Consider the following 55286-nt stretch of genomic DNA (forward strand, 5'->3'; position numbering starts at 1 on the left):
CGGGAACGGGAACGGGAACGGGGGCGGGGGCGGGCGCGGGTGCCGGAACCGGTGAGGGTGCTCGGAGCGCCGGTGGCTCCGGTACCGGCGGCGCGGACCTGCCCGCCGAGCCGGAGGGCGACGGCTTCCAGGGTCTGGACCCGCACCGCGAGACCCTGCGCCCCAGGCTGTACTGGTTCAACGCGCTGCTCACGGTCGCGCTGCTCACCGCCATGATCATGGAGTGGCTGCCGATCCCGGTGCTGTTCCTGCTCGGCGCGGCCCTGGCGCTGACCGTCAACTTCCCCCAGATGCCGGCCCAGCGGGCCCGGATCGCCGCGCACGCCGAGAACGTCCTCAACGTCTCCGGCATGGTCTTCGCCGCCGCCGTCTTCACCGGCGTCCTCCAGGGCACCGGCATGGTCGACCACATGGCCGAGTGGCTGGTCGGCAACATCCCCGACGGCATGGGCCCGCACATGGCCCTCGTCACCGGCGTGCTGAGCATCCCGCTCACGTACTTCATGTCGAACGACGGCTTCTACTTCGGCATCCTCCCGGTGCTCGCCGAGGCCGGCCAGGCCCACGGTGTCTCCGCCGTGGAGATCGCCCGCGCCTCGATCGTCGGCCAGCCGCTGCACATGTCCAGCCCGCTCGTCCCCGCCGTCTACGTCCTGGTCGGCATGGCCAAGGTCGAGTTCGGCGACCACACGCGGTTCGTCGTGAAGTGGGCTGCGCTGACATCGGTGGTGGTGCTCGGGGCAGGAATCCTGTTCGGGACTATGTGACATAGCACTGTGTGACGTAGCACCGCAGGAGTATGTGACATACCACTGGGAGGTTTCACCATGGTGCCCGGCAGGAACCGCGGCTGGCTGCTCCGTCTCGTCATCGCCTTCGGCTTCGCCCAGGGGGCGGTGTCGATGGCCCGGCCCGCCGTCTCCTACCGGGCGCTCGCCCTCGGCGCCGACGAACGCGCCATCGGCGTCATCGCCGGTGTGTACGCCCTGCTCCCGCTCTTCGTCGCCGTACCCCTCGGCCGCCGCACCGACCACGGCCGCTGCGCACCCCTGCTGCCCGTCGGCGTCGTACTGATATCCGGCGGCTGTGCGCTCAGCGGGCTCGCCGGCTCCCTCTGGACCATGGCCCTGTGGAGCGGGGTGATGGGCCTCGGCCACCTCTGCTTCGTGATCGGCGCGCAGTCCCTGGTGGCCCGCCAGTCGGCCCCGCACGAACAGGACCGCAACTTCGGCCACTTCACCATCGGGGCGTCGCTCGGCCAGCTGATCGGGCCGATCGCGGCCGGTGTGCTGATCGGTGGGCCGGACATGGCGGGCACGAGTGCGCTCGCGCTCGTGGTGGCGGGCGCCGGGGCGGCGATCGCGTTCACCTCGCTGTGGCGCATCGAGGACCGTACGGCGGTCAAGTCCCGTACCGCGGAGGGGGACCGGGTACCGGTGGGCCGCATCCTTGGGGCCCGGGGCGTCCCGGCCGGCATGCTGATCAGCCTCTCGGTGCTGTCCGCGACCGACATCCTGACCGCGTATCTCCCGGTGGTCGGTGAGCACCGGGGCATCTCCCCGGCAGTGATCGGCGTGCTGCTGAGCGTGCGGGCGGGGGCGACGATCGCCTGCCGGCTGGTGCTCACCCCGTTGCTGCGGCTGCTGGGGCGGCCGGTGCTGCTGACCGTCACCTGCCTGGTGGCGGCGGTGCTGTGTGCGGGGATCGCGCTGCCCGTGCCGGTGTGGGCGCTGGGCGTGATGCTGGCGGTCCTCGGCTTCTGTCTGGGGGTGGGGCAGCCGCTGTCCATGACGACGGTGGTGCAGGCCGCGCCGGACGGGGCGCGGTCGACCGCGCTGGCGTTGCGGCTGACCGGGAACCGGCTGGGACAGGTGGCCGCGCCGGCCGCGGCGGGGCTGGTGGCCGGGGTGGCGGGGGTCGCGGCGCCGTTCGTGATGCTGGGGGCGTTGCTGCTGGTGTCCTCGGGGGTGGCGCTGCGGTCGCCGGTGGGGGTGCCCAGCGAAGTGGGGGTGACCGCCGGATCGCGGCTGCTGCGCCGTCGTGGTTTCTCGCGCCCACGCGGCGGCAGCCGCAAATCCACTGCAGCCCCGCGCCCCTGAGTTCGTTGCTGTTGCCGCTTGCTGAACAGATCCGTCCGTTTGTCTGCTCACCCGGCCCCTTTCTGAGTATTCGGGCACACGTCTTCCCCCTCCCGCACACATTCCGTTAACTTCCGTGACGCACGGGCCCGTTTGACAGCCCCCGGGGGCGACAGCCATGACACGCGCCATCTCTCTGCACAACGTGAGCAAGGCCTTCGCGCGGGGCGTCCGCGTGGTGGACCGGTTGTCGCTGGACATCGCTCCCGGCGAGTTCCTCGTGCTGCTCGGGCCGTCCGGTTGCGGCAAGTCGACGGTACTGAGAATGATCGCGGGTCTGGAGGAGGCCGACGAGGGCGAGTTGCTGCTCGACGGCGTGTACGCCAACGACCTGCTGCCGTCCGACCGGGACATCGCGATGGTCTTCCAGAACTTCGCCCTGTACCCGACCATGACCGGCCGTGACAACATCGGCTTCCCGCTCCGTCTGGAGGCACCCGGCGCCGATCCGCGCCCCCGTGTGGACGCCACCGCCCGCATGCTGGGCATCGAGGACCTCCTCGACCGCTTCCCCGGCCAGCTCTCCGGCGGCGAACGCCAGCGGGTGGCGATGGGGCGGGCCATCGCCCGGCATCCGTCGGCGTTCCTGATGGACGAGCCGCTCTCCAACCTCGACGCCAAGCTCCGCAGCCACTTACGCACCGAGATCTCGCGGCTGACAAGGGAGTTGGGCGTCACCACGGTGTACGTCACGCACGACCAGGCCGAGGCCATGTCGCTGGGCGACCGGGTCGCCGTGCTGCGCGGCGGGGTGCTGCAGCAGGTCGACACCCCGCGCGCGGTCTACGCCCTGCCCCGGAATGTCTTCGTCGCCGCCTTCATCGGCACTCCGCGCATCAACCTCCTGCGCGGGGTGATCCGGGCCCCGCTCGACGGCGCGATGACGGTCCACCTCGGCAAACAGGCCCTGCCCCTGCCCGAACCCCTGTGTCTGGACCACCGGTTGCTGCGGGTGCAGCAGGGCCGGGAGGTGATCGTCGGGCTGCGTTCGGAGGCGGTGCGGATCGCCAGGCGCTCCGCCGCCCGGCCCGGCGAGGTGCCGCTCACCGGGCTGGTGGAGCATGTCGAGTTCCAGGGGCACGAGGTGCTCGTCCACTTCGACACCGGCTCCCGGCCCGCCGTCGTACCCGAGCTGGAGGCCCCGCGCCCGACCGGCCGGTCGTCCCGGCGCCGGCGGCGGGAGGGGGTGACGGTGCTGGACCGGCTGCGGGACCGGGCGAGTTCGAAGCGGGCGGGACCGGTCGTCGTACTGGAGCATCCGGCGGATGCCGGGCCCGAGCCCACACCTCCGGAGGGGCGGCTGCCCGGCGATCTGGTCGTGCGCACCACGCCCGACCTCCAGCTCCGGCACGGCATGCAGATTCCGCTCCTGGTCGACCTCGCCCACCTGTTCGTCTTCGACCAGCACGGCGAACGGATCTGCCCGTCCCCGGCGCGGCTGCCGGACCTGGACGGGTGAAATCGGCCGGGAAAGCGGGACCGGGACCGGTGCAAGCCCGTAGGAAGGGGGCATGCACACTCATTCCCTCCGTAACCGGTCGGCCCTCGCCGTGGCCGGGGTTCTGCTCGCCGGTGCTCCGACCGCGTACACGGCGCTGGCGGACGACCACGTGGCCGCCGTGCCGGCGCGCGGCAAGCCGTACCTCGAGACGCGGCTGTTCTTCGGCACCGCCCGCCCGGACGGCGGACCCGCCGTCACCGACCGGCAGTTCACGGCCTTCGTCGACAAGGAGGTGACCCCGGACTTCCCCGACGGGCTCACCGTGCAGAGCGGGCGCGGGCAGTGGCGGGACGCGCACGGGACGATCGAGAAGGAGCGGTCGTACGAGCTGATCCTGCTGTATCCGGAGTCGGCGGCGAAGGGCAGCGACCGGAAGATCGAGGAGATCCGGCGGGCCTATGAGAAGGCCTTTGCGCAGGAGAGCGTGGGCAGGGTGGACGAACACGCCCAGGTCGACTTCTGACGGTCCGGTTCCGGTGATGTGGACCGTGTCCCGTGGCGTGTCCTGTGGCGTCTCCCGGGCACGTCTGGCGCGCTAAAACTATCGCCGCTAGTTTGTGATTCGGACGACAGAGCCCCGCCGGGAGGAAGCAGCATGAAGGCACACGACGGCCTGTACATCGACGGCGCCTGGCGCGCCGCCGAGAGCCGGGACGTGATCGAGGTCGTGAACCCGGTCGACGAGCAGGTCGTCGGCCGGGTCCCGGCGGGCGGCGCGCTGGACGTCGACACCGCCGTACGCGCCGCCCGTGCCGCCCTCCCGGCCTGGGCCGCCACCCCGCCCGCCGAGCGGGCCGCCCGGCTCGCCGCCCTGCGCGACGTGCTCGCGGCCCGCAAGGACGAGATCGCCGAGACGGTCACCGCCGAGCTGGGGTCGCCGCTGAAGTTCTCGCAGGCCGTGCACGCCGGCGTGCCCATCGAGGTCGCCGGTTCGTACGCCGAGCTCGCCGCGACCCATGTCTTCCAGGAGCAGGTCGGCAACTCGACCGTCCTGCACGAGCCGGTCGGGGTCGTCGGCGCCATCACGCCCTGGAACTACCCGCTGCACCAGATCGTCGCCAAGGCCGCTCCGGCGCTCGCCGCCGGCTGCACGGTCGTCCTGAAGCCCGCCGAGAACACCCCGCTCACCGCCCAGCTGTTCGCGGAGGCGGTGGACGAAGCGGGCTTCCCCGCCGGTGTGTTCAACCTGGTCACCGGATTCGGCCCGATCGCCGGGCAGGCCCTCGCCGAGCACCCGGGCGTCGACCTGGTCTCCTTCACCGGCTCCACCGCCGTCGGCAGGCAGATCGGCGCGACCGCCGGGGCGGCCGTCAAGAAGGTCGCCCTCGAACTGGGCGGCAAGTCCGCGAACGTCATCCTCCCGAGCGCCGACCTCGCCCGGGCCGTCAACGTCGGGGTGGCCAACGTGATGTCCAACTCCGGCCAGACGTGCAGCGCCTGGACCCGGATGCTGGTGCACGCCGACCGGTACGAGGAGGCGGTGCAGCTGGCGGCCGCGGCCGCTGCGAAGTACGGCGAGCGGATCGGGCCCGTGGTCAGCGCCAAGCAGCAGGCCAGGGTGCGCGGTTACATCGAGAAGGGCATCGCGGAGGGCGCGCGGCTGGTCGCCGGCGGTCCCGAATCCCCGCGCGAGCAGGGCTGGTTCGTCAGCCCGACGGTCTTCGCCGACGTCACCCCGGAGATGACGATCGCCCAGGAGGAGATCTTCGGCCCGGTCCTGTCGATCCTGCGCTACGCGGACGAGGACGACGCCCTGCGCATCGCCAACGGCACGGTCTACGGGCTCGCGGGCGCCGTCTGGGCCGGGGACGAGGCGGAGGCGGCGGCCTTCGCCCGGCGCATGGAGACCGGACAGGTCGACATCAACGGCGGCCGCTTCAACCCCCGTGCCCCGTTCGGCGGTTACAAGCAGTCGGGGGTCGGGCGGGAGCTGGGCGCGCACGGCCTCGCCGAGTACCTCCAGACCAAGTCCCTGCAGTTCTGAGGAGGTTGATCCGATGACTCGTACGGTCCGAGCCGCCGTGCTGCCCGCCGTGGGCGCCCCGCTGACGGTCACCGAGATCGACCTCCCGGACCCCGGACCCGGCCAGGTCCGGGTCCGGCTGGCCGCCGCCGGGGTCTGCCACTCCGACCTCTCCCTGTCCGACGGCACCATGCGGGTGCCGGTCCCGGCGGTCCTCGGCCACGAGGGCGCGGGCACCGTGGCGGCCGTGGGGGAGGGGGTCACCCGGCTCTCGCCCGGCGACCCGGTCGTCCTCAACTGGGCGCCCTCCTGCGGAAGCTGCCACGCCTGCACGCTCGGCGAGGTCTGGCTGTGCGCCAACGCGCTGAACGGCTCCGCCGACGTCCACGCCCGCACGGCGGACGGCACCGACCTGCACCCCGGCCTGAACGTGGCGGCCTTCGCCGAGGAGACCGTGGTCGCCGAGTCCTGCGTCCTGCCGCTCCCCGCGGACATCCCGCTCACCGACGCGGCCCTGCTCGGCTGCGCGGTCCTCACCGGGTACGGCGCCGTCCACCACTCGGCGCGGGTCCGGCAGGGCGAGTCGGTGGCGGTGTTCGGCGTCGGCGGGGTGGGCCTGGCCACCGTCCAAGCGGCCCGGATCGCGGGCGCGTCCAGGATCGTCGCGGTGGACGTCTCGGCGGAGAAGGAAGGCCTCGCGCGCGCCGCCGGGGCCACGGACTACGTCGTCGCCTCCGACACCACGCCCCGCGCGATCCGCGCCCTCACCGGCAAGCAGGGCGTCGACGTCGCCGTGGAGTGCGTGGGCCGCGCGGTCAGCATCCGCGCGGCCTGGGAGTCGACCCGCCGGGGCGGCCGTACGACGGTGGTCGGCATCGGAGGGAAGAGCGAACTCGTCACCTTCAACGCCCTCGAACTCTTCCACTGGGGCCGCACCCTCTCCGGCTGCGTCTACGGCAACTCGGACCCGGCCCGCGACCTGCCGTTGCTCGCCGAACACGTCCGGGCGGGCCGCCTGGACCTGACCGCGCTGGTGACGGAGCGGATCGCGCTGGAGGACATCCCGGTCGCCTTCGAGAACATGCTGGCGGGCAAGGGCGGCCGGGCGCTGGTCGTCTTCTGACCGGCCGTCACGGCACCTGTTCGGAGCGGGGCTCCCCGGCCGTGGCCATGGTCCGGGGAGCGCCCTCCCGCGCCCGCGCCCGGGACCGGGACACGGCCACACCGGCCAGGCACAGCACACCGCCCGCCAGGGTGACCGGCCCCGGGACCTCGCCGAGGGCCAGCCAGGACATCAGCACCACCAGCGCCGGCACGGCGTACGTCGTGGCGCCCATCCGGCTCGCGGTGGTCCTGGCCAGGGCATACGCCCAGGTGGTGAAGGCGAGCGCGGTCGGGAAGACGCCGAGGTACACCATGTTGAGGGTGGCGGACAGGGGCGCGTCGGCGGCCTGGTGCACCAGCTGCCCGGCGAACGGCAGACAGGCGACGGCGCCGACCAGGCACCCGTACGTCGTGGCCTGCAGCGCGCTCGCCCGGGCCAGCGCGGGCTTCTGGGAGACGACGCCGGCGGCGTAGGCGACCGCCGCGAGCAGGCACAGCACCACGCCCAGCACCGAGGAGCCGCCCCCGCCGGCCATCGACAGGCCCACAGTCACGGCGCCCGCGAACGACACCGCCATCCCCGCGAGCAGCCGGGGCGGCATGGGATCACCGAGCAGCCGGGCCCCGAGCAGGGCGATCAGCAGCGGGCCGACGTTCACCACGAGGGCGGCCGTCCCCGCGTCCACCTGCTGCTCGCCCCAGTTGAGAACGACCATGTAGAAGCCGAACCACAGCACACCGGACATCGCGATGCCGCGCCAGGCGGACCTGGGCGGCGGCGGTACCCGCCGGATCACGCAGATGATCCCGAGCGCGAGTGCCCCGGCCGACATCCGTCCGAGGGCGAGCGCCCCCGGGGAGTAGGCCGCCCCGGCACTGCGGATCGACACGAAGGCGGAGGCCCAGAGCACCACGGTGACACAGGCGGCGACGGCCGGGAGAAGGTGCGGTCGGGCCGGGACGGCTTGGTTCGTCATACCGCCGAGGGTAGGGACCGGAACCGACCGGACGCTGGCGGTTTTCGGACGGGGGGCCGGGGAGGGGCAGGCGAGCGGCGGTGGCTACCGGGAACGGCTGTCGACGAGCCGGGCGAGGCCGTCCAGGACGCGCTCCAGTCCGAAGCGGAAGGCGTGTTCGGGGTTGTACACGCCCTGGTGGGCCTCGCCCGCGGCCTGTCCGACCCGGGCCGCGAGGGGGAACCGGGTGGGATCGAAGACCCTGGCCAGGAGGGGTGCGTTGGCGGCCCACCACTGTGCGTCGGACAGGGCGCTGTCGCGGGCGGCGGCCTGGTTGTCGAGGTCGGCGCGCGCCGTGGACTGGACGAAGCCGAGCAGGAAGGTGAGGGCCGCGTCCATCTCGACGTCGTCGAGCCCGAGGCCGTCGAACGCGGCCAGTTCGTGTTCGTACTTGGCCATGAGGCCGGGGCCGAGCGGCGGGCGGGCGGTGGGCAGGGTCGCCACCCAGGGGTGGCGCCGGTACAGGTCGCGGTTCTCGCGCGCGACGGCCGCCACCTTCGTGCCCCACGCGGCACCGGTGTGGTCGGTGCGCGGCATCCGGAGGTAGGCGGTGTCCAGCATGAGGTCGAGCAGCTCCGCCTTGCCCGGGACGTAGGTGTAGATCGTCATCGGTGTGACGCCCAGCCGCTGGGCGACGCTGCGCATGGTCAGGGTGTCCAGCCCACCGGAGTCGGCGAGTTCGATGGCGGCCTCGACGACCGCGTCGACCGTCAGCCCCTGCTTGGGGCCGCGCCGGGAGCCGCCCTTTCCGGGCTCGCGCCACAGCAGTTCCAGTGTGCGAGCAGGGTCGTCGGCGCCGCTTCGTTCCTTGGCCATGCGCCCCATCTTTTCCACGGAGGACCTCTGCCGCCACCTCCAACTCTGTACGATGTATAAAATACAGCGTACAGAGATGACTCTCAGGAGGAGCCTTGAAGATCACTTCCACCGCCGTCTGCCTGACCGTCGACGACGTCCCCGCCTCCGCCGCCTTCCTGGCCCGGCACTTCGGGTTCGAGGAGGCCGTGGCCGCCGACGGCTTCGCCTCCCTGGTCCGCGAGGACACCGTCCAGGTGGTCTTCCTGCGGAGCGGCACCGAGGTGCTGCCCGAGGGGGTGCGGGACCGGCGCGCCGCGGGGGTCATCGCCGCGTTCACGGTGGCCGACCTGGACGCCGAGTACGAGCGGCTGCTGGGCGAGGGTGCCCCCGTCACCATGCCGCTGCGCGAGGAGCCGTGGGGTGAGCGCCTGTTCCAGGTCACCGACCCGAACGGCGTGATCCTCCAGCTCGTCGCCTGGGCCGCCCCCGGGGACCGGTGAGCCGAAGCCGTCCTCAGACGGGCGGCCGCGTCGCGCGGGGGAACTGCTCGGCCAGCCCGTCCAGCAGGGCCCGCAGCCCGGTCTCGAAGGCCCGCTCGTCCACCTTCTCCTGCTGGTTCGCGAGCAGGTGGGCCTGGCCCAGATGCGGATAGTCGGCCGGGGCGTACGCGCTCGCGTCGTCCACGAAGCCCCCGGCGAACGAGCCCAGCGCCGACCCCATGACGAAGTACCGCATCAGTGCCCCGATCGACGTCGCCTGCGCCGGCGGCCACCCCGCGTCCACCATCGCGCCGTAGACCGCGTCGGCGAGCCGGAGGCCGGCCGGGCGGCGGCCGGGGCCCCGGGCCAGGACCGGGACGATGTTCGGGTGGTCCCGCAGTGCCGTCCGGTAGGACACCGCCCAGTCGTGCAGCGCGGTCCGCCAGTCCCGGTCGGCGTCCTGCCCGAGGTCTTCGAACATCGACAGGTCGACCTGCGCACTGACCGAGTCCGCGACGGCCTCCAGGATCTCGTCCTTGGTGCGGAAGTGGTTGTAGAGGGAGGGCCCGCTGACCCCCAGCTCGGCCGCCAGCCGGCGGGTGGAGAGGGCCGCCAGTCCCTCCGCGTCCACGAGTTCCCGTGCCGCCCGGACGATCCGGTCGGTGCTGAGGAGGGGCTTGCGCGGTCGGGCCATGGCGCACATAGTAGGGCCGGAGGAATAAACTAGCAGTGCTAATTTAAAGGGTGGTCGCATGGTGAACCTGGGGCTCAGCGAGGAGCAGACCGCCGTACGGCAGCTCGCCCGGGACTTCGTCGAACGCGAGATCACCCCGAACGTGATCGCCTGGGACCGCGCCGAGGAGGTCGACCGGGGGATCGTGAAGAAGCTCGGCGAGGTCGGCTTCCTGGGGCTGACCGTCGACGAGGAGTACGGCGGCTCGGGCGGCGACCACCTCGCGTACTGCCTGGTGACCGAGGAACTGGGCCGGGGGGACTCCTCGGTCCGCGGGATCGTGTCCGTGTCCCTGGGGCTGGTCGCCAAGACCGTCGCCGCCTGGGGCACCGAGGAGCAGAAGCGGCGCTGGCTGCCGGGGCTCACCTCCGGCTCCTACGTCGGCTGCTTCGGCCTCACCGAACCCGGCACCGGCTCCGACGCGGGCAACCTCACCACCCGCGCCGTTCGCGAAGGCGACGACTACGTCGTCAACGGCACCAAGACGTTCATCACCAACGGCACCTGGGCCGACGTCGTCCTGCTCTTCGCCCGCTCCACCGACGCCCCCGGCCACAAGGGCGTCTCGGCCTTCCTCGTGCCGGCCGACACCCCCGGCCTCACCCGCCGCCCTCTGCACGGCAAGCTCGGCCTGCGCGGCCAGGCCACCGCCGAACTCGTCCTGGAGGACGTCCGGGTCCCCGCCTCCGCGATGCTCGGCCCGGAGGGCAAGGGCTTCTCGGTCGCCATGTCGGCGCTGGCCAAGGGGCGGATGTCGGTCGCAGCCGGCTGTGTCGGGATAGCGCAGGCCGCGCTGGACGCGGCCGTGAAGTACGCCGGGGAGCGCGAGCAGTTCGGCACGCCGATCGCCGGTCACCAGCTCGTCCAGGAGCTGATCAGCGACATCGCCGTCGACGTGGACGCGGCCCGGCTGCTGACCTGGCGGGTCGCCGATCTGATCGACCGGGGGCTGCCGTTCGCCACCGAGTCCTCCAAGGCCAAGCTCTTCGCCTCCGAGGCCGCCGTGCGCGCCGCCAACAACGCCCTGCAGGTCTTCGGCGGCTACGGCTACATCGACGAGTACCCGGCCGGCAAACTCCTGCGCGACGCCCGCGTGATGACCCTCTACGAGGGCACCAGCCAGATCCAGAAGCTGCTCATCGGGCGGGCCCTGACGGGCGTCTCGGCGTTCTGAGTCGCTCTGAGCCGCTCTGAGTACGTCCCTGAGTATCCGGGCGGATGTGGCGCGGACCACCTCCGGCGATGCTCGAACCATGAGCGACACACCGGTCAGACACCAGAACACGGCCGCCTTCTACGGGCAGGCCGTCGCCTCCTTCGCCCTCGCCCTCACGGCGACCGCCATCGGCATCTTCCGGCTGCAGGCCGACGCCTGGGTGCGCGGCTTCCTCGGCATCGCCGTGCTCTACCTCGTCACCTCCGCCTTCACGCTCGCGAAGGTCGTCCGCGACCGCCAGGAGGCCGGGCAGATCGTCAGCCGCGTCGACCAGGCCAGGCTGGAGAAGCTGCTCGCCGAACACGACCCCTTCGAGAAGCTCTGAGCCCCCTGCCGCCCGTGAAAAGCTCTGAGCGGGCACACTAAGCGCTCGCTCAGCCGGGGCGGTATGGTGGAGCTCCGGTATCGAGAGGGGCGGACGAGCGATGAGTACGGCGGAGGAGACGACCGGCGGCGAGGTCGAGCCGTGGGAAGAGGTCACCCCTGACGCGGCCCGGCGACTGCTGGTCGCCGCCGTGGAGGCCTTCGCCGAGCGCGGCTACCACGCCACCACCACCCGCGACATCGCGGGCCGGGCCGGCATGAGCCCCGCCGCGCTCTACATCCACTACAAGACCAAGGAAGAGCTGCTCCACCGGATCAGCCGCATCGGTCACGACAAGGCCCTGGAGATCCTCCAGACGGCCTCCCGGCGCGAGGGTACCGCCACCGAGCGGCTCGCCGACGCCGTCAGCTCCTTCGTCCGCTGGCACGCAGGGCGGCGCACCACCGCGCGGGTCGTGCAGTACGAACTCGACGCCCTCGGCCCCGACGCCCGCGCCGAGATCCTCGACCTGCGCCGCCAGGTCGACGCCGAGGTGCGCGGGATCATCCAGGAGGGCGTCGCGTCCGGCGAGTTCGACGTCATCGACGTGCACGGCACCACCCTCGCGGTGCTGTCGCTCTCCATCGACGTCGCCCGCTGGTTCAACGTCAACGGCCCCCGGACCCCGGAGGAGGTCGGCGAGCTCTACGCCGACCTCGTGCTGCGGATGGTCGGGGCCAAGTAGCGGCCCCGCCGCTCTCAGAGGTAGTACCGGGACACCGACTCCGCGACGCAGACCGGCTTGTCGCCGCCCTCGCGCTCCACGCTGAAGGCGACGGTCACCTGGACGCCGCCCGTGACGTCCTCCACGCCGGTGATCGTCGCGGTGGCGCGCAGCCGGGAGCCGACCGGGACGGGGGCGGGGAAACGGACCTTGTTGGTGCCGTAGTTCACCCCCATCTTCACGCCCTCGACCTTGATCAGCTGGGGGCCGAAGAGCGGGAGCAGCGACAGGGTCAGATAGCCGTGCGCGATGGTCGTGCCGAACGGGCCGGCGGCCGCCTTCTCCGGGTCGACGTGGATCCACTGGTGGTCCCCGGTCGCCTCCGCGAACAGGTCGATCCGCTTCTGGTCGACCTCCAGCCAGTCGGTGTACCCCAGCTGCTCGCCCACGGCCGCCTTCAGCTCGTCGGGGGAGGTGAAGATCCTCGGTTCTGCCATGTTGCCGGCCCTCTCGCAGTCACGGGTCACGCGTGCATTGTCTAAGCAACTGCTTAGCATGGTCCGGTACGGGCCCCCTGTCAACGGACCGCGACCCGCGTCCGGTGGGTAGTCTCTACGGGGTGCCGCAGATTCCCGAGAAGATCCACGAGCTGACCGTGGGCCAGTTGTCCGCGCGCAGCGGCGCCGCCGTCTCCGCGCTGCACTTCTACGAGTCCAAGGGCCTCATCAGCAGTCGGCGCACCTCCGGCAACCAGCGCCGCTACAGCCGCGACACGCTCCGCCGCGTCGCCTTCGTCCGGGCGGCGCAGCGGGTCGGCATCCCCCTCGCGACGATCCGCGAGGCCCTCTCGGAACTCCCCGAGGAACGCACGCCGACCCATGCGGACTGGGCCCGCCTCTCGGAGGCCTGGCGTACGGAGCTGGACGAGCGCATCAGACAGCTGAACCGGCTCCGCGACCACCTGACCGACTGCATCGGCTGCGGGTGCCTGTCCTTGAGCAGCTGCGTGCTGTCCAACCCGGACGACGCGTTCGGCCAACGCCTGGCGGGCTCGCGCCTGCTGCCGGAGAGGGGGCGGCCGTAGTTCGGGTGCGGGTGCGTGGGGGCTGGTCGCGCAGTTCCCCGCGCCCCTGAAGGGGCGCCTCAGCCGCGGGCGCCTTGTCAGCTGACCCAGCTGCGGGCAGGCGTGCCGCAGGGCGGCACGGGTGGGCGCGGCGGCACCCTGCCAGCGCCGGTAAGCGTCCCCCCCCCCGGCCCCCACCCCGGCCCCCTACTCGAACTCCGTCCCGCCCTTCCGCGTCAGGTACGCCGGGCTCACCGCCTTCGCGATCGCCCGCCCCCCGGTCACCGTGCTGTACCGCTCCACGACCGGACGGATCACCACGCCCTCGCGCAGGTGCAGCCCCCGCCCGGACACGGTCTCCCGCCCGCTCGCCACCTCCAGCACCCGGTCGATGTCGTACGGCCCCTCGAACAGCCGTGGCACCAGCGGCAGTTCGCCCGCCAGGAACTCCGCCGAGTCCAGCCACCGCACCGCCCCGTCGAACTCGGCCGACACGTCGAACGCGGCGAACCCGAGGGACTCCCGTCGACCGTCGGCGCCGTACGTCAGGTCCTGGACCCCCGCCCCGTACACCTCCCCGAAGATCCCGACCCGGCGCGCGCCGAGCCGTTCGGCGAGTCGGCGGGCCGCCTCGGCGACGCCGTGGCCGCGCACCGCCCGCCAGTAGAGGTTGCGCGGATCCTCCTTGAGGGCCAGGGACTTCGCGCCGAAACCCTTGGAGGACACGTACACCCGGTCCGTATCGGCGACATAGGTGACCAGGCACGCCGAGCCGTGCAGCTTCTCGGTGAGGACCACCGGTTCGCCGGGCTCGAAGATGCCGGGATAGCGCTGGATGTTCTCGATGTCGACCCAGGGCAGCAGATCGGGTGCCGACTCGATGTCCCCGTCCATCGTGGGCGGGACCGGCGGCACCCACTTGGTGATGCCGAGCGTCTCCGCGAAGTCGGTGCCCTCCGCCGCGGCCCGTACCAGGTCGACGTCGGCCAGCGCCTTCGGACGGCACACGATGCCCTGCGACAGCTCGCCGCGCAGCCGTACCGCCCGGACCCGGTCCGCGTTGCTCCCCGCCAGCCGCCCGGTCAGCCCCAGCTCCTCGATCAGCCCGGCCGGCAGTACGGCCTGTTCGGGGATGTAGAGGGCGGAGTCGCCGGTGCGGTACACGCCCTTGGCGACGACCGCGCGGTAGAGGCCCACCTGGGCCAGCTCCAGCGCGTCGGCGTTGGGGTGCTCGTGGACGGTCAGCACTTCGGCGGTGACGCGCAGCGTCGACATCGGTGCTCCTCGCTCGGAGGGAACCCGCGGGGTTCCTCAGCTGGGTTTCATCGGACCCAACTCTCCGGACGGGAAACGGGTGGAACCAGCGGATTAGCCGCTGCTATGGGGTCGTCGTGAGCGGTCGCCCGCCATGGGCCGCCGGGCAGTTGGGGGGTGCGGCATCCCCGGCGCACCCCCACGTGGTCAGGCCGACATGAGAAGCCGCCCGCGCCTGGCACAGGCCAGGGCCTCGGGGGTGAGCACCGGACGCGGCACCAGGATCCCGCAGTCCGTGCAGACCGGACCGGCGGAGGGCTCGTGGTCCAGGTCGTACTTCCAGATGAGGCGCTCCCCGGCGCACACCGGGCAGACCGTGCCCGGCTCGCGCTCCAGGGCGGCGATCAGCCGTCGCAGCACCTCGGCGAGTGGTTCGTCGGGATGGACCCGTGGGTCGTCGCACCAGGCCACTCCGAATCCGCCCCAGGTCAGCCGGTGCCAGTCGTCCACGCTGCCCGGGCGGCGCAGCCCGTCGTGCTTCTCCTTCTTGCGGCGCTCGGCGAACTCGCCCTCATAGGCGAGCCATACCGTCCGCGCCTCCTCGAGCTCCTCCAATGCGCCCACGAGACGCACCGGATCGGGGGACCGGTCCTCGGGACCGAACCCGGCCCGGGAGCAGAGATGGTCCCAGGTCGCGCGGTGCCCGTAAGGAGCGAACCGCTCCAGGCACTTGCGCAGCGAGTAACGCCGTAGCGCCAGATCGCACCGTGGGTCTCGCACCTGTCTCGCCAGACTCCGGAAACCGGCCATCGCCCTGCACCTCCGTCACACCTGCACCTGTACTTCGGTCACTTCGGCGTCGCCGCACGGGCTTCGCGCGGCGTTGCCGTATAGACGTATCGACACTCGAATCGGCTCCATCGGATTTCCGATGCCGTCCATAAGGCCGCCCGCCTTGACCGATGGCCGGTGACGCCACCGACGCGGGCGACCACTCCAAAACTTGACGCATGTTCATCTTCAATCCCGGGGATACCGGCGGTAACGTCCGGCACCACCCCCGTCGTGAGGAGCCGCCATGCCCCGGCGCACCAGACATCACGCGTTGTTCGACAAACTGAGAACTCCCCGCAAGCTCCCCGGGTTCCTGAAAGCCGCATCCGTATGCGTCCTCATCGCCGGCCTGCTCTCCCCGCTGGTCCAGGCGACTCCGGCGGCGGCCGCGGCGTCCAACGACTACTGCGGCGGCCAGTGTTCCGACATCCTGCCGCCCGGCGAGAACGGCAACGCCACCCTCGCCCAGATCCTGCTCAACCAGATCTTCGGCACCCAGCCCGACCACGCCGAGGACCAGCTCGGCACCTACAACAGCCTGGCCACGGGCTACTCCACCCTCACCGACGCGAAGATCAACACGTTCTTCAACGACTCGTCGTTCGGGGTCGCTTCCGATCAAGTCGCCTCCACCGAGAACCCGGCCGGCCGCAGCGACGTCACCATCGTCCGCGACAAGAAGACCGGTGTGCCTCATATCACCGGTACCACCAGATACGGCACGGAGTTCGGTGCGGGGTATGCCGCCGCTGAGGACCGGCTGTGGCTCATGGACGTGTTCCGGCACGTCGGCCGCGGCCAGCTCACCACCTTCGCCGGCGGCGCCGCCTCCAACCAGGGCCTCGAGCAGGAGTTCTACCGCAACGCCCCCTACTCCGAGGCCGACCTCCAGGCGCAGATCGACAACGCCGTCGCCAACAACGGCACCCGCGGCCAGCAGGCCCTCGACGATGCCAACGCCTACCTCGCCGGCATCAACTCCTACATCGACGCCTCCGACAGCGGCCGGTACTTCCCCGGAGAGTACGTGCTGACCGGGCACAAGGACTCGATCACCAACGCCGGCACGATCGACCACTTCAAGATCACCGACCTGGTGGCGCTGGCCTCCGTGATCGGCGCGCTGTTCGGCTCCGGCGGTGGTGGCGAGGTCAACAACGCCATATCGCTGCTCGCCGCCCAGGAGAAGTACGGCGTGACGGAGGGCACCAAGGTCTGGGAGTCGTTCCGCGAGCGCAACGACCCCGAGGCCGTGCTCACCGTCCACAACGGCGAGAGCTACCCGTACGGCACCAAGCCCGACAACCCGCAGGGCGAGGCGCTGCCGGACGCCGGTACGGTGACGACCGAACCACTGGTCTACAACGCCACCGGCACCGGTGCCGACCAGAGCGCCACCGCGGCCGCCGAGACGGCGACCAAGACCGCGCTCAGCTCGGCCAGACGCGGCATGTCCAACGCCCTCGTCGTCAGCGGCAAGTACACCGCGAGCGGCCACCCGATCGCCGTGTTCGGACCGCAGACCGGCTACTTCGCCCCGCAGCTGCTCATGCTCCAGGAGATCCAGGGCCCGGGCATCAGCGCCCGCGGCGCCTCCTTCGCCGGCCTGAGCATGTACGTCGAACTGGGCCGCGGCCAGGACTACGCGTGGTCCGCCACCACCTCCGGGCAGGACATCATCGACTCCTACGCGGTCGAACTCTGCCAGGACGACTACCACTACCTGTTCCACGGCACCTGCACGGCCATGGACGAGGTCGAGCAGACCAACTCCTGGAAGCCGACCACGGCCGACGGCACGGCCGCCGGCTCGTACACCATGAAGGTCTGGAAGACCAAGTACGGCCCCGTCGAATACCGGGCCACCGTCGGCGGGAAGAAGGTCGCCTACACCACCCTGAGATCCTCGTACATGCACGAGGCCGACTCGATCATCGGCTTCCAGATGCTCAACGATCCCGACTACGTGAAGAGCCCGCAGACCTTCCAGAGCGCGGTGCAGCACATCAACTACACGTTCAACTGGTTCTACGCCGACTCCACGCACACCGCGTACTACAACAGCGGCAACAACCCGGTGCGGGCCACCGGGGTCGACGCCGAGTTCCCGGTCTGGGGCCAGGCCGCCTACGAGTGGCAGAACTGGAACCCGACCACCAACACGGCCGACTACACCCCGGCCGCCCAGCACCCGCAGTCGATCGACCAGGACTACTACGTCTCCTGGAACAACAAACAGGCACTGAACTACACGACCGCGAGCTGGGGTGACGGCTCGGTCCACCGCGGCAACCTGCTCAACGACCGGGTGAAGAAACTCGTCGCCGCAGGTGGTGTCACCCGCTCTGTGCTTGTCAAGGCCATGGCAGACGCATCGCTCACGGACCTGCGGGCCGAGGACGTGCTGCCGAACCTGCTCAAGGTGATCAACAGCAGTACGGTGACCGACTCCACGGCCGCCGCGGCCGTCACCAAGCTCCAGACCTGGCTGACCGCGGGCGGCAAGAGAACGGAGACCTCGGCGGGCTCGAAGACGTACGCCAACGCCGACGCCATCCGGATCCTGGACGCCTGGTGGCCGCTGCTGGTGAAGGCCGAGTTCCAGCCGGGCCTCGGTGACGACCTGTACACCGCGTTCACCAACAACCTGTACATCGACGAGACCCCGTCGGCCGCCCACGGCCCGACCGGTGCGCATGCCGGAAGCTCCTTCCAGTACGGCTGGTGGAGTTATGTCGACAAGGACATCCGGTCGGTGCTCGGGCAGACCGTGTCGGGACCGCTCGCCGAGCAGTACTGCGGCGGCGGCAGCCTCAGCGCCTGCCGGGACATCCTCATCAGCACCCTGAAGACGGCGGCCGGCACGAGCGCGTCCACCGTCTACCCCGGGGACTCGCTGTGCTCGGCGGGCGACCAGTGGTGCGCCGACTCGATCGTGCAGCGCACCCTGGGCGGCATCAAGCACTACAACATCAGCTGGCAGAACCGGCCGACCTTCCAGCAGGTCGTGGAGTTCACCTCACACAGGTGATCCGCACACAGGTGAGCCGCACACCGGTGAGCCGCACACCGGTGGGCTGACGCCCCACGGCGGCGGGGTCATGCGATGTGCCCCGCCGCCAGCACCACCCGGGCCAGTTCGGGGTGCACGATGTCGCTGTGCGCCCCGGACGGCGGCCCGCCCTTCTTCACGACCGCCGCCGCGTCGACGTTCACACAGCCCGGCGCGGCGAGCGGGCCGCGCAGCGCCGCCGCGAGGTCCAGCGAACGGGTGCCCGGCACCTCCTGGACGCCGTCGTGGCCCATCGCACCCCACCTGTCGCCCAGCATCCGCCCCACGTCCTCGCCCAGTGCCGACTCGCAGTCGTCCGCCATCCGCGAGGCCAGCGGATAGATCGTGCCGAGTGCCTCGTCGAAGTGGGAGTAGCAGCACACCAGCGGGCCGTCGATCCGGTTCTGCTGCCCCTGGAGCACCCCGCCGGCGCGCGGGTCGTGGGGCAGCCGGGCGGCGAACGCGTAGTGCGAGAAGGCGCCCTGCAGCAGGGTCACGGACTTCACCGTGTGCACCCCGTCCGGCAGCCCGCGCAGCGCGAACGACACCAGCCGCCCGCCGAAGCTGTGCCCGACCAGATGCACCCGCACGTCCGGTGCCGCCGCGGCCAGCTGCCCGATCACCCGCCCGAGCCCACGTTCCCCGACGGTCCCCGCGCGCCGCTTCATCGCGTAGTACGTCGCCTGCCGCAACAGCTCCTTCGCGCCGTCCCAGGGGTTCGGCAGCGCGAACCCGGCCGCGGCGCCGCCCCCGTGGAGGGCGGCCAGCGCCGCCGCGAACTCCTCGCACAGGGTCGCCGTGTCCCCGGTGAACAGCACCGGGTCGCTCTGCGGGACGCCCTCCGCCAGCGTGTCCGCCGCGAACAACGGCTGCGGGCCGCCGGGGACCACCTCGACCAGCAGCCGTACCAGCCGCCCGAACTCCGCCAGCTCGTTCGCCGGCCGCTGGTCCAGCATCCGCGCGATCTGGTCGACCACGGTGGCCCGCCCCGGGAACGTCTCCAGGAGCGCGTGCCGGGTGTCCTGGTCGAGGGCGGGCGCCGGTGACTCCTCGGTCTCCGTGGCCACCACCGACTTGGGGAAGTCGGGGATCGGCTCGTCGCAGAACCGCATCGACGGCCAGATCACCCCGGCGTACCCGATCCGCGCCTTCGGGGCGAGCTTCGGGATCGGCGCGAAGAACCGCCGGTACAGGCGGGTCGCGCCCGAGCGGTCGTTGTTCCAGCCGTGCGCGAAGACGATCAGGTCATGGAGGCCGTGGCCGCCGATCTCGCCCAGCAGCCGGTCGCGTTCGGCGCCGTCCGGGTCCCCGTCCGCATCGAAGGTCAGCTCCCAGTAGGGAGCCACACTCATCCCAGGATCCGCCATACCAGGCTCCTCGTCCCCCGAACCGGTGCGATGTGCGCGCATCGTCCCGCCGCGGGGCAAGGTTGGCCATACACCGCGCCTCACCTGTAGAGGAGAAATTCCTTTCGGACCCGGCGGAATGCGGCGAGTTCGTCCTGCCAGGCGCCGACGACCTCGTCCGGGCCCGCGCCGGCGTCGATCATCGTGCGCACGCGCGTGGACCCGGTGAGCCTGTCGATCCAGTCGTCCTCGCGCCAGGCGAAGCCGCTCCACACCTTCCTCGCGGTGACCAGCAGGGCGATTCCGGTGCGTACCGGGTCGTAGGCGGCCCGGTCGCGCACATGGATCTGCACCCCGCCGACGGTCCTGCCCTGGAACTTGGAGAAGGTCGGCGCGAAGTAGGCCTCCCGGAACCGCACGCCCGGCAGCGCGAGTTCGCTGGCCGCGGCGGCCCAGCGCGCGTCGATGCCCTCCGCGCCCAGCAGTTCGAAGGGGCGGGTGGTGCCGCGGCCCTCGGACAGGTTGGTGCCCTCGAAGAGACAGGTCCCCGAGTAGACCAGGGCGGTGTCCGGGGTGGGCATGTTGGGACTCGGAGGCACCCACGGCAGGCCGTACGCGTCGAAGAAGCGGGAGCGGCGCCAGCCCGTCATCGCTACGACGTCCAGCGGGACCGGCGGGTCCAGGAACTCCGCGTTGAACAGCCGCGCGAGCTCGGCGACCGTCATCCCGTGCGCCTGCGCGATCGGCTGCCGGCCGACGAAACTGGCGAACTCCCGGTGCAGGACCGGGCCCTCGGCCGTGCGGCCGGTCACGGGGTTCGGCCGGTCGAGGACGACGAAGCGCTTGCCGGCCAGCCGGGCGGCCGCCATGCAGTCGTACAGCGTCCAGATGTACGTGTAGAAACGGGCGCCGACGTCCTGGATGTCGAAGACGACGGTGTCCACGCCGGACGCGGTGAAGACGTCGGCGAGGGGCTGACCGCTCTTGAGATACGTGTCGTAGACGGGGAGGCCGGTCGCCGGGTCGTCGTGGCGGCCCTCGGAGCCGCCGGCCTGGGCGGTGCCGCGGAAGCCGTGCTCGGGGCCGAAAACGGCCCTGAGCTGCACGCGGGGGTCGGCGTGCATGACGTCGACGATGTGGCGGGCGTCCTGGGTGATGCCGGTGGGGTTGGTGACGATGCCGACCTTCTGGGCGGCGAGGAGGGCGTAGCCGTCGGCGGAGAGGTGGTCGAAGCCGGTCTTGAGGGCGCCGTGGGCGTCAGCTGTGGTCGCCGTGGGTAGGGCTGTGGCGACTGCTGCCGTTGCCGTGGCCGCGGTGAGCAGACTTCGTCTGGACGGGCGCATGGGGGTGGCCTCCGTCGGTGTCCGGGTGCGGGTCGTTTGTGGCTGGTCGCGCAGTCCCCGCGCCCCTAGGGGGTTGCGGTCGTCCCTTGTCGGACAGCGGCCCCGCGTCCCTGAGGGTGGGTGCGGTCGTCGCGTGCCGGCCGGTGACCCTGCGTCCCTGCGGAGCGCGCCTGCAGCTAGGGGGTGTGACGGTCGCCCTTTTCTCAAACATACCGACCGGTTAGTGTGTCGGTGCTGAGCCGAGTCTGGTCGCGTCGTGTCGAAGGAGACCGATGGTGGGAGCCGTGCAAGATGCCCGAGTCGTCGTCACCGGGGCGGGAGGGGGCATCGGGGCCGCCCTCGCCCGCCGGTTCGCCGCCGAGGGCGCCCGCGTCGTCGTGAACGACCTGGACGGGGCCAAGGCGGCCGCCGTCGCCGAGGAGATCGGCGGGATCGCCCTTCCGGGGGACGCGTCCGGCATCGTCGGCGCCGCCCGGGACGCGCTCGGCGGGAGTGTCGACGTCTACTGCGCCAACGCCGGGCTCGGGTCGGGTGGGTCCGAGGCGGCCGAGCCGGCCGTGTGGGAGTCCGCCTGGGACGTCAACGTCATGGCTCATGTGCGGGCCGCCCAGGAACTGGTGCCGGAGTGGCTGGAGCGGGGGAGCGGGCGGTTCGTGTCCACCGTGTCCGCCGCCGGACTGCTCACCATGATCGGCGCCGCGCCCTACAGCGTGACCAAGCACGCCGCCTACGCCTTCGCCGAGTGGCTGTCACTGACGTACCGGCACCGTGGCCTGAAAGTGCACGCCATCTGCCCGCAGGGCGTCCGTACCGACATGCTCGCCGCCACCGGCAGCGCCGGCGATATCGTGCTCCAGCCGACCGCCATCGAACCGGAGGACGTCGCCGAGGCGCTGTTCAAGGGGATGGCGGAGGACCGGTTCCTGATCCTGCCGCATCCCGAGGTCGCCGACTTCTACCGGGCACGGGCCACCGACCCGGACCGCTGGCTGACGAACATGAACCACATCCAGCAGAAGTGGGAGGCCACCCGGTGACCGTGTCGGAGACCGAGTCGATCTACGCCGCCCGGCCGTGGGTGGGGCTGCTCAACGACGCCCAGCGCGGGCCGGTCGACCCGCCCGCCTCGCTGGTGCACGCCCTGCGGGCCGCCGTGGCCGAGGCGCCCGCCCGCACCTGCCTCACCTACTTCGACGCCCGCCTCAGCTTCCGCGAGGTCGACGAGCTGAGCGACTCGGTCGCAGCCCATCTCGCCGAGCGCGGCCTGGAGCGCGGCGACCGGGTCGCCGTGATCCTGCAGAACTCGCCGCACTTCGTGCTCGCGCTGCTCGGCGCCTGGAAGGCGGGCGCGACCGTCGTACCGGTCAACCCGATGTACAAGTCGGGAGAGGTCACGCACGTCCTGCGGGACGCCGAGGTGAGCGCGCTGGTCTGCTCGCAGCGGGCCTGGGAGTCGTATCTGCGCGACACGGCCGCCGACTCGCCGGTGCGGATCGTGCTCACCGCGAGCGAGCTGGACTTCCAGACGCGTGACGACGCGCGCGTGCTGGCCTTCGAGCGGCTGCCGCAGGCCGCCGACGCCGAGGACCTGATCGCCGTCGCCCGGCGGGGCGGGAAGGCACCCGAGGGGCGCGATCCCGAGCCCTCCGACATCGCGCTGATCAGCTACACCTCGGGGACCAGTGGCACCCCCAAGGGCGCCACCAACCTGCACAGCAACATCATGTACAACGCGGAGCGGCAGCGGACCGGGCTCGCGCTGCCCGACGCGCCGGTCTACTACGCCCTCGCGCCCCTCTTCCACATCACCGGCATGGTCTGCCAGCTCTGCGCCTGTCTCACCAGCGTGGGCACGCTCGTGCTGACCTACCGCTTCGAGCCGGGCCTGGTCCTGGAGGCGTTCGCCGAGCACCGCCCGCAGTACACCGTCGGCCCGTCCACCGCGTTCATGGCCCTGGCCGCCCATCCGGACGTCACCCCGGAGCACTTCGCCTCCTTCGTCAACATCTCGTCGGGCGGCGCGCCGCTGCCGCCGGCCCTGGTGGAGAAGTTCCGCGCCGGGTTCGGGCCGTACATCCGCAACGGCTACGGGCTGACCGAGTGCACCGCGCCCTGCGCCTCCGTGCCGCCGGAGCTGGAGGCGCCCGTCGACCCGGTCTCCGGGACCCTCGCGGTCGGGGTGCCCGGCCCGGACACGGTCGTCCGCATCATCGACGACGAGGGCAACGAGCTGCCCTTCGGCGAGCAGGGCGAGATCGCCGTCCGCGGGCCGCAGGTGGTGCCCGGGTACTGGCGGCGGCCCGAGGCCACCGCCGAGACCTTCCCGGACGGCGAACTGCGCACCGGCGACATCGGGTTCATGGACCCGCAGGGCTGGCTGTACGTCGTCGACCGCAAGAAGGACATGATCAACGCGTCCGGCTTCAAGGTCTGGCCGCGCGAGGTCGAGGACGTGCTGTACACCCACCCGGCGGTACGCGAGGCGGCAGTCGTCGGGGTGCCGGACGGGTACCGCGGCGAGACCGTCAAGGCCTACATCAGTCTTCGCCCGGGAACTGCAACCGACCCGGACGATCTCGCCCTCTATTGCAAGGAGAGACTGGCCGCTTACAAATATCCGCGCCAGGTGGAGATCCTGCCCGACCTGCCGAAGACGGCAAGTGGGAAGATCCTCCGACGGGAACTGCGTTCCCGACCGCAACAGGGTTAGTGGATCTACGAGAAAGGCAGGTGGCGGCAGTGCCCAGGACGACGGACGGAGACGGGGCTCCTGTTCCGCAGCGGCTTCTTGCCGCCGCCACCCGGCTCTTCGCGGAGCAGGGGTACGACCGCACCTCCGTGCAGGAGATCGTGGAGGCGGCCGGCGTCACCAAGGGGGCGCTGTACCACTACTTCGGCTCCAAGGACGACCTCCTGCACGAGGTGTACGCGCGCGTGCTGCGCGTCCAGCAGGAGCGGCTCGACGCCTTCGCGAACGCGGACGAGCCGATCGAGAAGCGGCTGCGGGGCGCGGCGGCGGACGTGGTCGTCACGACCATCGAGAACCTCGACGACGCGATGATCTTCTTCCGCTCCATGCACCACCTGAGTCCGGAGAAGAACAAGCAGGTGCGCGCCGAGCGCCGGCGCTACCACGAACGCTTCCGCGCGCTCGTCGAGGAGGGCCAGCGCGAGGGCGTGTTCTCCACCGCGACCCCGGCCGACCTCGTCGTCGACTACCACTTCGGCTCGGTCCACCACCTGTCGACCTGGTACCGCCCCGACGGCCCCATGACCCCCCAGGAGGTCGCCGACCACCTGGCCGACCTGCTGCTGCGGGCGCTGCGCCCCTAAGGGCCGGACCGGAGAACACCCGGATCGTCCGCGCCACCGATGGCGGCGCGCCGATGCGTCCGCATAGTCTCGCCGGCATGGCAGATGCGTTTGCGGGCGTCCGGCTGCTCGGCCCGCCAGTGACCGACGGCGAGTACATCGGGCTGAACGAGCAGGAGACGGTGCACCTGCACGAGTACACGCGGATCTACGCCGTGCGCGGCCTCTACGAGCATGTCGTCCAGGAGCGGCTGCAGTGCGTGTCGCCGCAGGTCGCGGCCGAGGGTCTGCTGCGCGCGGTCACGCGCCTCGGCTTGGCGCCGGAGTCGATGACGGTCCTTGACGTGGGCTCCGGCACCGGACTGGTCGGCGAACTCGTGCGTGGTGGCGGCGTGGCCCGGGTCGTCGGGGTCGACGCGCTGCCGGCGGCGCGCGAGGCGTGTCTGCGCGACCGGCCGGGCGTCTACGCCGACTACGTGGTCGGCGACTTCCAGCTCGGCGACGGACTCCGTGCGGCACTGAGCCCGTACGCGTTCGGCGGGCTGGTGTCGGCCGGCGCGTTCGGCGGTACGCACGCCACACCGCGGGCTCTGGTGAACGCGCTCGGGGTCCTGCCGCCCGGCGCGCCCGTGGCCTTCACCCTCCACGAGCAGTGGATGGACGAGGCGGATCCGGACGGGTTCGGCGTCGCCGTCGAGCGGCTGGTGGCCGACGGACGCCTCGAACTGCTGGAACGGACCCGGTTCCGGCACCGGGTGACCACGACCGGCGAGCCGATCTTCTACCAGCTCGTGGTGGGTCGGACGGGCTGAGGCCGACGGTGAAGGGCCGGTACGGGCGGGGCGAAGGGCCGGTACGGACGAAGGGCCGGTACGGACATCCCCGATGTCCGCCCGGCCCCTCACCGCCCGTCGCCTACAGGTACTTCTTCAGCTCCCGGCGCGCCAGCGAGCGCTGGTGCACCTCGTCCGGGCCGTCGGCGATCATCAGGGTGCGGGCCCCGGCGTACAGGTCGGCCAGCGGGAAGTCCTGGCTGACGCCGCCCGCGCCGTGCAGCTGGATCGCCCGGTCGATGATGTCGACGACCGCCCGCGGCGTGGCGATCTTGATGGCCTGGATCTCGGCGTGGGCACCCCGGTTGCCGACGGTGTCCATCAGCCAGGCCGTCTTGAGGACCAGCAGCCGCAGCTGCTCGACCGTCACCCGGGCGTCGGCGATCCAGTTGTGCACCACACCCTGCTGGGCCAGCGCCTTGCCGAAGGCCTGCCGGGAGACGGCCCGGCGGCACATCAGCTCGATCGCCCGCTCGGCCATGCCGATCAGCCGCATGCAGTGGTGGATACGGCCCGGGCCGAGCCGGGCCTGGGCGATGGCGAAGCCGCCGCCCTCCTCGCCCACCAGGTTCGACACCGGCACGCGCGCGTGGTCGAAGACCACCTCGGCGTGGCCGCCGTGCGAGTGGTCCTCGTAGCCGAAGACCTTCATCGCCCGCTTCACGGTGACGCCCGGGGTGTCGCGCGGGACCAGGACCATGGACTGCTGGCGCCGGATGTCGGTGCCGTCCGGGTCGGTCTTGCCCATCACGATGAAGATCCTGCAGTCCGGGTTCATCGCCCCGGAGATGTACCACTTGCGGCCGGTGATGACGTAGTCGTCGCCGTCCCGCTCGATGTACGTGGTGATGTTGGTGGCGTCCGAGGAGGCCACCTCCGGCTCGGTCATGGCGAACGCGGAGCGGATCTCACCGGCGAGCAGCGGCTCCAGCCACTGCTTCTTCTGCGCGTCGTCGCCGAACTGGGCCAGCACCTCCATGTTCCCGGTGTCCGGTGCCGCGCAGTTCAGCGCGGTCGGCGCCAGGTGCGGGGAGCGGCCGGTGATCTCGGCGAGCGGCGCGTACTGGAGGTTGGTGAGCCCCGCGCCGTACTCGGCGTCCGGGAGGAAGAGGTTCCACAGGCCCTGCCTGCGCGCCTCGGCCTTCAGCTCCCCGACCACGGCCGGGGTGTCCCACGGCGAGGCCAGTCCGGCCCGCTGCTCCTCGGCGACCGCCTCGGCCGGGTAGACGAACTCGTCCATGAAGGCGAGCAGTTGGGCGCGCAGCTCCTCGGTGCGCGCGTCGAACGCGAAGTCCATGGCCGGTCAGCCTTCCTGAAGAGTGGTCAGTCCGTGGTCGATGAAGACGGGGACGAGCTCGCCGATGCGGTCGAAGCCCTGCCCGAGCGTCTGGCCCAGCGTGTACCGGTAGTGGATGCCCTCCAGGATCACGGCGAGCTTGAACCAGGCGAACGCCGTGTACCAGGAGATGTGCGAGACGTCCCGCCCCGAGCGGGCGGCATAGCGCTCGACCAGCTCACGCGGGTCCGGGTGGCCCGGCGCCTCGGCCGTCGTCGACACCGGCGAGTCGGGCGCGCCCAGCGGCAGGCTGTACATCACCAGCAGGCCCAGGTCGGTCAGCGGGTCGCCGAGCGTCGACATCTCCCAGTCGAGGATCGCCTTGATCCTGTCGTCGTCGCCGATCAGGACGTTGTCCAGGCGGTAGTCGCCGTGGATCACCGTGGGCGCGGGGGAGTCGGGCAGCCGGCGGCCCAGGGTCGCGTGCAGCTCGTCGATGCCGGCCAACTCGCGGTTGCGGGAGGCGTCCAGCTGCTTGCCCCAGCGGCGCAGCTGGCGGTCCAGGAAGCCCTCCGGGCGGCCGAAGTCGGCGAGACCCACCTCCGCGGGGTCCACGGCGTGCAGCTCGACCAGCGTGTCCACCAGGGACAGCACGGCGTTGCGGGTGCGCTCGGGGCCGAGCGGCGCGAGCTGCTCGGAGGTGCGGTACGGGGTGCCCGCCACGAACTCCATCACGTAGAACGGCGCGCCGAGGACCTCGTCGTCCTCGCACAGCAGCACCGGGCGCGGCACCGGTACCTCGGTCGGGTACAGCGCGCTGATCACCCGGTGCTCGCGCTTCATGTCGTGCGCGGTGGCCAGGACGTGGCCCAGCGGCGGCCGGCGCACCACCCACTTCGAGGCGCCGTCGGAGAGCGCGTAGGTGAGGTTCGACCGTCCGCCCTCGATCAGCCTTCCGGTCAGCGGACCGGTCACCAGGCCGGGGCGCTCGCGGTCGAGCAGGCCGCGCAGCCGGTCGAGATCGAGTCCGGGCGGGTGGTCGGGGCTCATGCATCGCTCCTACGAACGAATGAACAGGACCCGACTTATGATGCCGACCAGTCGGTATGTCGTCCAGCGCGTGAGCCAAACGTGACCGGGACCACCCTACGACCCGTACGGCGGGTGACGGTTCCCCGCGCGCGCAGAGCGGGGAGCCGTCACCGGAGAGGATCGGCTCAGTGGTCGTCCCAGTGGCCGTCGTGCTCGGCGTGCCGGTGGCCGTCGTGGAGATAGTCGACGTGGTCGCCGTGCAGGACGCCGGTGTGCCCGCAGCCGTCGCCGTGCCGGTGCGCGTGCGCCTCGTGGGTGACGTGCCCGGCGGGCTCGCACTCGTCCCAGTGGCCGCCGTGCTCGCGGTGCAGATGCCCGTTGTGCGCGTAGTCGACGTGGTCGCCGTGCGGCACCTGGTCGTGCCCGCAGTCCGGTCCGTGGCTGTGACCGTGCGAGGCGTGTTCCTGGTGGAGGGTGGTCATGGTGCTCGCCTTCAGGGGTGCGGGGTTCGGGAGTGTGGGGTTCGGGAGTGTGGGTTCTGGTGTGTGGGTTCAGCTGTGTGGCGTGATGCCGACGGACAGGCTGCCACGCAAACGGCACATATGCGGGCATCCCGGTTGCGTGGCGTCCGAGTACCCCAGAGGGTCGTTGGCATGAAAGGCATCAGCTACAGCCGGTACGGCGGCCCCGAGGTGCTGGAGTACGGCGAGGTCAAGGACCCGAAGGTCGGCCCCGACTCGGTGCTGGTGAAGGTCCGGGCGGCCGCCGTGAACCCGGTCGACTGGAAGTGCCGCGAAGGCCTGCTGCACGGCATCCTGGACACCGTCTTCCCGGTGGTCCCCGGCTGGGACGTCTCCGGCGTCGTCGTCATGCCGGGGGCCGCCGTCACCGAGTTCGCGGTCGGCGACGAGGTGATCGGCTACGTCCGCGAGGACTTCCTCTCCCGGGGCACCTTCGCCGAGTACGTCGCCGCCCCGGTGCGCACCCTCGCCCGCAAGCCGCGCAACCTCACCTTCGAGCAGGCCGCCGGGCTGCCGCTGGCCGGCCTCACCGCCTACCAGGTGCTGGTGCACGCCCTGGAGGTCAAGCGTGGCGAGACGGTCCTGGTGCACGCCGCCGCCGGCGGGGTCGGCTCCCTCGCCGTCCAGATCGCGGCCCACCTCGGCGCCCGGGTGATCGGCACGGCGGGCGAGCGCAACCACGACTTCGTCCGGGGGCTCGGCGGCGAACCGGTGACCTACGGCGCGGGCCTGGCCGAGCGCGTCCGGGGGCTGGCCCCGGAGGGCGTGGCCGCCGTCTTCGACACCGTCGGCGGGGAGACCCTGACCGTCTCGGCGAACCTGCTCGCCCCCGAGGGCCGGATGGCCTCGATCGCCGACCCGGACGTCGTCGACTTCGGCGGCCGCTACTGCTGGGCGCGACCCGACGCCGAGGACCTGACCCGGCTTACGGCGCTCGCGGAACAGGGGGCGGTCGCCGTCCATGTCGCCGAGACGTTCCCGCTGGAGCGGGCGGCCGACGCACAGCGCCGCAGCCAGGAGGGGGGTACCCGGGGCAGGCTGGTGGTCACCGTGGACTGGCCGGAGGAGGGCTGAGCGAGGGGCCGTACGAAGCCAGGGCTCATACGACCAGTGCGGCGGCACACAGGGCGATGGCGACCGTGCACAACACCGCCCCGGTCGCCTTCCGGGGGGCCAGCGCGGTGGGGCGGTCGGTGGCCGCGAGGGCCCGGATACGGCGGTTGGCGATCAGAAGGAAGCCCAGCCACAGGGCGCAGCAGGCGGCGCAGGCGATCACGCCGACGGCCGAGGTACCGCCGTGCAGCGCGGTCTTCGCCGCGAGTATGGCGGCGACGGTCGCCGAGAGGGTCGTACGGCGCCAGGCCAGCCGGGTCCGCTCCGGCTGGAGCCCGGGGTCGCGGGCCGGCTCCGTCATCCCTCCCACCCGACGAGCACCACGACGACCATCGCGACGGCGACCACGGCGACGACCACGCTCAGCAGGGCCGGGAACCGGGACACCGGCAGATCCTCGCCGCGCCGCATCGCCCGCTCGCAGCGCATCCAGTGGTTCACGGCACGCAGCGAGCAGAGCACGCCGGCGGCGAGGAGCGCGAGCGCGAGGCCTACGCGCCAGCCCCAGCGGAGGTCGGGCAGGAACTGGTCCACGGCGAATCCGCCGCCGATGAGGGCGAGGGCGGTGCGCAGCCAGGCCAGGAAGGTCCGCTCGTTGGCGAGGGAGAAGCGGTAGTCGGGGGTCTTGCCCTCCTGGCGTACCTCTTCGGGGGCGAACCACAAACGGACGTTCCGCGCGAATTCGATCACGTGCCGGAAGCCTACCGGGGGCGAGGAGGGCCGACGTTTTCGGCTGCGGGTGCGTGGGGGCTGGTCGCGCAGTTCCCCGCGCCCCTGACGGGGCGCTGCCCAGCCGTCTCTCATGCAGCCGCGGGCAGTCGTGCCGCTGGGGCGGCACGGGTGGGCGCGGGCGGCACCCGGCCAGCGCCGGTAAGCGTCCCCACCCCCCACCTCAGCCCCGATGCACCCGCAGCCGCTCCCACGCCGCCACCCCGTCCGGTACCCACTCCCACTCGCCGAGCCGGGACACCAGTTCCTCCTCGCTCAGGAAGGCGTGCCACGCCACCTCCTCCGCCTGCGGCCGCACCGGCAGCTCGCAGCGCACCTCGTACACCGCGGACCACCAGCTCTGCCGGGCGCCGTCGTCGTACAGGAACTTGAAGAGGAACGTCGGCCGGGGGAGACCGCTCACGCCCAGTTCCTCCTCGGCCTCCCGCAGCGCCGCGTCGTCGTAGGACTCGCCCGCCCCCACCACACCCCCGACGAACATGTCGTACAGGGAGGGGAAGACCAGCTTGGTGGCGGTGCGGCGGTGGACGAAGAGCCGGCCGGCGGCGTCGCGGGCCTGGATGAAGACACAGCGATGGCGCAGGCCCCGGGCGTACGCCTCGCCGCGCGGGGACGTGCCGATCACCTGGTCGTGCTCGTCGACGATGTCGAGGATCTCGTCAGCAGCGCTCATACCGCCATCCAAGCAGCCGGACGGCCACCGCCGGGGGGCGTGCTGCGGCCGACCGGAGGTCAGCGCGGCTGGAGGTCCAGCGAGGGCTCCTTCGGCGCCGCACCGCGCGGCATCGCCGGGTGCAGACCCAGCAGCACGATGCCCGCCACGATCGCCGCGAGCCCCGCCGCCTCCCAGGCCAGCGCCCCGGTGTCGGTGCGCAGCTTGTCCCCGAGGAAGCCGACCCCGCAGAGGATCCCGGCGAGCGGCTGGGCCGCGGTGAGCGCGGGCAGCGAGTTGCGCAGCTCCGCCGTCTCGAACGCGCTCTGGACGAGGATCAGCCCGGTGACCCCGAGGACCAGCACACCGTACGGCTGCCAGCCGGTCAGCACCTCCATGATGCCGCCCTCGGAGAAGCGGGTGCCGGTGACCCGGGTCAGCGCGTCCTGGACGCCGTAGAGCAGGCCGGCGGCGAGGGCGAGGAGGGTCGGTCCCGCGCTGAGGCGGGAGCGTTTGGCGTAGGTCGTGAGCAGCAGCGCTGTGCCGACCATCGCGCCGATGATCAGCCAGTGCCGCAGCGGGTTGGCTATGGCGTCGCCGCCGCGTGGCTGGCCCGCCAGGATGAACGCGGTCACGCCGCCCGCGAGCAGGACGAGACCTGCCCAGCCCTGGTGGCTGAGGGGATGCCTGGTCTGGTGCCGGGAGAGCGCGAGGGCGAACAGGAGGTTCGTCGCCAGCAGCGGCTCGACGAGGGAGATCTCGCCCTTGCCGAGGGCGATCGCGCCGAGGACCATGCCGGCCACCATCAGGCCGATGCCGCCGAGCCAGCGCGGCACCCTCATCAGGTCGAGCAGCAGCCGGGGCGAGAGGAAGTCGCTGAGCGGTGCCTTCTGGGCGACGTTCTGCTGGAGCACGAACCCGAAGCCCAGGCAACAGGCCGCGCTCACGGCGAGGACCAGAACCAGAACGGACACGCTGCGTACCTCGATCTGCGGCCGGGCTACGGAGTGCGTAGTGGCCGACTGTAGCGCTCCCGGGTGGGGATTGTTCCGGGGGTTCCCGGAACCGGGCGGTTGACTCGGTCACGCTGCCCGAGTCGATCACGCGGTGCGGATCGGAGCGGCGGCGGGACCCTACGGCCATGGTCCGACGCCCGGGCGGCCGACGCCATGGCGTACGCCACAGCCGGAACCCGAAGCCCCACGGCCACGGTACGCCAACCTGGCCCCGGCGCGCGTCAAGTTCCGCTTTGCACAAGGTAGTTGAACAGAGTACGAGCCCCGTTCAGCTTGACGCAAAGTCTTGGCTGGGGGTTTGCTGTGCGTGATCGGCCGATGGCAGCCCGACAACCAGGAAGTTCCGCGGTGCCCCCAACCCCGCCCCTCTTAGGCCCAGGCCCGGCCGTCTCGGACCCAGGCCCGGCCGTCGCCCGAGCTCCCCGCGCCGCAGCGCACCCCGGGTGCGAACACTGCCCCGACGACGCCCTCGACGACGCCGAACTCATCTCCGCCCGGGCCGCGTTGGCCCAGGGCCGCTGGCAGTCCGCCCGCTCCCTGCTGCTCCATACGGGTGATGACTGGGACCGTCGCGGCCACCGGGCCACCGTCCTGGCCCGCGAGCCCTACGCCGTCGCCTGGGCCCGCGAGTGGCTGCTCGCCGAGCCGGGCTCCGCCGACGCCGCCACCCTGTACGCCCTGACCCTGGTCCGGCGCGCCCTGCGCGGCAAGGAGGACCCGGAGCGGGCCCGCGAGGCCTGCGCCGGTGCCGCCAGGCTCGCCCCGGCCGACCCCACCTCGTGGCTCGGCCTGCTCCTGCTGGCCCGCTACCTGGGCACCGACGAGGAGACGCGCCGGACCTTCGCCGAGGTGCGCCGCCGCCATCCCGAGCACCACCATGCCCACCACCTGATGGCGGCCCGGATCGCGGAGACCGAGACCGGGGAGACGTACGCACTGTGCGCCTTCGCGGAACGCGCGGCGGCGGAGGCCCCGGCCGACTCCCCGCTCGCCGTCCTGCCGGTCGTCGCCTACGCCGAACGCCACCGGGTGCTGGCCGCCACCGGCCGGGCCCCCGCCGACCCGGCGGTCGCCGGGCACTGGACGGAGCCGTCCGCGCTGCGCGCCCTGGGCGCCGCCTTCGACTGGTGGCTGGAGTGGGGCATCGAGGAGCATCCCCGCCGCCACATCGACCTCAACCACCTGGCCCACGCCACCTCCGGCGCCGGCCGGTACGCCGAGGCCGCGGCCCTGTTCCAGCGGATCGGCCGCCATGCCACCTCGGCACCCTGGTCCTACCCGGACCGCGATCCGTGCGAGGCGTTCCGGGCGGCCCGGGAGCGGGCGCTGGGAGGTTGAGGGGAAGTTGATGAGAAGAGGTTGTGGATTCCTTACGGCCGCCGGATTTCGTGGCCGAGCCCGCCCGGATGGTGTTCGAATGAGTACGTGAACTCTGAACAATCCGAGGCGCCGCGGCGCACCGAGGAGGGCAGTCCGGTCGGCCGCCGGGTGTTCCTCGGCACCATCGGCCTCGGCGCGCTCGGCCTGGTGACCGCGCCGGTGCTGCAACGCGTCACCGAGTCGGTCCTCGGGGCCTTCTCCGGCAAGGACCCCACGGGCCTGACCGGACTGCTCCCGAACGGCGGCGGTTTCCGGTACTACTCGGTGACCGGATCGGTGCCGGACAAGACCGCGGCCGACTACCAGCTGAAGATCGACGGACTGGTCGACAAGCCGGGCACCTACACCCTGGCCGACCTGCGGGCCCTGCCGCAGACCAAGCTGGTCAAGGACGTCCAGTGCGTGACCGGCTGGCGGGTCCCCGACACCCCCTTCGAGGGCGTCCGGCTCTCCCACCTCCTGGACCTGGCGGGCGTCCGGGACACCGCCAAGGCGATCCACTTCACCTGCTTCGACGGCGCGTACACCGAGAGCCTCACCCTCGACCAGGCGCGCCGTTCGGACGTCCTGGTCGCGCTGCGCATGCAGAACAAGCCCATCACCCACGACCACGGCGGCCCGGTCCGCCTCTATGTCGCCCCCATGTACTTCTACAAGTCGGCCAAGTGGCTCTCCGGCATCACGGTCACCGACAAGGTCGACCCGGGGTACTGGGAGAGGCTGGGCTACGACGTCGACGCCTGGGTCGGCCGCTCGAACGGACGTGACGATGAGCCTACGAGCTGAGGCCCCGGCCGCCACGGACCGGCTGCGCCGCTTCACCCCTGCCGCGCGCTGGGTCCACCGCACCACGGCGCTGCTGATGGGCCTCTGCGTCGCGACGGCTGCCTGCCTCTACATCCCGCAGCTGGCGGTCCTCGTCGGCCGCCGGGAACTGGTCGTCCGCATCCACGAGTGCGCGGGCCTCGCCCTCCCCGTCCCGGTCCTCCTCGGTCTGGTCTCCCGCGCCTTCCGCAGGGACCTCGGTTTCCTGAACCGCTTCGGCCCGCACGACCGGCTCTGGCTGCGCGCCGCCCTGAGCCGCGACAAGCGCCCGTCCTCGCGCCCGGCGGGAAAGTTCAACGCCGGCCAGAAGATCTACGCGAACTGGATCGCCGGCGCGACCCTGGTCATGCTCGGCACCGGCCTCCTCATGTGGTTCACCCACCTCACCCCGCTGATGTGGCGCACCTCGGCCACCTTCGTCCACGACTGGCTGGCCCTCACGATCGGCATCGTCCTGGCCGGCCACGTGGGCATGGCCCTGGGCGACCCGGAGGCGAGACGAGGCCTGCGCACGGGAACGGTGAGCCGCGAGTGGGCCAAACGCGAACACCCGCTGTGGCGGCCGTAGCCGCCCGGCGGGCCCGCCGAACGCCCTCCGACGGTGCACCGGGCACCGCCGGATTCCGCCGTCGTGGCTGAGCGCCGTCGCGGCGGAACGAGGAAGGACGTCCCTCACAGCTGTTTCCGCCGCAACGGCGATCAGCCGAGACGGCGGAGTCCGGCGGTGCCGGGTGACGCGCACCGCCGGACTCCGGTCCCGTACCGCCCCTAGATCACCAGGGACAGCAGCAGGACCAGGGCGCCCGCGACCACCGAGATGATCGTCTCCATGACCGACCAGGTCTTGAGGGTCTGGCCGACGCTCAGGCCGAAGTACTCCTTCACCAGCCAGAATCCGGCGTCGTTCACATGGCTGAAGAACAGCGAGCCCGCGCCGATGGCCAGGACCAGGAGGGCCGTGTGGGCCGTCGACATGTCGGCGGCGAGGGGGGCCAGCAGGCCCGCCGCCGACACCGTGGCGACCGTCGCGGAGCCGGTCGCGAGACGGATCGCGACCGCGATCAGCCAGGCCAGCAGCAGCGCCGGGATCGACCAGTCCTTGGAGATCTCCAGGATCATCTGGCCGACACCGCAGTCGATCAGCGTCTGCTTGAAGCCGCCGCCCGCGCCGACGATGAGGAGGATGCCCGCGATGGGCATGAGGCCCTTCTCGACGGTCTGCGAGATCCGCTCCCGCGAGAACCCGGCCGGCCGGCCCAGCGTGAACATGCCGACGATCACGGCCGTGAGCAGGGCGACCAACGGGGAGCCGATGACGTCGAAGACCCGCTGGACGGTGTGGGCCGGGTCGTCGACGACTATGTCGACCAGCGCCTTGGCCAGCATCAGGACGACCGGCAGCAGGATGGTCGCGAGGGTGGCGCCGAAGCCGGGGCGGTTCTCCAGCTCCTCGGACGGGCGCTGCGGGAGCATCCGGTCCGGGGCCTGCACGTCCACCCAGCGGGCCGCGACCTTCGAGAACAGCGGACCGGCGACGATCACGGTCGGTATCGCGACCAGGACGCCGAGGGCCAGGGTCACGCCCAGGTTCGCGTGGACCGCGTCGATCGCGACCAGCGGGCCCGGGTGCGGGGGCACCAGACCGTGCATCACCGACAGACCGGCGAGGGCCGGGATGCCGATGCGCATCAGGGAGTAGTTGCCGCGCTTGGCGACCATCAGCACCACCGGGATCAGCAGCACGATGCCGACCTCGAAGAACAGCGGCAGCCCGACCACGGAGGCGATCAGCACCATCGCCCACGGCATGGCACGCCCGCCGGCCCTGGCGAGGATCGTGTCGACGATCTGGTCGGCGCCGCCGGAGTCGGCCAGCAGCTTGCCCAGGATCGCCCCGAGCGCGATCAGGACACCCACGCCGGCGACGGTGCTGCCGAGCCCGGTGGTGAAGCTGGTGATGGCCTTGTCGAGCGGCGCCCCGGCGAACGCGCCGAGCGCGAGCGAGCCGATGGTGAGCGCCAGGAAGGCGTGGAGCTTGAACTTGGTGATGAGCAGGACGATGACGGCGAAGCCCAGCAGGACGGCGATGCCGAGCCGGGCGTGTCCGGCCGAGGTGATGGGCGCGACGGCGTCCGCTGCCAGCATCTCGACGCTGAGTCTGGTCACAGGGGTTCCTTGCAGTGATGGGGACAGGTAAGGGGGGAGGGGGAGGGGCTTACTGCGGAGTGAGGTCGGGCAGCGTCTCCAGCGCCCGTACGGCCCGTGCGGTGATCTCCTCGGGCGTGCCCGAGACGTCCACGGCGACGCCGGCCTCGTCCGCCGCCAGCGGCTGGAGCGTGGCGAACTGGGAGTCGAGCAGCGCGGTCGGCATGAAGTGGCCCTGCCGGTGCGACATCCGGTCCTCGATGAGCCGCCGGTCGCCGGTCAGGTGCAGGAACACGATGCCGGGGGCCGCGGCCCGCAGCCGGTCACGGTAGGACCGCTTCAGCGCGGAGCTGCTGACCACCCCGCCGAGCCCCGCCCGCCCGTGCGCCCAGGAGCCGATGGCGTCCAGCCACGGCCACCGGTCGGCGTCGTCGAGCGGGTGCCCGGCCGACATCTTGGCGATGTTGGCCGGCGGGTGGAAGTCGTCGCCCTCGGCGTACGGGACGCCGAGCCGGGCGGCGAGCAGCGGACCGATCGTGGTCTTGCCCGTGCCGGCGACGCCCATCACCACGACGACGTGAGGGGTACGCATCAGTGCCTCGCTGTGTCTTCCTCGGAAGGTTCGGAAGGGGTCGCCACACTGAAACGCATTAGGTACGACGAATTCAAGAGTGTGTGACATATAAGTCTGACTTTTTGGCTGGGTGATCCACTCGGTACGCTGAGTGCATGAGCACACCGGGCCGGGGCCTGCACGGCCGAGTACTGGACACCCTCGGCCCCGCCATCACCGCGGGCGAGTACCCGCCGGGCAGCGTCCTGCGCACGGACGAACTCGCCCAGCACTTCGAAGTGTCACGCTCCGTGATGCGCGAGGCGGTCCGGGTCCTGGAGTCCATGCACCTGGTCGAGTCCCGTCGCCGGGTGGGCGTCACCGTCCGCCCCAAGGCCGAGTGGAACGTCTACGACCCGCAGGTCATCCGCTGGCGCCTGGCCGGCGCCGACCGCCCGCACCAGCTGCGCTCGCTCACCGTGCTGCGCTCGGCGGTCGAGCCGGTGGCGGCCGGCCTGGCGGCGCGGCACGCCACGGCCGCGCAGTGCGCCGAGCTCACCGAGTGCGCGCTCGGCATGGTGGCCCATTCGCGGGGCCACAAGCTGGAGGAGTACCTGTTCCACGACGTGGCCTTCCACCGGGTGATCCTGGCGGCGTCGGGCAACGAGATGTTCGCCCGTCTCGCGGACGTGGTCACGGAGGTCCTGTCCGGCCGCACCCAGCACGACGTGATGTTCGAGGACCCCGACCCGGCCGCCGTGACCCTGCACGTCCAGGTCGCCGAGGCGGTCCGGGAGGGCGACGCGGTCCGCGCGGAGCAGCTGACGCGCGAGATCACGACGGGGGCGCTGCAGGAGCTGGACATCCTGGCGCCCTAGTCCAGGAACTCCCCGTCCACGTACACCCACGCCCCCTCGACCCGCTCGAACCGACTGCGCTCGTGCAGCGAGCCGTCGCCGAAGGACGCGCGGAAGGTCACCGTGCCGGTGGTGTGGAAGGCCGAGCCGTCGGTCGTCGCGAGGATCTCCAGGCCGGTCCAGCGCATCCCGGGGTCGAAGTCGACCCGGGGCGGGCGGGTCCGGGGATGCCAGGTGCGCAGCAGGTACGGCTCGTCGCGTCTCACGAAGGCGCTGTACCGCGAGCGCATCAGCGTCTCGGCCGTGGGCGCGGCCACCGCACCCCGGTGGAACCGGCCGCAGCACCGCTCGTACGTCTCGGCGAGACCGCACGGGCAGGCGGCGGCGGGCCGCTGCCGGGAGGACCGCTTCGGTGTCACGGGCCCGCCCCCTACGCCGACTCGGCGTTGGTGGGCGGCTGGGCCGGGCGCGCCGGGAGGGTCAGGGTGGGCAGCGGCGGCAGCGCCGTCCGGTGCACCCAGGCGTCGAACAGCCCGTCCAGCGGCTCGTCCGCGAAGCGGTTGACGTGGGCCGTGAACGTCGCGGTCGTCACGGACCCGCCCCGGTGCAGCCCCGCCCACGACCGCAGCATGTGGAAGAACCGCTCGTCGCCGAGCGCACAGCGGATCGCGTGGATGGTGACCCCGCCCCGCTCGTAGAGCCGGTCGTCGAACATCGACTTCCGGCCCGGGGCGGCGATCCGGATGTCCTGCGGCAGCCCGGCGAGCAACCGGTGCGCGAGGGCGGCGAGTTGCTGGGCGCTGCGGCCGCCGGACCGCTCCGACCACAGCCACTCGGCGTACTTGGCGAGCCCCTCGTTCAGCCAGATGTGCCGCCAGTCGGCGATGGACACGCTGTTGCCGAACCACTGGTGGGCGAGCTCGTGCGCCACCAGGCGTTCCGAACCCCGGGCCCCGTCCACGTGGTTGACGCCGAACAGCGACAACCCCTGGGCCTCGACCGGGACATCGAACTCCTCGTCGGCGACGACCACCGCGTACTCGTCGAACGGGTAGGGCCCGAACAGCCGCTGGAACAGGTCCATCATCGCGGGCTGCCGCGCGAAGTCCCTGGAGAACTCCGGGAGCAGATGCGCCGGTATGTGGCCGTGCATCGGCACCCCGCCGAACCCCGGGTCGCCGAGGAGCACCGTCTGGAACTTGCCGATCGCGAGGCTCACCAGGTAGCTCGACGTCGGCGCGGCCTGCTCGTACACCCAGGTCGTCGTGGACGCCTTCGTGGTGCGGGTGAGCAGCCGGCCGCCGGCCACCACCGAGTACGCCGACGGGCAGGTGATCGAGAACAGGTACGACGCCTTGTCGGCCGGCCGGTCGTTGCACGGGAACCAGGACGGTGCGCCGGTCGGCTGGCTGGCCACCAGGGCGCCGTCCGTCAGCTCCTCCCAGCCGATCCCGCCCCACGGGCTGTTCACCGGCTTCGGGTTGCCCGACCAGTGGATCTCCACGGTGAAGGCGGCCCCGGCGCGCAGCGGCTTCGCGGGCTTGATCCGCAGCCTGCCGCCGCGGTGCGTCCAGTGCGGCTGGCGGCCGTCCACCCGGATCCGGCCGATCTTGAAGTCGGCCAGGTTCAGCTGGAACTCGGGCAGCGCGGCCCGGCCCGCGATCGCGTTGATCCGGGCCATGCCGGCCAGGCGGTTGGGGCCTGGCCGGTAGTCCAGCGTGAGCTCATAGCGATGCACCCGGTACCGGGGATCGCCGTTGTCCGGGAAGTACGGGTCCGGACCCGCTGACTGCTGCACTGCCACTTCCGCGTTCGCTCCCTGCGCTGTGCTCGAACCGTCTCTCGGTGCACCGATGCCCGCGGCCACCGAGCGGCCCGCGCTCAGGGACGCCATGCCTCGATCGGATTGCCGAGCCAGCGGGTGTCGTCGGGAACCGACTCCGCCGCCATGACGAGCGACGCGGGACCCAGGGTCGTACGGGCCCCGATCGTGCTGCCGGGCAGCACGATCCCGCCAGGACCCAGTGTGGCGCCCTCACGGAGAACCACAGTATCCGTCCGCAAGATCCGGTCGTGGAAGAGGTGAGTTTGCAGCACACAGCCGCGGTTCACGGTCGCCGCGTCCTCCAGGGTCACCAGATCGGTCTCCGGAAGCCAGTAGCTCTCCACCCAGACGCCCTTGCCGATGCGCGCGCCGAGGCCGCGCAGCCAGGCCGTCATCACCGGCGTACCCGGCACCGAGCCGGCCAGCCACGGCACCGCCAGCACCTCCACGAAGGTGTCCGCCAGCTCGTTGCGCCACACGAACGAGCTCCACAGCGGGTGCTCACCGCTGCGGTGCCGCCCGACCAGCGTCCACTTGGCCAGCACGGACACCAGGCCCGCGACGGCACCGGCACCGAGCAGCACCAGCCCCGACAGGAGGGGTGCCCAGGCGCCCAGCGCGCACAGGGCGGCCACCGTGAGCCCGGCCAGCGCCACCGAGCACAGCACCGGCACGATCCGGCACGTCTCCACCAGGGCCCGCGCCCACAGCAGCCGCGCCGGCGGCTCGTAGGTCCGGCTCTGGTCGCCGTCGGCCGCGCTGCGCGGCAGCTTCACCGGCGGCAGTCCCAGGTACGACGTGCCCTTCTTGGCCTTCTTCGGCGTCGCCGACAGCACCCCGACCAGACCGCCGTCCGGCACACTGCGGCCCGGCGCGGTCATCCCGGAGTTCCCGAGGAACGCCCGCCGCCCGATCTCCGCGCGCCCGATCCGCACATAGCCGCCGCCGAGTTCGTACGGCGCGGTCAGCGTGTCGTCGGCCAGGAAGGCGCCCTCGCCGACCGTCGTCAGGCTCGGCAGCGCGAGCACGGTCGAGACCTCGGCGCCGCGCCCGATCCGCATCCCGAGCAGCCGCAGCCACACCGGTGTGATCAGCCCGGCGTACAGCGGGAACAGGGTCTCGCGGGAGCGGTCCATCAGCTGGGAGACCGTCCAGGCCTGCCAGCCGACCCTGCTGTGCGTCGGGTGCGTGCCGACCCGCAGGCCCAGGCTCAGCAGCCGGACGGCGACCAGGATCAGCAGGGCGTACGCCAGCCCGAAGGCCAGCGTCGCCGGGACCAGCGCGACCGCCGCGCCCCGCAGGGCCTCGGCCAGGCCGTCCCCGGGGGCCACGAACCGCCCGGCCACCAGCAGCGCGGCCACACCCGCCAGCACCGGCAGCGCACTGAGCCCGAGCCCGGTGAGGCCGTACATCACCCGCCAGTACGTGCCGCGCTGCGGCCGGTGCTTGGGCCAGTTCCGCTTGGCCTTGCCCAGCTTGACCGCCGGGGCGCCGGCCCAGCGCTGGCCGGTCGGGACCTGCCCGGTCACCGCGGAGCCGGGGGCCACCTCGGCGCGCTTGCCGACGCGGGCGCCCGGGAAGAGCATGCTGCGCGTCCCGACGACCGCGTGGGCGCCGATCCGGACCGGGCCGATCACCAGGCGGTCGCCGTCCAGCCAGGAGCCGGACAGGTCCACCTCGGACTCCACGGCCGCGCCCCGCCCGATCCTGAGCAGTCCGGTCACCGGCGGCAGCGAGTGCAGGTCCACCTCGGGACCGATCTTGGCGCCGAGCGCCCGCGCGTACCGCTCCAGCCAGGAGCCGGTCAGCGTGGTCGCCCCGGTGAACTCGGCCAGCCGCTCCGCCGCCCACAGCCGCAGGTGCACGGAGCCGCCGCGCGCGTACCGGCCGGGCTTCACGCCCCGCAGCAGCAGCCGCGCGCCCCCGGCCGCGACCGCGATCCGGCCGGGCGGGGTGAACAGCACCAGGACGCCGAGACCGACCAGCCACCAGGGTGCGGTGGGCAGCCAGCCGTAGCCGCCGAGCACGTTGCCGAGGGCGGCCAGGACCACCGTCCAGCGCAGCCCGAGGACGGTGAACAGGGGGAGCAGGAGCAGCAGCTGCACCAACTGGGCGCTGCGCGGCACGGGCGCGATCGTGCGCCGCGTCCCGTCGTCCTGCACGGACTCTTCCAGCCGGCGGGCCAGCTTGCGCAGCACCGGCTGCTGGTAGATGTCGAGGACCGCCGCGCTCGGGTAGCGGGTGCGCAGTCGGGTGGTGAGCTGGGCGGCGGACAGGCTGCCGCCGCCGATCGCGAAGAAGTCGTCGGAGGCGCTGCTCACCGGGATGCCGAGGACCTCGGTCCACTGCTCGGCGAGCCAGGCCTCGGTGCCGTACAGCTGCTCGGCCGGGCCGCCGGACTCCAGGCCCTCCAGGGGCCAGGGCAGGGCGTTGCGGTCGACCTTGCCGGAGGTACGGGTGGGCAGCTCGTCGACCGGCGCCAGCAGCGGCACGAGGGCCGCGGGCAGTTCGGCGCGCAGCTTCTCGACGGCGGCCGCGTGGTCCCAGCTGTCCTGGGTGACGACATAGCCGACCAGGAGCTGGTTGCCGCTGCGGGCCGTCCGTACGGCCGCCGCGGCGCCCGCGACGCCGGGGAGGGCCTGGAGGGCCGCGTCGACCTCGCCGAGCTCGATCCGGCGGCCGCCGAGCTTGATCTGCTCGTCCGCGCGCCCGAGGAAGACCAGCCCCTCGCGGTCGGCGCGCACCAGGTCACCGCTGCGGTACGCCCGCTCCCAGCCCAGCGACTCCAGCGGGGCGTACTTCTCCGCGTCCTTCTCGGCGTCCAGGTACCGGGCGAGGCCGACCCCGCCGATCACCAGCTGGCCGCTCTCGCCCATCGCCACGGGCACGCCCGCGTCGTCCACGACGGCCAGCTCCCAGCCGTTCAGCGGCAGCCCGATGCGGATCGGCTCCTCGCCGGTCATCAGAGCGGCGCAGGCGACGACGGTGGCCTCGGTGGGGCCGTAGGTGTTCCAGACCTCGCGGCCCTCGGTCACCAGGCGCTGCGCCAGCTCGGGCGGGCAGGCCTCGCCGCCGAAGATGAGGAGGCGGACGTCGTTGAGGGTCTCGGGCTCCCAGAGGGCGGCCAGGGTGGGCACGGTCGAGACGACGGTGATCTCCTGGTCGACCAGCCAGGGGCCGAGGTCGGCGCCGGAGCGGACCTGGGAGCGCGGTACGGGCACCAGGCAGGCACCGTAGCGCCACGCGAGCCACATCTCCTCGCAGGAGGCGTCGAAGGCCACGGAGAGGCCCGCCATGACCCGGTCGCCGGGCCCGATCGGCTCCTCGGTCAGGAAGAGCGCGGCCTCGGCGTCCACGAAGGCCGCGGCGCTGCGGTGGGTGACGGCGACGCCCTTGGGCCTGCCGGTGGACCCGGAGGTGAAGATGATCCAGGCGTCGTGCTCGGCGCCGGGGCGGCCGGAGGGCTTCGCGGACTCGTGCCGCACGTCAATGTGCAGCCCCTCGCCGAGGACGGCCGCCACCTCCGCCTCGCCGAACACCAGTGCGGCCCGCTCGTCCGGGTCCTCGGCGTCGACCGGGACATAGGCGGCGCCGGCCGCGAGGACGCCGAGAACGGCGACGTACAGGTCGTTGGTTCCGGACGGCACCCGGACGCCCACCCGGTCGCCGAGCCCGATGCCGGCCTCGGCCAGCCGCCGCCGCAGCCGCGCGACCTCTATGGCGAGCCCGCGGTAGGTGAGCTGGGTGGTGCCGTCGTCCAGTGCGGGCTCGTCGGGGTGCGCCCGTACCGTTGCCTCGAACACGTCCACCAGGGTGCGCGGCGAGGCCGCCGCCCCGGCCGAGAAACGTGCGGTGTCCCCGAACTCCTCGCGGATCTCTTCGTCGAGCAGGCCGAGAGCACTGCTCTCGTCAATCGCTGCCATCCGGTCCTCGCGTCTCGTTCCCGGAACCTCCGGGGTGCCGGCGGGCCCGCAGGTCTGCCTGGGGTTGTCCGGCTCCGGCTAGGTAACAAGCCGGAAATATTAGTACGACGCTAGGCCCCTGTTCATCTGACGGCCACCTGGAAGCAGCCGTTCGGAGCAGTCCCTTGAATTTTAAGCTACCTCTGACCAGGGATTCTCCGTAGCTGGCGAGAGATGGGCCACACAGCGTGAGACAGGCCAACTCCATGTGTCCGGTGGCCGGTACGACAACGGCCGGTGCCGTGGCGGGGAGGGGGGGAGATCGCCGCGGAACCGGCCGTCGCCGTGGGGGGAGGGGAAACGTCACGAAACGCCGGACGTCACACGGCGCTTACCTCGGCCCAGATGGACTTGCCCCAGGGCAGGTTGCCCACGCCCCAGCGGCCCGAGCACAGCGCGTCGAGGATGAGCAGACCGCGCCCGCGGTCCCGTTCGACCGAGATGGGCCGCAGCCGGGGACGGCGGCCCAGCGGGTCGTGCACCTCGACCCGGGTCCGGGAGCCGTCGGTGTCGATGAGGAGACGGACCGGGTCGTCCGGGTCGGTCTCGTAACGCAGGGAGTTGGTGACCAGCTCGCAGGTGACCAGGGCGACCGCGTCGATGTGGTCGCGGGAGGCGTCGGGGGTGTGGTGCGCGATGAAGTCGCTCACGAACAGCCGGGCGGCCTTGGCCGACTGGGGCTCGCTGGCCAGTAACAGGACCGGCGGCGGGGCGACTTGCAGGGCGCGGGGTTCGGTCGTGGTGCTCCGCTGGCGTTCGATCATGTGCATCCCCTCACGGGCATGTCCCAACGCAGGCACGGTGGTTCGCCATGCGAGTACGGTCACTGTCGTATTTCCCGGATTCATGGTGCCTTCACGGCACAGTCGATAGCAATACGTCCCACGAGATGTGAAATTTTGCGCATCACCTTGAGAGACTTGCGGCACAAGTCGTCAGTCGGTGGCGAGGGTTGGTGCGGCACGGGCAGACTGTCGGGCAGTTCACCGGACAGAAGGGGGAAGCCGTGAGCACGCCCACGGTGCGCCGGCGACGGCTCGGTGCGAAGTTGCGCGAGCTGCGCGGCGAACTCACCCTCGACGAGGTCGCCGAGCACTCCGAAGGCGCGTTCGTCTCCTCCAAGCTGTCCCGGATGGAGACCGGCAAGACAGCCCCCAAGGCAGCGGACATCCAGGCGCTGCTCCATCTGTACGGCGACCTCGGCCGCGACGTCAGCGACGAGCTGCGCGCGGCCCTGATCACGCTCACCAAGGAGGGCGGCCGGCGCGGCTGGTGGCACTCGTACCGGGGTGTTCTCACCCCGGTGTACGAGGACCTGATCAGCCTGGAGGCGGAGGCCGAGACGGTCTCCACCTGGCAGCTGGGCATGGTCCCCGGACTGCTCCAGACCGCCGAGTACGCCCGCGAGATCATCCGGGCGACCGCCATGTCCGAGGCGGTCGAGGCACGGGTCGACGCGCTCGTCGAGGTACGGCTGGCACGCCAGGCCGTCCTCACCCGGGACAGCGACCCGCTGGCGCTCTGGGCGATCATCTCCGAACAGGCGCTGCGCTCCACCACCGAGGATCCCGCCCTGATGTACGAACAGTTGGGGCGCCTGCTTACGATGGGGCGGCGCCCGAACATCAACATCCAGGTGTTGCGCTCGGACGCTCCCCTGCACGCCGGGCTCACCGGCACCTTCAGCATCCTGGGCTTCGGTCCGCACACCGATCTGGACGTCGTCCACCAGGAAGGGCTGACCTCCGCCCTGTACATCGAGGAACGTGATCGGGTCTCCACGCACCGGGCCGCGTGGCAACGCCTCACGTCTGCCGCCGAGTCCGTCGAGGCGTCGGTGGAACTGATCACCCAGATAAGGAAGAACGAATAGCGAATGAAGCACGTTGACGACGCGTCGGCTCTGCCGGTGACCTGGTGGAAGTCCTCGGCGTCCGCATCACAGTCCGACTGCGTGGAATGCGGGATCGTCGACGAGGCGACGGTCGCCGTCCGCGACAGCAAGCGGCCCGACGGGCCCGCGCTCCTGCTGGACCGCGCCGCGCTCCGCGCGTTCACCTCCGCAGTGGCCCACGGTGACGGCCGAATAGCCGGCCTCGACTGAGAGAGCGGCGCCCACCGGAAGGTGGTCGCCGACGGCACCCGCTGCCCAGAAAAACCAAGAAACCCCTGCTCAGCAGGGGTTTCTTCATGGTGTCCGAGGGGGGACTTGAACCCCCACGCCCGATAAAGGGCACTAGCACCTCAAGCTAGCGCGTCTGCCATTCCGCCACCCGGACAAGGTGTCTGTCGTGCGAAGTCTTCCATGCGGGTTTCCCTCGCGGCGACGAAGGAAACACTACCAGGCTTTCGGGGGCGGCCGATCACACCCTGTTTCCGGGCCCGCGGGCGTGAACGGCGTGTGACGGGCCGGGACCGGCCTTGGGCCCCGAGCGGGAAGGGAGGGAGGATGGCGGGGACCGGGCGGCAGTGACAGCGGAAGGAAGCAGCGTGAGCGAGACGGACACGGCCAGGGGCGTCACCGGTGAGGACGAGGTCGTCGACCTCTGCCGCGAGCTGATCCGGTTCGACACCAGCAACTACGGCGACCACTCCGGTCCCGGCGAGCGCAAGGCGGCCGAGTGGGTCGCCGAGAAGCTCGCCGAGGTCGGCCTCGATCCCGAGATCTTCGAGTCCCACCCGGGCCGCGCCTCGACGGTGGCCCGCATCGAGGGCGCGGACCCGTCCAGGCCCGCCCTCCTCATCCACGGCCACCTCGACGTCGTACCGGCCAACGCCGACGACTGGACCCACCACCCCTTCTCCGGCGAGGTCGCGGACGGGTGCGTGTGGGGCCGGGGCGCCGTCGACATGAAGGACATGGACGCCATGACCCTGGCGGTCGTACGGGACCGGCTGCGCAGCGGCCGCAAGCCGCCCCGGGACATCGTGCTGGCCTTCCTCGCCGACGAGGAGGCCGGTGGCACCTGGGGCGCCCGGCACCTGGTCGACAACCACCCGGACCTCTTCGAGGGGGTCACCGAGGCGATCAGCGAGGTCGGCGGCTTCTCCTTCACGGTGAACGAGCAGCGCCGGCTCTACCTCATCCAGACGGCCGAGAAGGGCATGCACTGGATGAAGCTGAAGGTGGCCGGCACCGCCGGGCACGGTTCGATGATCCACCGCGACAACGCGATCACCGAGCTGTCCGAGGCCGTCGCCCGCCTCGGGCGGCACAAGTTCCCGGTGCGGGTCACCAAGACCACCCGGGCCTTCCTCGACGAACTGGGCGACGCGCTCGGCACCGAGCTGGACCCGGAGGACATGGAGTCGACGCTGGCCCGGCTCGGCGGCATCGCCAAGCTGATCGGCGCGACCCTCGGCAACACCGCCAACCCGACCCAGCTGAACGCCGGTTACAAGGTCAACGTCATCCCCGGCGAGGCCACCGCGCACGTGGACGGCCGCTTCCTGCCCGGGTACGAGGAGGAGTTTCTCGCCGACCTCGACCGGATCCTCGGCCCGAACGTGGTCCGCGCGGACGTGCACTCCGACAAGGCGCTGGAGACCAGCTTCGACGGCGCCCTGGTGGAGGCCATGCAGTCCTCGCTGCTCGCCGAGGACCCGACCGCCAAGGCGATCCCCTACATGCTCTCCGGCGGCACCGACGCCAAGTCCTTCGACGACCTCGGCATCCGCGGCTTCGGCTTCGCGCCGCTCAAGCTGCCGCCGGAGCTGGACTTCGCGGGGATGTTCCACGGCGTGGACGAGCGGGTGCCGGTGGACGGGCTGCAGTTCGGCGTGCGCGTGCTCGACCGTTTCATCGACGCGTCGTGAAGTACGCGTCGTGAAGCAATGGCTACAGGTAATCGGGCGGCTGTGCGAAGTCGACTGAGAAGAGTGAATGCGACGATAAGCTCGTAGCTCCATTACTCCCTCCTCGTTACTCCAGATGCGATCCGCTACTTGGAATCGCATTGCCAACAAGGAGGAATAATGCTCAAGAAGGTCGTCGCTGCTGCGGCTGCCACTGGTGGTCTGGTTCTCGCGGGTGCGGGCCTGGCCGTCGCCGACTCGGGTGCCCAGGGCGCTGCCGTGGGTTCCCCGGGTGTCGTCTCCGGCAACGTGATCCAGGTTCCCGTGCACGTCCCGGTGAACGTCTGCGGCAACACGATCTCCGTGATCGGGCTGCTGAACCCCGCCTTCGGCAACACCTGCATCAACAAGTGACGCCGACTCCCTGAGGGGCGTCTTTCCGTCGGCCCCGGAGCGCGCGCCATGCGCTCCGGGGCCGACCGGTTTTTCCGCAGGTTTTTCCCTGCGGTGAATGCAAGGTCAGGATCGAAGGCAGGGGGGAATTCAGAAAATGCGACAGGGCACCCGCAAGGGCCTTATGACAGTGGCCGCGGCGACCGGCGTGATCGCCGCGGCGGGCGGTTACGCCCACGCCGACTCGGGAGCCGTCGGCTCCGCCACCGACTCACCCGGCGTGCTGTCGGGCAACACGGTGCAGGCGCCGGTGCACGTGCCGGTGAACGTCTGCGGCAACACCGTGAACGTCGTCGGCGCCCTCAACCCGGCGATGGGCAACAAGTGCGCCAACCACGGCGGCGGGGGCGGTGCCTCGACGGGCTACGGCAACAGCGGAGGTCACGGCGGCGGGAGCGGCCACGGCAGCCACAGCGGTCACGGCGGTCACAGCGGCCACGGTGGTTCGCACGCCGGGGGCCACACCGCGGGTTCGCCCGGTGTCGGCTCGGGCAACACCGTGCAGGCGCCGGTCGACGTTCCGGTCAACGTGTGCGGCAACAGCGTCAACGTCATCGGCGTCGGCAACACCGCCGTGGGCAACGAGTGCGCCAACGGCGGGGGTTCCGGACACGTCGGGCACCCGGGGCATCCCGGGCACCCGGGACAGCCGGGTCGCCCCGGGCATCCTGGGCACCCCGGGTACCCCGGCGGTGGTCACCCCATGCAGCCGCCCGGCCACGGCGGGCACGGCACGCCTCCTGGGCACGGCGGGCACGGGAGCACGCCGCCCGGAACGCCGGGGAACCCCGGAACGCCGGGTCAGCCGGGCCACCCCGGCCAGCCGGGGACTCCGGGGACTCCGGGACACCCCGGCATTCCCGGCGGGCACCTGGGCGCGCCCCCCGCTCACTCCGGGAACACGACCGTCCCGACCGGTGCCCACGGGTCCACTCTCGTCGACCCGCTGGGCAGCGCCTCGGTGAGCCGGCCCGTCGGCGCCGCGCAGCTCGCGCACACCGGCAGTGACATGCCGCTGGGTCTCGTGCTCCCGGCCGGCGCGGGTGCGCTGCTCGCGGGCGCGGTGCTCTACCGCAGGGCGCGCGCCGCGGCGTAGTGCACGGACGGTGACGCACCGGAACCGGTGCGTGGAACGGGACGGGCCCCGTCGACGCGGGGCCCCTTCCGTCAGTCGGCCAGTCTCACCATGTGGCACGCACCTGGCGGATGATCCGCCGGCGCAACCGCACCTTGCGGCTGCCGTCGCGCATGAGGCTCAGTCGGTCCAACTCCCAGTGTCCGTACTCGGCATGGTCCGTCAGCAGGCGTGTGGCCTCCTTGCGGGACACCCCGCGAGGTACGTACACGTCGACAAATTCGTATTCCGGCATCGCATCTATTGTGCGGGCTGGTGCCCGGTACGGATAGCGTCTGCACTATGTCTGATGCTGTGCAGCCCACCGCTGCCGAGGTACGCGCCGCCGCCGAGGCGGTCAAGACCGCGCTCGACCGCCATCTGGCCGCGGTCGAACGCAGGTCGGGGGAGGACGACCCGGCTGTCTACGAGGCGTTCAACCAGCTGGCCGCGGCCGCCGAGGTCTACGACGAGCTTCTCTACGACCGCTACGACGAGGTCACGCCCTTCGAGATCCCCGGTACGGACGACTCGCTGCCACCGTACGCGGGCCCCGAGGAACCGAACGCGATCAGCGTGCTGATCCGCCGCGACTACGCCGTGGCGGAACCACAGCGGCTGCTGGCCCAGGCCCAGCGGGTCGAGGCCGCCGAGTACGACGACGGCCCCGGCGCGGACGAGGACGCCGCCGGCACGATCCACGGGGCGCTGGGGATCCTGTTCGGCGAGTTCGAGCCGGACGAGATCGCCTCCCGGCACAAGGAGTTCGGCCTGGAGGAGGGCGACTCCACGCTGTGGGTGACCGCGGCGGACGAGCAGGCCGAGCCGGGCGAGTGGCTGGAGCTGCCCTTCGAGAGCGTCGATCCGCAGCGGGTGGTGTGCCGCTTCGACGTCAGCGCGGTCTTCGACGACGAGGACGGCGAGGACGCGGAGGACGGCGAGGGCACCCGGCGCGCCGACGAGCTGGACGACGACCTCGACCTGGACGAGGACGAGGACCTGGAGCCGTTGGACGCCGAGCGCTGATGAACGCCGAGCGCTGATCGGCCTCACCCCCGGCCGGCGGTGCCTTCCGGAGGTCGAGGCCGGACGGGCACCGCCGGCCGGTGCCGTTGCGGCTGGTCGCCGTGGCGGCGGGAACGACATCCGGCCGGGGGACGGGAACAAGCCCGACGGCGGGACGGGGATCGCGCGGCGAGGGGCGGCTCGTGCCCGGACCGTGCCGCCGGCGGCACCGGTCAGTTCGCCGCGGGGACCTGCGTCTTCAGCAACACCGGCAGGCGGGTCGTCCGCGGCTTCGGCAGGGACTCGGCCACCGCCTTCGCCAGGGCCTGTTCCACGCCGTGCACCACCGAAAGGTGGCGCTCCGCCCGGCTGAACGCCGTGTACACCCAGGGGCGGCTCAGGGCCTGGACGGCGTCCCCGGGCAGCACCACGACCGCCGCCGGCCAGCGGTTCCCCGCCGCCTGGTGGGCGGTCAGGGCCCAGCCGTGACGGACGGACTGCTCCACCCGCTCCTTCGGTACGACCACCGGCGCACCCGCGCACGACAGGTGCAGCCCGTCGGCGTCGGCCTTCACCACCTGGCCGGGCACCGTACGGCCCGGCGCGGGGGAGTAGGCGATCCGGTCACCGGGGTCGAAGCCGCCGAAGCGGCCGGGGCCCGGATTGAGCCGTTCCTTGAGGGCGGTGTTGAGGGCGCGGGTGCCGGCCGCTCCGCCGTGGCCCGGGGTGATCACCACGGTCTGCTCGGCGGGGACGCCGATCGCGCGCGGAACGGAGTCGGCGACCAGCTGCACGGTCCGGTGCACCGCCTCGCCCGCGTCCCGCACCGGCACGATCACGACCTCCTTGCCGGGCGCCTCGACCTGGGTGAGCTCGCCGACGCCGATCCCGGAGACCAGCTCCCCGAGCGGGCCGGGGTCGGGCGTGCGGGAGGCGATCTGCGGGCACACGCGGGCCGCCAGCAGGTCGGCGAAGACCCGCCCGGGACCCGCGGACCACAGCGTCGCCGGATCCCCGCTCAGCACCAGCCGGGCCCCGTCGGGCAGCGCCTCCACGAGCATGGCCGCGTCCTCCACGTCCAGCTGGGGCGCGTCCAGCACGATCAGCAGGTCGAGGTCGAGGGCGCCGTCCGCGTCCCGGCCGGGGCCCGTGGCGCCGGTGAGCAGGTCGGCGACGGTGCCGGCGGCTTCTTCGCCGACCGTGAGGCGCCGGCTGCCGTCGGGGGTGTGGGCGGCCGCGAAGGCGCGCAGTCCGGCCGTGCGGGCGGCGGCCAGCAGGGCCGCGGGTTCGGCGCGGGCCGCCTCGCCGCCCGTGTGCAGCACCAGGCCGTGCCCGGCGACCGCCCGCGCCAGCTCGGCCGCACCGCCGGAGGCCGCCGCCGCGGCCGCCTCCCAGGGCTCCGAGGCGTCCTTGACCAGGGAGTTGACCAGCCGGGCCAGCCCGTCGGCGAGGCTCTCCTCGGCCAGTGCGTACCGCTCCAGGCCGACCAGGACCCGCACCGGCCGCTCCGCCTCGTCGTCCTCGGGCTCCGGGGCGCCCGGATCCAGGGCGTCCTGGAAGACCAGCGCCTCGCCCTCCGCGAGCGCGCTCTGCACGGCATCCTCCGGGTCGGACACCGCCCGCTGGGCCAGCGCGGCGGTCAGCGCCGGCATCTCCAGCGCGGTGTGCCCGGCCACGGCGGCCTGCTCGAGGAGCCAGCCGGTGACCGCCCGGCCACGCCGCTCGTCGTCCGGACCGCACTCCGCGCCGAGCAACGCCCGCGCGAACCCGTCGGCCTGGTCCGGCCGTACACCGGTGACCCGGAGCAGCTGCCAGGGGTCCTCCCGCAGCAGCGTGTCCGCGCCCTCGCCGAGAGCCGCGGCGACCTGGGGGGCGAGCGACTCGGGCGCACCGCCGTCGGCCAGCACCGCGCGTACCGCGGCGACCGCCTCCGCGGCGGGTGCGGCGGGCATGGCGGGTGCGGAGGCGGCAGGCGCCGACTCGGGCCTGCGGGCGGGCTCGGGTGCCGGGGCCCGGCGCGGGGCCGGCCCGGGGTCCGTGAACACGGTGGCCGCGGGCTTCTCCCCGCTCTCCACCGCCCGGATCGCCGCGAGCAGATCCGCGGCCGTCCCGCTGAGCTTGGCCCCGCTCTCGATGGGCTCCTTCTGCTCGGCCCTCCGCTGCGCGATCCGCTCCCGCTCGACCCGCTGAGCGGCCAACTCGGCCGCGGCCTCGGACACCTGGGCCGCGCCATCGCCATCGCCATCGCCATCGCCACCGGCGGCCGCGCCGCTCCCCGCGTCCGGCACGGCACTTTCCGACCCCGCCGAGCCCGCAGCACCGGCGCCGCCGCCCGCACCGGATCCGGTGGCCTCCGCGTCGTCGCCGCCGTCCGCTCCGTCGGCCCCGGGCGCGCCGGTCCCGACAGCCGTCGTGTCCTCGTCAGCCGTCGTGTCCTCGTCGGCCTCGGGCTTGGCGCCCAGCCCCGGCTCCGTGCTCACAGCGTGCTCCAGTCGTGATCGGGATAGCGGTGCACGGGCGCCGACACGTCGTCGAGCGCCCGGCAGATCTCGTCAGGAAGAGTAAGCGCCTCCACTGACAATGCCCCCGCGAGCTGCTGCGCGTTGCGCGCGCCGACGATCGGCGCGGCCACGCCCGGCCGGTCCCGCACCCAGGCGAGCGCCACCTGGAGCGGGGTGACCGCGAGCCCGTCCGCCGCCGTCTGCACCGCGTCCACGATCCGGGTGGCGGTGTCGTCGAGGTACGGCTCGACGAACGGCGCCAGATGCTCGGAGGCACCGCGCGAGTCCGGGGGAGTGGCGTGCCGGTACTTCGCGGTCAGCACACCGCGGCCCAGCGGGGAGGACGGCAGCAGGCCGATGCCCAGGTCGAGGGCGGCGGGCAGCACCTCGCGCTCGACGCCTCGCTGGAGCAGCGAGTACTCCAGCTGCGTGCTGGCCAGCCGGGTGCGGGTGCCCGGCGCCGCGAGCTGCCAGGTCGCCGCCTTCGCCAGCTGCCAGCCGCAGAAGTTGGAGACCCCGGCGTACCGGGCCCGGCCGCTGCTCACCGCCAGGTCGAGGGCCTGCAGGGTCTCCTCCAGCGGGGTGTCCGGGTCGTAGGCGTGCACGTGCCAGACGTCGACGTAGTCGGTGCCGAGGCGGGCCAGGGAGGCGTCCAGCGCGGCGAGCAGATGACCGCGCGAGCCGTCGAAACGACGGTCCGGGTCGGGCACGCTGCCCGCCTTCGTCGAGATGACCAGGTCCCGGCGCGGCACCAGCCCCTCTATGAGCTGCCCGAGCAGGTACTCGGCCTCACCGTCGCCGTACACGTCCGCGGTGTCGACAAGGGTCCCGCCGGCCTCCCAGAACGCCTTCAGCATGTCCGCGGCGTCGTGCTCGTCGACGTCCCGGCCCCAGGTGAGGGTGCCGAGCCCGATCCGGGACACGCGCAGGCCGGTTCGGCCGAGATGCCTCTGCTCCATGCCCGCGAGATTACTGGCCAGAGCTGGTGCGTTGGGTTGCCTGTGGATAACCGATTTCCCCAGAACGGGGGGACTTCGAAGGGGCGGGACTCGCCCAACCAAGGGGCGCGGGGAACTGCGCGACCAGCCCCCCACGACCCGCAGCCGAACGCGGACCGATCCCCCCGTATGGAATTCCTCCGCGCTAAGGTCTCCGCAACAGCGACGTTACTGATCGGTAAGGGGAACGGCCATGCAACTCGGGATCAACCTCGGCTACTGGGGTGCCGGGATGGACGGGGACAACCTGGCCGTGGCGCAGGAGGCCGAGCGGCTCGGGTATGCCGTGTGCTGGGCCGCCGAGGCCTACGGCTCCGACGCCGCCACCGTGCTCAGCTGGGTCGCCGCCCAGACCGAGCGCATCGACGTCGGCTCGGCCATCTTCCAGATCCCCGCCCGGCAGCCCGCGATGACCGCGATGACCGCCGCGACCCTCGACTCCCTCTCCGGCGGCCGCTTCCGGCTCGGCCTCGGCGTCTCCGGACCGCAGGTCTCCGAGGGCTGGTACGGCGTCAAGTTCGACAAGCCGCTCTCCCGCACCCGCGAGTACGTGGAGATCGTGCGGCGGGCGATGAGCCGGGAACGGCTGTCGTTCGAGGGCGAGCACTGGACGCTGCCGCTGCCGGGCGGTCCGGGCAAGCCGATCAAGCTGACCGTGCACCCGGAGCGCGAGCACATCCCGGTCTACATCGCCGCCATCGGCCCGAAGAACCTGGAGCAGACCGGCGAGATCGCCGACGGCGCACTGCTGATCTTCCCCTCCGCCGAGCACCTGGAGGAGACGGCCGTGAAGTACCTGCGCGCGGGCCGGGAGAAGGCGGGCAGGACCCTCGACGGGTTCGACATCTGCCCTACGCTGCCGCTCGCCGTCGGCGACGACAAGGACGTGGCCACCCTCGCCGACACCTTCCGGCCCTACACCGCGCTGTACGTCGGCGGCATGGGCAGCCGCAAGCAGAACTTCTACAACCAGCTCGCCCAGCGGATGGGCTACGAGCGCGAGGCCGCCGAGATCCAGGACAAGTACCTGTCCGGGGACAAGAACGGGGCCGCCGCCGCCGTACCGCAGGAGCTGATCGACCAGACCACGCTGCTCGGTTCCGTGGACCGGATCGCCGACCGGATGAAGGCCTACGCGGCCGCCGGGGTCACCACCCTCTCCCTGGCGCCCGCCGGCTTCGCCCTGGACGAGCGGCTCGCCTCGCTGCGGGCCGGCGCCGAGGCCCTGGAGCGCGCCGGGCTCGCGTGACCACCTGAGAGGTGAGAGAAGTCCGCGGCCGTGGTGGGGGCTCGGGGGGTCTTCCCCGCCACGGCCGTCACGCAGAACAACGCGCCGGTGCCCGCGCGGTTACGCCTCTGGCGTGACCCCGGGGCTCCTCCTTTCGGCCGAGTCCGCCCGCACACCTGTTGCAGCGACTCCGATGCGGCATTTGACTCGTTCTTTGCGGGTTTGGTGAGTCCTCCAGAGAGGTGCCCACGATGCTTTCGGCCAGGAGTCTGTTCCAGGAGATCCTCGACAACGACGAGTCCTTCCGGCTCTTCTGCTCCATCGCGGCCAGCGGCGAGTCCCAGGGCGGCTGGGAGAACGCGCGGATCGCCGCGCTGGTACCGCCGAGCGAACGCGGCCTCGCCCCCAAGATCACCCGCCACGGCGCCGACGAGGACAAGCACGGGCGCATCTTCCACGCCCTGCTGAGGAAGCGCGGGCTGACACCCGTCCCGGTGCCGGCCGACACCGACTACACGATGATCCTGGAACGGCACGGCATCGGGCTCGCCCACGACCGGCTCCGCGCCGACCGGCCGCTCACCGTGCCGGACATCGTCACCTACCTCGCCCACAGCCGGGTCACCGAGCAGCGCGCCTCCGAGCAGATGGAGCTGCTGCGCCGGTACTTCGGCGACCACCCGGACGTCGGCCGCGCGGTGCGCATGATCTCCGGTGACGAGGACAACCACCTCGCCTACTGCCACGAGGAGCTGCTGCTCTTCGCCGCCGCCGGGCACGGCCGCGCCATCCAGCGGACCCTCCGCGCCTGCGCCCTCGCCGAGATCCGCATCTACCGGGACGTCAGCCTCGCCGTCATGGCCCGCATGGGCCGCATCCTCGGCTGGCCCAGGGCCAGGTCCGCGCTGCTCGCGGTCGGCATCCACGCCCTCTACGCCTACGAGCGCGCCGCGGGCTGGCGCCGGATGGTCTCCCTGCGGATGCCGGAGCGCAGGAACGCCCTGGGCGGCCCCGCGACGCCCGCCCCCGAGTTCGCCTGAGCCCGGAAAAAGGCCGACGGCCGCGCGGCGCCCGCTCACATCCACCCGCGGCGCTTGAACAGCCGGTACAGCGCCGTCTCCAGGCAGGCCATGAACAGGATCACCGCCGGGTACGACCAGATCCAGTGCAGCTCGGGCATGTGGTCGAAGTTCATGCCGTAGATCCCCGCGATCAGCGTGGGGACCGCCGCCATGGCCGCCCACGCGGAGATCTTCCGCATGTCGTCGTTCTGCCGCACGCTCATCTGCGCGA

54 protein-coding genes and 1 tRNA gene (2 of these 55 running past the window's edge) are annotated in these 55286 nt (G+C 72.0%); 29 read left to right on the plus strand and 26 right to left on the minus strand.

The genetic code is table 11. The features are described 5' to 3' along the window. From ABZ887_RS25320 to ABZ887_RS25345, 6 genes are all read left to right on the plus strand, one after another. Positions 1 to 767 carry the 3' portion of a citrate:proton symporter gene (locus ABZ887_RS25320; protein WP_361293170.1) on the plus strand. Its footprint begins 673 nt before the window's first position, so 767 of the gene's 1440 nt are visible here — the last part of the coding sequence; the start codon falls outside the window, past its left edge; its stop codon occupies positions 765 to 767. 60 nt (positions 768 to 827) lie between these two features. After that, on the plus strand, positions 828 to 2099 hold the full coding sequence (locus ABZ887_RS25325; RefSeq protein WP_361293172.1) for an MFS transporter: 1272 nt from the start codon (positions 828 to 830) through the stop codon (positions 2097 to 2099). 157 nt (positions 2100 to 2256) lie between these two features. After that, positions 2257 to 3597, plus strand: coding sequence for an ABC transporter ATP-binding protein (locus ABZ887_RS25330; protein ID WP_361293174.1), 1341 nt, complete (start codon positions 2257 to 2259; stop codon positions 3595 to 3597). Between the two features lie 52 nt (positions 3598 to 3649). After that, positions 3650 to 4102 carry a DUF3574 domain-containing protein gene (locus ABZ887_RS25335; protein ID WP_361293176.1) on the plus strand — a complete coding sequence of 151 codons (453 nt, stop codon included), beginning with the start codon at positions 3650 to 3652 and terminating at the stop codon, positions 4100 to 4102. A 132-nt stretch (positions 4103 to 4234) separates the two neighbouring features. Continuing rightward, on the plus strand, positions 4235 to 5623 hold the full coding sequence (locus ABZ887_RS25340; RefSeq protein WP_361293178.1) for an aldehyde dehydrogenase family protein: 1389 nt from the start codon (positions 4235 to 4237) through the stop codon (positions 5621 to 5623). Between the two features lie 13 nt (positions 5624 to 5636). Beyond that, positions 5637 to 6725, plus strand: a complete 1089-nt coding sequence (locus tag ABZ887_RS25345; RefSeq protein WP_361293180.1) for a Zn-dependent alcohol dehydrogenase — start codon at positions 5637 to 5639, stop codon at positions 6723 to 6725. A 7-nt stretch (positions 6726 to 6732) separates the two neighbouring features. On the opposite strand, the gene ABZ887_RS25350 is transcribed toward ABZ887_RS25345, so the two are convergent. Beyond that, positions 6733 to 7683, minus strand: a complete 951-nt coding sequence (locus ABZ887_RS25350) for a DMT family transporter (protein WP_361293182.1) — start codon at positions 7681 to 7683, stop codon at positions 6733 to 6735. Positions 7684 to 7767: 84 nt separating this feature from the next. After that, positions 7768 to 8538, minus strand: a complete 771-nt coding sequence (locus ABZ887_RS25355) for a TetR/AcrR family transcriptional regulator (protein WP_361293184.1) — start codon at positions 8536 to 8538, stop codon at positions 7768 to 7770. A gap of 95 nt (positions 8539 to 8633) precedes the next feature. Between ABZ887_RS25355 and ABZ887_RS25360 the strand changes: the two genes are divergently transcribed. Then, entirely contained in the window at positions 8634 to 9020 is a 387-nt protein-coding gene (locus ABZ887_RS25360; protein WP_361293186.1) for a VOC family protein, read from the plus strand. Between the two features lie 13 nt (positions 9021 to 9033). Here ABZ887_RS25360 and ABZ887_RS25365 read toward each other — a convergent pair whose 3' ends face one another. Next, positions 9034 to 9693, minus strand: coding sequence for a TetR/AcrR family transcriptional regulator (locus ABZ887_RS25365; RefSeq protein ID WP_361293189.1), 660 nt, complete (start codon positions 9691 to 9693; stop codon positions 9034 to 9036). A 61-nt stretch (positions 9694 to 9754) separates the two neighbouring features. Here ABZ887_RS25365 and ABZ887_RS25370 point away from each other — a divergent pair, with 61 nt between their 5' ends. The 3 genes from ABZ887_RS25370 to ABZ887_RS25380 all read left to right on the plus strand — a co-directional run bounded on the left by ABZ887_RS25370 (position 9755) and on the right by ABZ887_RS25380 (position 11997). After that, a complete protein-coding gene (locus ABZ887_RS25370) occupies positions 9755 to 10906 on the plus strand; it encodes an acyl-CoA dehydrogenase family protein (RefSeq protein WP_361293307.1) in 1152 nt (383 codons plus the stop codon). A 79-nt stretch (positions 10907 to 10985) separates the two neighbouring features. Next, entirely contained in the window at positions 10986 to 11273 is a 288-nt protein-coding gene (locus ABZ887_RS25375; protein ID WP_361293191.1) for a YiaA/YiaB family inner membrane protein, read from the plus strand. A 100-nt stretch (positions 11274 to 11373) separates the two neighbouring features. After that, positions 11374 to 11997 carry a TetR/AcrR family transcriptional regulator gene (locus ABZ887_RS25380; RefSeq protein ID WP_361293193.1) on the plus strand — a complete coding sequence of 208 codons (624 nt, stop codon included), beginning with the start codon at positions 11374 to 11376 and terminating at the stop codon, positions 11995 to 11997. A gap of 14 nt (positions 11998 to 12011) precedes the next feature. Here the strand turns inward: ABZ887_RS25380 and ABZ887_RS25385 are convergent, their stop codons facing one another. Beyond that, on the minus strand, positions 12012 to 12473 hold the full coding sequence (locus ABZ887_RS25385) for a MaoC family dehydratase (protein WP_361293310.1): 462 nt from the start codon (positions 12471 to 12473) through the stop codon (positions 12012 to 12014). 122 nt (positions 12474 to 12595) lie between these two features. Between ABZ887_RS25385 and soxR the strand changes: the two genes are divergently transcribed. Next, positions 12596 to 13060: a redox-sensitive transcriptional activator SoxR gene (gene soxR, locus ABZ887_RS25390; RefSeq protein WP_361293195.1), complete on the plus strand. Its 465-nt coding sequence runs from the start codon at positions 12596 to 12598 to the stop codon at positions 13058 to 13060. A gap of 186 nt (positions 13061 to 13246) precedes the next feature. On the opposite strand, the gene ABZ887_RS25395 is transcribed toward soxR, so the two are convergent. Next, positions 13247 to 14314, minus strand: coding sequence for an RNA ligase (ATP) (locus tag ABZ887_RS25395; RefSeq protein WP_361293197.1), 1068 nt, complete (start codon positions 14312 to 14314; stop codon positions 13247 to 13249). A gap of 186 nt (positions 14315 to 14500) precedes the next feature. Beyond that, positions 14501 to 15103 carry a hypothetical protein gene (locus ABZ887_RS25400; RefSeq protein WP_361293199.1) on the minus strand — a complete coding sequence of 201 codons (603 nt, stop codon included), beginning with the start codon at positions 15101 to 15103 and terminating at the stop codon, positions 14501 to 14503. Between the two features lie 268 nt (positions 15104 to 15371). Here ABZ887_RS25400 and ABZ887_RS25405 point away from each other — a divergent pair, with 268 nt between their 5' ends. Next, entirely contained in the window at positions 15372 to 18158 is a 2787-nt protein-coding gene (locus tag ABZ887_RS25405; protein ID WP_361293201.1) for a penicillin acylase family protein, read from the plus strand. A gap of 68 nt (positions 18159 to 18226) precedes the next feature. Here ABZ887_RS25405 and ABZ887_RS25410 read toward each other — a convergent pair whose 3' ends face one another. Both ABZ887_RS25410 and ABZ887_RS25415 read right to left on the minus strand, forming a co-directional pair. Beyond that, a complete protein-coding gene (locus ABZ887_RS25410; protein WP_361293203.1) occupies positions 18227 to 19546 on the minus strand; it encodes a serine-threonine protein kinase in 1320 nt (439 codons plus the stop codon). 80 nt (positions 19547 to 19626) lie between these two features. Then, a complete protein-coding gene (locus ABZ887_RS25415) occupies positions 19627 to 20868 on the minus strand; it encodes a DUF1343 domain-containing protein (protein WP_361293205.1) in 1242 nt (413 codons plus the stop codon). Positions 20869 to 21140: 272 nt separating this feature from the next. Here ABZ887_RS25415 and ABZ887_RS25420 point away from each other — a divergent pair, with 272 nt between their 5' ends. The 4 genes from ABZ887_RS25420 (at position 21141) to ABZ887_RS25435 (ending at position 24992) form a co-directional block, all read left to right on the plus strand. Next, positions 21141 to 21905 (plus strand): SDR family oxidoreductase, encoded by a 765-nt coding sequence (locus tag ABZ887_RS25420; RefSeq protein WP_361293207.1) that lies wholly within the window; start codon positions 21141 to 21143, stop codon positions 21903 to 21905. Further along, entirely contained in the window at positions 21902 to 23578 is a 1677-nt protein-coding gene (locus tag ABZ887_RS25425) for an AMP-binding protein (protein WP_361293209.1), read from the plus strand. Before ABZ887_RS25420 ends, ABZ887_RS25425 begins: the two co-directional genes overlap by 4 nt. 29 nt (positions 23579 to 23607) lie before the next feature. Next, entirely contained in the window at positions 23608 to 24201 is a 594-nt protein-coding gene (locus ABZ887_RS25430) for a TetR/AcrR family transcriptional regulator (RefSeq protein WP_351703894.1), read from the plus strand. Positions 24202 to 24278: 77 nt separating this feature from the next. Next, positions 24279 to 24992, plus strand: a complete 714-nt coding sequence (locus ABZ887_RS25435; RefSeq protein ID WP_361293211.1) for a methyltransferase domain-containing protein — start codon at positions 24279 to 24281, stop codon at positions 24990 to 24992. A gap of 103 nt (positions 24993 to 25095) precedes the next feature. Here the strand turns inward: ABZ887_RS25435 and ABZ887_RS25440 are convergent, their stop codons facing one another. The 3 genes from ABZ887_RS25440 to ABZ887_RS25450 all read right to left on the minus strand — a co-directional run bounded on the left by ABZ887_RS25440 (position 25096) and on the right by ABZ887_RS25450 (position 27803). Continuing rightward, complete coding sequence (locus tag ABZ887_RS25440) at positions 25096 to 26310, minus strand: acyl-CoA dehydrogenase family protein (protein ID WP_361293213.1); 1215 nt, start codon at positions 26308 to 26310, stop codon at positions 25096 to 25098. A gap of 6 nt (positions 26311 to 26316) precedes the next feature. Next, entirely contained in the window at positions 26317 to 27339 is a 1023-nt protein-coding gene (locus ABZ887_RS25445; protein WP_361293215.1) for a phosphotransferase family protein, read from the minus strand. Positions 27340 to 27506: 167 nt separating this feature from the next. Next, positions 27507 to 27803 (minus strand): hypothetical protein, encoded by a 297-nt coding sequence (locus ABZ887_RS25450; protein WP_361293217.1) that lies wholly within the window; start codon positions 27801 to 27803, stop codon positions 27507 to 27509. Positions 27804 to 27974: 171 nt separating this feature from the next. Here ABZ887_RS25450 and ABZ887_RS25455 point away from each other — a divergent pair, with 171 nt between their 5' ends. Further along, positions 27975 to 28916, plus strand: coding sequence for an NADP-dependent oxidoreductase (locus tag ABZ887_RS25455; RefSeq protein WP_361293219.1), 942 nt, complete (start codon positions 27975 to 27977; stop codon positions 28914 to 28916). A gap of 25 nt (positions 28917 to 28941) precedes the next feature. On the opposite strand, the gene ABZ887_RS25460 is transcribed toward ABZ887_RS25455, so the two are convergent. The 4 genes from ABZ887_RS25460 to ABZ887_RS25475 form a co-directional block, all read right to left on the minus strand. Beyond that, positions 28942 to 29256 (minus strand): DUF202 domain-containing protein, encoded by a 315-nt coding sequence (locus ABZ887_RS25460; protein ID WP_361293221.1) that lies wholly within the window; start codon positions 29254 to 29256, stop codon positions 28942 to 28944. After that, positions 29253 to 29645 (minus strand): DUF202 domain-containing protein, encoded by a 393-nt coding sequence (locus tag ABZ887_RS25465; RefSeq protein ID WP_361293223.1) that lies wholly within the window; start codon positions 29643 to 29645, stop codon positions 29253 to 29255. Before ABZ887_RS25465 ends, ABZ887_RS25460 begins: the two co-directional genes overlap by 4 nt. A gap of 202 nt (positions 29646 to 29847) precedes the next feature. Then, positions 29848 to 30357, minus strand: coding sequence for an NUDIX domain-containing protein (locus ABZ887_RS25470; protein WP_361293225.1), 510 nt, complete (start codon positions 30355 to 30357; stop codon positions 29848 to 29850). Positions 30358 to 30416: 59 nt separating this feature from the next. Beyond that, a complete protein-coding gene (locus ABZ887_RS25475; protein ID WP_361293227.1) occupies positions 30417 to 31310 on the minus strand; it encodes a DMT family transporter in 894 nt (297 codons plus the stop codon). 390 nt (positions 31311 to 31700) lie between these two features. Here ABZ887_RS25475 and ABZ887_RS25480 point away from each other — a divergent pair, with 390 nt between their 5' ends. The 3 genes from ABZ887_RS25480 (at position 31701) to ABZ887_RS25490 (ending at position 34125) form a co-directional block, all read left to right on the plus strand. Beyond that, positions 31701 to 32690, plus strand: a complete 990-nt coding sequence (locus tag ABZ887_RS25480; protein ID WP_361293229.1) for a hypothetical protein — start codon at positions 31701 to 31703, stop codon at positions 32688 to 32690. Between the two features lie 87 nt (positions 32691 to 32777). Continuing rightward, on the plus strand, positions 32778 to 33518 hold the full coding sequence (locus ABZ887_RS25485) for a molybdopterin-dependent oxidoreductase (RefSeq protein WP_361293231.1): 741 nt from the start codon (positions 32778 to 32780) through the stop codon (positions 33516 to 33518). Then, entirely contained in the window at positions 33502 to 34125 is a 624-nt protein-coding gene (locus ABZ887_RS25490; RefSeq protein ID WP_361293233.1) for a cytochrome b/b6 domain-containing protein, read from the plus strand. Before ABZ887_RS25485 ends, ABZ887_RS25490 begins: the two co-directional genes overlap by 17 nt. Before the next feature lie 200 nt (positions 34126 to 34325). Here the strand turns inward: ABZ887_RS25490 and ABZ887_RS25495 are convergent, their stop codons facing one another. Further along, on the minus strand, positions 34326 to 35723 hold the full coding sequence (locus ABZ887_RS25495; protein WP_361293235.1) for a gluconate:H+ symporter: 1398 nt from the start codon (positions 35721 to 35723) through the stop codon (positions 34326 to 34328). Positions 35724 to 35772: 49 nt separating this feature from the next. Then, entirely contained in the window at positions 35773 to 36294 is a 522-nt protein-coding gene (locus ABZ887_RS25500) for a gluconokinase (protein WP_361293237.1), read from the minus strand. Between the two features lie 137 nt (positions 36295 to 36431). Between ABZ887_RS25500 and ABZ887_RS25505 the strand changes: the two genes are divergently transcribed. Further along, positions 36432 to 37133 carry a FadR/GntR family transcriptional regulator gene (locus ABZ887_RS25505; protein WP_361293239.1) on the plus strand — a complete coding sequence of 234 codons (702 nt, stop codon included), beginning with the start codon at positions 36432 to 36434 and terminating at the stop codon, positions 37131 to 37133. Here the strand turns inward: ABZ887_RS25505 and ABZ887_RS25510 are convergent. The 4 genes from ABZ887_RS25510 to ABZ887_RS25525 form a co-directional block, all read right to left on the minus strand. Further along, a complete protein-coding gene (locus tag ABZ887_RS25510) occupies positions 37130 to 37531 on the minus strand; it encodes a YchJ family metal-binding protein (RefSeq protein WP_361293241.1) in 402 nt (133 codons plus the stop codon). The two genes, ABZ887_RS25505 and ABZ887_RS25510, sit on opposite strands and share 4 nt — an antisense overlap. Before the next feature lie 11 nt (positions 37532 to 37542). Next, positions 37543 to 38916, minus strand: a complete 1374-nt coding sequence (locus ABZ887_RS25515) for a M1 family metallopeptidase (protein ID WP_361293243.1) — start codon at positions 38914 to 38916, stop codon at positions 37543 to 37545. 77 nt (positions 38917 to 38993) lie between these two features. After that, positions 38994 to 42860, minus strand: coding sequence for a Pls/PosA family non-ribosomal peptide synthetase (locus ABZ887_RS25520; RefSeq protein WP_361293245.1), 3867 nt, complete (start codon positions 42858 to 42860; stop codon positions 38994 to 38996). Positions 42861 to 43219: 359 nt separating this feature from the next. Then, on the minus strand, positions 43220 to 43663 hold the full coding sequence (locus ABZ887_RS25525; protein ID WP_361293247.1) for an ATP-binding protein: 444 nt from the start codon (positions 43661 to 43663) through the stop codon (positions 43220 to 43222). Positions 43664 to 43905: 242 nt separating this feature from the next. On the opposite strand from ABZ887_RS25525, the gene ABZ887_RS25530 reads away from it, so the two are divergent. Next, positions 43906 to 44772 carry a helix-turn-helix transcriptional regulator gene (locus ABZ887_RS25530; protein ID WP_089103361.1) on the plus strand — a complete coding sequence of 289 codons (867 nt, stop codon included), beginning with the start codon at positions 43906 to 43908 and terminating at the stop codon, positions 44770 to 44772. Between the two features lie 3 nt (positions 44773 to 44775). Then, the gene (locus ABZ887_RS25535; protein ID WP_361293249.1) at positions 44776 to 45003 is read left to right on the plus strand and encodes a DUF397 domain-containing protein; all 228 of its coding nucleotides are present in this window, start codon (positions 44776 to 44778) and stop codon (positions 45001 to 45003) included. Positions 45004 to 45090: 87 nt separating this feature from the next. Here the strand turns inward: ABZ887_RS25535 and ABZ887_RS25540 are convergent. Continuing rightward, a tRNA-Leu gene (locus ABZ887_RS25540) sits at positions 45091 to 45178 on the minus strand. 211 nt (positions 45179 to 45389) lie between these two features. On the opposite strand from ABZ887_RS25540, the gene ABZ887_RS25545 reads away from it, so the two are divergent. From ABZ887_RS25545 to ABZ887_RS25555, 3 genes are all read left to right on the plus strand, one after another. Then, the gene (locus tag ABZ887_RS25545) at positions 45390 to 46715 is read left to right on the plus strand and encodes a M20/M25/M40 family metallo-hydrolase (RefSeq protein ID WP_361293251.1); all 1326 of its coding nucleotides are present in this window, start codon (positions 45390 to 45392) and stop codon (positions 46713 to 46715) included. 159 nt (positions 46716 to 46874) lie between these two features. After that, entirely contained in the window at positions 46875 to 47108 is a 234-nt protein-coding gene (gene chpH, locus ABZ887_RS25550; protein WP_123978334.1) for a chaplin ChpH, read from the plus strand. A gap of 136 nt (positions 47109 to 47244) precedes the next feature. Next, positions 47245 to 48243: a chaplin family protein gene (locus ABZ887_RS25555; protein ID WP_361293253.1), complete on the plus strand. Its 999-nt coding sequence runs from the start codon at positions 47245 to 47247 to the stop codon at positions 48241 to 48243. An 85-nt stretch (positions 48244 to 48328) separates the two neighbouring features. On the opposite strand, the gene ABZ887_RS25560 is transcribed toward ABZ887_RS25555, so the two are convergent. After that, the gene (locus ABZ887_RS25560) at positions 48329 to 48517 is read right to left on the minus strand and encodes a DUF5703 family protein (RefSeq protein ID WP_067050609.1); all 189 of its coding nucleotides are present in this window, start codon (positions 48515 to 48517) and stop codon (positions 48329 to 48331) included. Positions 48518 to 48564: 47 nt separating this feature from the next. Here ABZ887_RS25560 and ABZ887_RS25565 point away from each other — a divergent pair, with 47 nt between their 5' ends. Beyond that, positions 48565 to 49287 carry a hypothetical protein gene (locus ABZ887_RS25565; protein ID WP_361293255.1) on the plus strand — a complete coding sequence of 241 codons (723 nt, stop codon included), beginning with the start codon at positions 48565 to 48567 and terminating at the stop codon, positions 49285 to 49287. 212 nt (positions 49288 to 49499) lie between these two features. Here the strand turns inward: ABZ887_RS25565 and ABZ887_RS25570 are convergent, their stop codons facing one another. Together ABZ887_RS25570 and ABZ887_RS25575 are read right to left on the minus strand one after the other, a co-directional pair. Further along, on the minus strand, positions 49500 to 51746 hold the full coding sequence (locus ABZ887_RS25570; RefSeq protein ID WP_361293257.1) for a helix-hairpin-helix domain-containing protein: 2247 nt from the start codon (positions 51744 to 51746) through the stop codon (positions 49500 to 49502). Continuing rightward, positions 51743 to 52726 carry an aldo/keto reductase gene (locus ABZ887_RS25575; RefSeq protein WP_361293259.1) on the minus strand — a complete coding sequence of 328 codons (984 nt, stop codon included), beginning with the start codon at positions 52724 to 52726 and terminating at the stop codon, positions 51743 to 51745. Before ABZ887_RS25575 ends, ABZ887_RS25570 begins: the two co-directional genes overlap by 4 nt. 232 nt (positions 52727 to 52958) lie before the next feature. On the opposite strand from ABZ887_RS25575, the gene ABZ887_RS25580 reads away from it, so the two are divergent. Then, positions 52959 to 54014 carry an LLM class F420-dependent oxidoreductase gene (locus ABZ887_RS25580; protein ID WP_361293261.1) on the plus strand — a complete coding sequence of 352 codons (1056 nt, stop codon included), beginning with the start codon at positions 52959 to 52961 and terminating at the stop codon, positions 54012 to 54014. A gap of 230 nt (positions 54015 to 54244) precedes the next feature. After that, the gene (locus ABZ887_RS25585) at positions 54245 to 55033 is read left to right on the plus strand and encodes a ferritin-like domain-containing protein (protein WP_361293263.1); all 789 of its coding nucleotides are present in this window, start codon (positions 54245 to 54247) and stop codon (positions 55031 to 55033) included. Positions 55034 to 55068: 35 nt separating this feature from the next. On the opposite strand, the gene corA is transcribed toward ABZ887_RS25585, so the two are convergent. After that, a protein-coding gene (corA, locus tag ABZ887_RS25590) for a magnesium/cobalt transporter CorA (protein ID WP_361293265.1) crosses the window boundary here: on the minus strand, positions 55069 to 55286 show its final stretch. 784 nt of this gene lie beyond the right edge of the window; the window shows 218 of its 1002 coding nt (coding positions 785-1002); its start codon lies beyond the right edge, outside the window; it ends in the stop codon at positions 55069 to 55071.

The sequence above is a fragment of the Streptomyces sp. NPDC047061 genome, assembly GCF_040643955.1.
Taxonomy (GTDB): Bacteria; Actinomycetota; Actinomycetes; order Streptomycetales; family Streptomycetaceae; genus Streptomyces.

What these genes read in the sequence shown, in the direction of transcription:
- ABZ887_RS25385 (WP_361293310.1), bottom strand. Translation starts at nt 12,473, where the DNA reads ATGGCAGAACCGAGGATCTTCACCTCCCCCGACGAGCTGAAGGCGGCC.
- ABZ887_RS25365 (WP_361293189.1), bottom strand. Translation starts at nt 9,693, where the DNA reads ATGGCCCGACCGCGCAAGCCCCTCCTCAGCACCGACCGGATCGTCCGG.
- ABZ887_RS25435 (WP_361293211.1), top strand. Translation starts at nt 24,279, where the DNA reads ATGGCAGATGCGTTTGCGGGCGTCCGGCTGCTCGGCCCGCCAGTGACC.
- ABZ887_RS25455 (WP_361293219.1), top strand. Translation starts at nt 27,975, where the DNA reads ATGAAAGGCATCAGCTACAGCCGGTACGGCGGCCCCGAGGTGCTGGAG.
- ABZ887_RS25525 (WP_361293247.1), bottom strand. Translation starts at nt 43,663, where the DNA reads ATGATCGAACGCCAGCGGAGCACCACGACCGAACCCCGCGCCCTGCAA.
- ABZ887_RS25355 (WP_361293184.1), bottom strand. Translation starts at nt 8,538, where the DNA reads ATGGCCAAGGAACGAAGCGGCGCCGACGACCCTGCTCGCACACTGGAA.
- ABZ887_RS25560 (WP_067050609.1), bottom strand. Translation starts at nt 48,517, where the DNA reads ATGCCGGAATACGAATTTGTCGACGTGTACGTACCTCGCGGGGTGTCC.
- ABZ887_RS25500 (WP_361293237.1), bottom strand. Translation starts at nt 36,294, where the DNA reads ATGCGTACCCCTCACGTCGTCGTGGTGATGGGCGTCGCCGGCACGGGC.
- ABZ887_RS25505 (WP_361293239.1), top strand. Translation starts at nt 36,432, where the DNA reads ATGAGCACACCGGGCCGGGGCCTGCACGGCCGAGTACTGGACACCCTC.
- ABZ887_RS25410 (WP_361293203.1), bottom strand. Translation starts at nt 19,546, where the DNA reads ATGGCGGATCCTGGGATGAGTGTGGCTCCCTACTGGGAGCTGACCTTC.
- ABZ887_RS25580 (WP_361293261.1), top strand. Translation starts at nt 52,959, where the DNA reads ATGCAACTCGGGATCAACCTCGGCTACTGGGGTGCCGGGATGGACGGG.
- ABZ887_RS25415 (WP_361293205.1), bottom strand. Translation starts at nt 20,868, where the DNA reads ATGCGCCCGTCCAGACGAAGTCTGCTCACCGCGGCCACGGCAACGGCA.
- ABZ887_RS25420 (WP_361293207.1), top strand. Translation starts at nt 21,141, where the DNA reads ATGGTGGGAGCCGTGCAAGATGCCCGAGTCGTCGTCACCGGGGCGGGA.
- chpH (WP_123978334.1), top strand. Translation starts at nt 46,875, where the DNA reads ATGCTCAAGAAGGTCGTCGCTGCTGCGGCTGCCACTGGTGGTCTGGTT.
- ABZ887_RS25555 (WP_361293253.1), top strand. Translation starts at nt 47,245, where the DNA reads ATGCGACAGGGCACCCGCAAGGGCCTTATGACAGTGGCCGCGGCGACC.
- ABZ887_RS25535 (WP_361293249.1), top strand. Translation starts at nt 44,776, where the DNA reads ATGAAGCACGTTGACGACGCGTCGGCTCTGCCGGTGACCTGGTGGAAG.
- ABZ887_RS25340 (WP_361293178.1), top strand. Translation starts at nt 4,235, where the DNA reads ATGAAGGCACACGACGGCCTGTACATCGACGGCGCCTGGCGCGCCGCC.
- ABZ887_RS25400 (WP_361293199.1), bottom strand. Translation starts at nt 15,103, where the DNA reads ATGGCCGGTTTCCGGAGTCTGGCGAGACAGGTGCGAGACCCACGGTGC.
- ABZ887_RS25335 (WP_361293176.1), top strand. Translation starts at nt 3,650, where the DNA reads ATGCACACTCATTCCCTCCGTAACCGGTCGGCCCTCGCCGTGGCCGGG.
- ABZ887_RS25460 (WP_361293221.1), bottom strand. Translation starts at nt 29,256, where the DNA reads ATGACGGAGCCGGCCCGCGACCCCGGGCTCCAGCCGGAGCGGACCCGG.
- ABZ887_RS25585 (WP_361293263.1), top strand. Translation starts at nt 54,245, where the DNA reads ATGCTTTCGGCCAGGAGTCTGTTCCAGGAGATCCTCGACAACGACGAG.
- ABZ887_RS25490 (WP_361293233.1), top strand. Translation starts at nt 33,502, where the DNA reads ATGAGCCTACGAGCTGAGGCCCCGGCCGCCACGGACCGGCTGCGCCGC.
- ABZ887_RS25345 (WP_361293180.1), top strand. Translation starts at nt 5,637, where the DNA reads ATGACTCGTACGGTCCGAGCCGCCGTGCTGCCCGCCGTGGGCGCCCCG.
- ABZ887_RS25565 (WP_361293255.1), top strand. Translation starts at nt 48,565, where the DNA reads ATGTCTGATGCTGTGCAGCCCACCGCTGCCGAGGTACGCGCCGCCGCC.
- ABZ887_RS25380 (WP_361293193.1), top strand. Translation starts at nt 11,374, where the DNA reads ATGAGTACGGCGGAGGAGACGACCGGCGGCGAGGTCGAGCCGTGGGAA.
- ABZ887_RS25395 (WP_361293197.1), bottom strand. Translation starts at nt 14,314, where the DNA reads ATGTCGACGCTGCGCGTCACCGCCGAAGTGCTGACCGTCCACGAGCAC.
- ABZ887_RS25405 (WP_361293201.1), top strand. Translation starts at nt 15,372, where the DNA reads ATGCCCCGGCGCACCAGACATCACGCGTTGTTCGACAAACTGAGAACT.
- ABZ887_RS25330 (WP_361293174.1), top strand. Translation starts at nt 2,257, where the DNA reads ATGACACGCGCCATCTCTCTGCACAACGTGAGCAAGGCCTTCGCGCGG.
- ABZ887_RS25520 (WP_361293245.1), bottom strand. Translation starts at nt 42,860, where the DNA reads ATGGCAGCGATTGACGAGAGCAGTGCTCTCGGCCTGCTCGACGAAGAG.
- ABZ887_RS25440 (WP_361293213.1), bottom strand. Translation starts at nt 26,310, where the DNA reads ATGGACTTCGCGTTCGACGCGCGCACCGAGGAGCTGCGCGCCCAACTG.
- ABZ887_RS25325 (WP_361293172.1), top strand. Translation starts at nt 828, where the DNA reads ATGGTGCCCGGCAGGAACCGCGGCTGGCTGCTCCGTCTCGTCATCGCC.
- ABZ887_RS25445 (WP_361293215.1), bottom strand. Translation starts at nt 27,339, where the DNA reads ATGAGCCCCGACCACCCGCCCGGACTCGATCTCGACCGGCTGCGCGGC.
- ABZ887_RS25450 (WP_361293217.1), bottom strand. Translation starts at nt 27,803, where the DNA reads ATGACCACCCTCCACCAGGAACACGCCTCGCACGGTCACAGCCACGGA.
- ABZ887_RS25575 (WP_361293259.1), bottom strand. Translation starts at nt 52,726, where the DNA reads ATGGAGCAGAGGCATCTCGGCCGAACCGGCCTGCGCGTGTCCCGGATC.
- ABZ887_RS25375 (WP_361293191.1), top strand. Translation starts at nt 10,986, where the DNA reads ATGAGCGACACACCGGTCAGACACCAGAACACGGCCGCCTTCTACGGG.
- ABZ887_RS25350 (WP_361293182.1), bottom strand. Translation starts at nt 7,683, where the DNA reads ATGACGAACCAAGCCGTCCCGGCCCGACCGCACCTTCTCCCGGCCGTC.
- ABZ887_RS25470 (WP_361293225.1), bottom strand. Translation starts at nt 30,357, where the DNA reads ATGAGCGCTGCTGACGAGATCCTCGACATCGTCGACGAGCACGACCAG.